The organism is Pseudomonas sichuanensis, from assembly GCF_003231305.1.
Taxonomy (GTDB): Bacteria; Pseudomonadota; Gammaproteobacteria; order Pseudomonadales; family Pseudomonadaceae; genus Aquipseudomonas; species Aquipseudomonas sichuanensis.
Genome location: NZ_QKVM01000004.1, coordinates 1 through 55,895, shown reverse-complemented (window position 1 = coordinate 55,895; position 55,895 = coordinate 1). Strand labels below are relative to the sequence as shown.

Sequence of the window (55,895 nt, the reverse complement as noted above, 5' to 3'; positions counted from 1 at the left end):
TCACCAACTTCGGTGCCTTCGTCGACATCGGCGTGCACCAGGACGGCCTGGTGCACATCTCGGCGCTGTCCGAGAAGTTCATCAAGGACCCGCGTGAAGCGGTCAAGGCCGGCGACGTGGTCAAGGTCAAAGTCATGGAAGTGGACATCCCGCGCAAGCGGGTCGGCCTGTCCATGCGCATGAGCGACACCCCGGGCGAGAAGGTCGAAGGCAACCGTGGCGGTAACCGTGGCGGCAATGGCGGCAACCGCCAGCAGCAGGCACCGCGCCCGCGTGAAACCACCGCCGCCGCACCGGCCAACAACGCCATGGCCTCGCTGTTCGCCAACGCCAAGCAGTTGAAGAAGAAGTGATGGACGTCCCGAAAGAGTACGTCGAAAGCGCCTTCAGCCAACTGCTGGGTTGCCGCCTGCAACGCCTCGACACCGGCGTTGCCGAGGTTGCCCTGGCGCTCGAGCCGCAGTTGCGCAACCGTGGCCAGAAGCTGCACGGCGGGGCGATCTTCAGCCTGGTCGATATCGCCATGGGCCTGGCCTGTTCGGCCAGCCATGGTTTCGACCAGCAGAGCGTGACCATCGAGTGCAAGATCAACTACATGCGCGCCGTCAGCGAGGGGGAGGTGCTGTGCACCGCCCGCGTGCTGCATGCCGGGCGGCGCACGCTGGTGGTCGACGCCGACGTGCTCCAGGGCGACAAGTTGGTGGCCAAGGCGCAGGGAACCTTCGCGGTTCTCTAGCTGACGTAGCATCATCTGCGGTATTTTCGGCGTAATGCTGTAAGCCATCGCGGGGCAAGCCCGCTCCCACAAAGGCGATTACCCCTTGTGGGAGCGGGCTTGCCCCGCGATCAGGCTGTGCCGGAACCGCGCAACCAGGCGACAACGCCAGTTCCTTTCCCAACTACCCTTGTAGACCGTCACTCCTACCCCCATATTGGGGCGACTGACGCGTGAAGGAATCCATCTTGAGCGACCTCCTCAACCGCCGCCTGAGCCTGCTCGGCGACAACCTCGACCTGCTCAAGCAGTGCCTGCACGGCATTGAGCGCGAATGCCTGCGCGTGACCCACGACGGTCGCCTGGCCCAGACCCCGCACCCCGAAGCCTTGGGTTCGGCGCTGACCAACGAGCAGATCACCACCGACTATTCCGAGTCGCTGCTGGAGTTCATCACCCCAGCCCTGGCCGACCCGGCCAAGGTGCTCGAAAGCCTCGAACAGACCCACCGCTTCGTCTACAGCAAGCTGGGCGACGAATTGCTGTGGAGCCCGTCGATGCCCTGCGCGCTGCCGGCCGAGGAGGACATCCCGATCGCCGAGTACGGCACCTCGAACATCGGCAAGCTCAAGCACGTGTACCGCAAGGGCCTGGCCCTGCGTTACGGCCGCACCATGCAGTGCATCGCCGGCATCCACTACAACTTCTCGCTGCCTGAGGCACTGTGGCCATTGCTGCGCGCCGAAGAAGGCAGCGTAGAGGACGACCGCGACTACCAGTCCTCGGCCTACATCGCGCTGATCCGCAATTTCCGCCGCTACAGCTGGCTGCTGATGTACCTGTTCGGTGCCTCGCCGACGCTGGACAAAGGCTTCCTGCGCGGCCGCCCGCACCAGCTCGAAGAGCTCGACGCCAACACCCTCTACCTGCCCTACGCCACCAGCCTGCGCATGAGCGACCTGGGTTACCAGAGCAACGCCCAGGCGGGCCTGACGCCCTGCTACAACAACCTCGCCAGCTACACCGACAGCCTGCGCAAGGCGGTGGGCACGCCCTACCCGCCCTACGTCGAGGTCGGCACGCACAAGGATGGCGAGTGGGTACAGCTCAACACCAACATCCTGCAGATCGAGAACGAGTACTACTCGAACATCCGCCCCAAGCGCGTGACCTATACCGGCGAGCGGCCGATCCAGGCTCTGATCTCCCGTGGCGTGCAGTACGTCGAAGTGCGTTGCCTGGACATCAACCCGTTCCTGCCGGTGGGCATCGACCTCACCGAAGCGCGCTTCCTCGACGCCTTCCTGCTGCTCTGTGCGCTGGACGACAGCCCGCAGCTGGACAACGGCGAATGCGGCCAGTGCACCAGCAACTTCCTGACCGTGGTCAAGGAAGGCCGTCGCCCGGGCCTTGCGCTGCAGCGTAACGGCCAGCCGATCGCGCTGAAGGACTGGGCCAGCGAGCTCATCACCCGTATCGGCCAGATGGCCGAGCTGCTCGACCGTGCCCAAGGCGGCAACGAGCACGCCAAGGCCCTGCAAGCCCAGCAAGCCAAGGTCGATGACCCTGAACTCACCCCGTCGGCCCAGGTCCTGGCGCGCATGACCGAACACGATGAAAGCTTCATCGAGTTTTCCCTGCGCCAGAGCCGCGTGCACGCCGAGACGTTCCGCGAGCAGCCGCTGGGCAGCGAACAGCAACAGGCCTTCGAAACCCTCGCCCGCGACTCCCTGGCCGAACAATCGCGCCTGGAGCAGCAGGAAGTCGGTGACTTCGACCTGTTCGTCGGCGCCTACCAGGCCAGCATCCTGGCCATCAGCAACTGATGAACCGCACCGCCACCCCGCGCAAGCCGCGCGCCAGCAGCCAGGCCAGGATCGAAGCGATCCTGGCGGCTGCGCGCGAGCTGCTGGCCGGGCAAGGGGTGGCGGGGTTGTCGATCTACAACGTCGCCGAGCGCGCGCAGATCCCGCCGTCGTCGGTGTACCACTTCTTCGCCAGCGTACCGGCCCTGCTCGAAGCGCTGACCGCCGATGTGCACCGGGCCTTTCGCGAAGCCTTGAGCGCACCGATCGACAGCGCGGCGTTCAGCACCTGGCATGGCCTGTCACGCTTGATCGAACAGCGCATGCTCGACATCTACAACGAGGACGCCGCCGCGCGGCAACTGATCCTGGCCCAGCATGGCCTGAGCGAAGTGGTCCAGGCTGACCGCCAGCACGACCTGGAACTGGGCGAGCTGATGCACCAGCTGTTCGACCGGCATTTCCAGTTGCCAGCGATGCCGCGGGATGTACATGTGTTCGCCTTGGCGATGGAGCTGAGCGATCGGGTGTATGCCCGCTCAATGCAGCTGCACGAGCAGATCACCCCGCGCATGGCGGAAGAAGGGATGCGGGTGTTCGAGGCGTATCTGGGGCTGTACCTGCCGCCGTTTCTGGCCAAGCGCCCCCTCTGACACAAAGCGATCGTGGGAGCGGGCTTGCCCCGCGATAGCGCCTTGTCAGACAGCAATTCCTGCTGGCTGACGCCATCGCGGGGCAAGCCCGCTCCCACGTTGTAACCCATGCCAGGCATCACAGCTTGGCGATGGACACCTCTGTCGATTTCACAAACGCGATCACTTCACTGCCCACTTGCAGCTCCAGCTCTTTCACCGAGCGGGTGGTGATGACCGAAGTCACGATACCCGAGGCGGTCTGCACGTCGATTTCCGACAGTACCGGGCCTTCGAGGATTTCCTTCACGGTGCCTTTGAACTGGTTGCGAACGTTGATGGCTTTGATGGTCATGGCTGAGTTCCTTTGTTTGGCTTCGGGGGTTCAATGCGCCCAACGCAGTTGCGTGGGCAAAGGGGCTACAGGTTCCGGCTCGGGCGGGGTGCCCGGGGCGGACAGAACACGGTCCAGCACTTCACTTTCCAGGCTTGCCAGGCGGTGCGAGCCACGCGCCCGAGGGCGCGGCAAGTCGACCAGCAGGTCGAGGCCGACGGCGCCGTCCTCGATCAGGATCACCCGGTCAGCCACGGCGACCGCCTCGCTGACGTCGTGGGTGACCAGCAGCACGGTGAAGCCGTGCTGACGCCACAGGCGCTCGATCAATTGCTGCATCTCGATACGGGTCAGCGCATCCAGCGCCCCCAGCGGCTCGTCCAGCAGCAGCAGGCGCGGCTGATGGATCAACGCCCGGGCCAGGGCCACGCGTTGCTTCTGCCCGCCCGACAAGGCCGCCGGCCACTCATTGGCGCGGTCAGCCAGGCCGACCGCCTCCAAGGCATCCAAAGCCCGTTGGCGCCAGTCGCCGGCCAGGCCAAGGCCGACGTTGTCGATCACCTTCTTCCACGGCAGCAGTCGGGCATCCTGGAACATCAGCCGGGTGTCTTCCCGGGCCTCGGCCAGCGGCGCGGCGCCGGCCAGCAGTTCGCCGACGCTGGGGTTGTCGAGCCCGGCCAGCAGGCGCAGCAAGGTGCTCTTGCCGCAGCCGCTGCGGCCGACGATGGCGACGAACTGGCCGGCCGGAATGTGCAGGTCGATGCCCTTCAACACTTCGCGCTGGCCAAAGGTCTTGCGCAGGCCGTTGGCCGCCAGCGGGATGCCACGCAGCAGGCGTGGCGGCTGTTCCTTGAGCACGGTCATGCGCCCTCCTTCTTGGCCACTTGATAGGCCGGGTGCCAGCGCAACCACACACGTTCCAGACCACGGGCGGCCAGGTCGGCGAGCTTGCCGAGCACGGCGTACAGCACGATCGCCAGCACCACCACGTCGGTCTGCAGGAACTCACGGGCGTTCATCGCCAGGTAACCGATGCCGGCGTTGGCCGAAATGGTCTCGGCGACGATCAACGTCAGCCACATGAAGCCCAGGGCGAAGCGCACACCGACCAGGATCGACGGCAGCGCCCCCGGCAGGATCACCTGACGGAACAGGCCGAAGCCCGACAGCCCGTAGCTGCGCGCCATTTCCACCAGCGCCGGGTCGACGTTGCGGATGCCGTGGTAGGTGTTCAGGTAGATCGGGAACAAGGTCCCCAGCGCCACCAGGAAAATCTTTGCCGACTCGTCGATACCGAACCACAGGATCACCAGCGGGATCAGCGCCAGGTGCGGCACGTTGCGGATCATCTGCACCGAGCTGTCGAGCAGGCGCTCGCCCCACTTCGACAGGCCGGTGATGAAGCCCAGCAGCAGGCCGAGGCTGCCGCCGATGGCGAAGCCCAGGCCGGCACGCCAGCCACTGATGGCCAGGTGCGTCCAGATTTCGCCGCTACGCACCAGCTCGACCCCGGCGCTGACCACCGCGCTCGGGGCGGGGAGGATGCGGGTCGACAGCCAGCCAGCGCTGACCGCCAGCTGCCAGACTGCCAACAGCAGCACCGGCAGCGCCCAGGGCGCCAGGCGCTTGGCCCAGGAGGTTGAGGTATCAGCACCCATGGTCCGGCCCTCAGCTCTGCGACACGGCTTTGGGCAGGATGTCGTTGGCGACCATTTCGCCGAACGGGCTCACGTAACCACCGGTTTTCGGTTGCTCCGGGCGCTGCACATCCAGGTGCGGGAACAGCAGCTCGGCGACGCGGTACGACTCTTCCAGGTGTGGATAACCCGAGAAGATGAAGGTATCGATACCGAGGTCTGCGTATTCCTTGACCCGCGCCGCCACGGTCGGGCCATCGCCCACCAGCGCGGTGCCGGCACCGCCGCGCACCAGGCCGACGCCGGCCCACAGGTTGGGGCTGACTTCCAGGTTGTCGCGGTTGCCGTTGTGCAGCGCAGCCATGCGTTGCTGGCCGACCGAATCGAAGCGCGCCAGCGAAGCCTGGGCGCGGGCGATGGTGTCGTCGTCCAGGTGCGAGATCAGCTTGTCGGCGGCAGCCCAGGCTTCTTCGTTGGTTTCCCGCACGATCACGTGCAGGCGGATACCGAAGCGCACTTCACGGCCCTGGGCGGCGGCTTTCTCGCGCACCTGGGCGATTTTCTCGGCAACGGCGCTCGGTGGCTCGCCCCAGGTCAGGTACAGCTCGACCTGTTCGGCGGCCAGGTCCTGAGCGGCCTCGGACGAACCGCCGAAATACAGCGGCGGACGTGGTTGCTGAATCGGCGGGTAGAGCAGCTTGGCGCCCTTTACCTGGATGTGTTTACCGTCGTAATCGACGTTTTCACCTTCCAGCACCTTGCGCCAGATGCGGGTGAACTCCACCGAGGCCTCGTAGCGCTCCTGGTGGTTCAGGTGCAGGCCGTCACCGGCCAGTTCATCAGGGTCGCCGCCGGTCACCAGGTTGAACAGCGCACGGCCGTTGGACAGGCGATCGAGGGTGGCGGCCTGGCGCGCGGCCACGGTCGGCGAAATGATCCCCGGGCGCAGAGCGACCAGGAACTTCAGGCGCTCGGTCACCGGGATCAGCGACGCGGCGACCAGCCAGGAGTCCTCACAGGACCGCCCGGTGGGGATCAGCACACCGCCGAAGCCGAGGCGGTCGGCCGCCTGGGCGATCTGCGCCAGGTAGCCATGGTCGACGGCGCGGGCGCCTTCGCTGGTGCCCAGGTACTTGCCGTCACCGTGGGTGGGCAGGAACCAGAAGATGTTCAGGCTCATTGGAGTTGTCTCCTCAAGGGTGGCTCGAGCCGGGGCCTGGCCCCGGCGCTGGCGAATCGATCAAGGCGCGCTGGCGACCTTGGCGGGGGGTGTCCAGATCACGTCCTTGATGCTCAAGGGCTTGGGGATCAGCTTCAGGGCCTGGAAGGTGTCGGCGATCTTCTGCTGCGCGGCGATCACTTCCGGGGTCAGCGGCGCGGCACCGTAGCCCTGGCGCTTCACCGAGGTCAGGGTGATGTCGGCGGGCAAGCCGAGCAGCGGCGCGACCTGGTCGGTCACTTCCTGGGGGTTGGCCTGGGACCACTGGCCCACGGTGCGCACTTCCTCGACCAGGGTGTTGATCACCGCCGGGTGCTGGGTGGCGTAGCTGCGGGTGGCCAGGTAGAACTGGTGGTTGTCGACCAGGCCCTTGCCGTCACGCAGGGTACGGGCCTGCAGCTGTTGCTCGGCGGCGGCCTGGTACGGGTCCCAGATCACCCAGGCATCGACGCTGCCACGCTCGAAGGCGGCGCGGGCGTCGGCCGGCGGCAGGTAGACCGGCTGGATGTCGGTGTATTTGAGGCCGGCGTCTTCGAGGGCACGCACCAGCAGGTAATGAACGTTCGAGCCTTTGTTCAGCGCGACTTTCTTGCCCTTGAGTTCTTTCACCGACTGGATCGACGAACCCTTGGGCACGAGGATCGCCTCGCTGTGCGGGGCTGGCGGCTCATAGGCGACGTAGAGCAGGTCGGCGCCGGCGGCCTGGGCGAACACCGGCGGGGTTTCGCCGGTGACACCGAAGTCGATCGAGCCGACGTTGAGCCCTTCGAGCAGCTGCGGGCCACCGGGGAACTCGGTCCATTGCACGTCGATGCCCTGTTCCTTCAGGCGCTTCTCCAGCGAGCCCTTGGCCTTGAGCAGCACCAGGGTGCCGTATTTCTGGTAACCGATACGCAGGCTCTCGGCCTGGGCTTGGGTAATGGCGCCGAAGGACACAGCCGCCGCAAACAGGGCGACCAGACCACGACGCAAGAAGACTGTGCGCATGGCGCTCTCCTGTGCGAGTTGGGTTCGGGTAGCACCTGCTTGCCTCGTTGACGGGCGAGTAAGGTGGGACAGCAGTGAAGCGATGGATCAGTGGCTCAGATGCTCCAGCGGGCACTGAGCAGGCGTTCGTTGAGCACACCCGGTGCGACCGGCCGTGGCCGCCGCGCCAGGGCGCCATGGAAGGTTTCCAGCGAGTCCAGCAGGCGCTGTTCCAGGGCCGGGGCCAGCTGCGCAGGGCGGTTGCCTTCGCTGTAGGCGATCTGGCTGTCGTCGGCGAAGATCCCTTGCAGGGTCTCCTGCGCCTTCAAGGCAGACAGCACCGGCTTGAGCGCGTAGTCCACGGCAAGCATGTGGGCGATGCTGCCGCCGGTTGCCACCGGCAGTACCACCTTGTGCTCCAGGGCACGCTCGGGCAGCAGGTCGAGCAGGGTCTTCAGCGCGCCGGCAAACGAGGCCTTGTACACCGGGGTGGCCACCACCAGGCCGTCGGCCTGGGCCACCAGTTCGATGAAGTGACGCACCTGCGGGCTGTCGAAGCGCGCGTGCAGCAGGTCTTCGGCGTTGAACTCACGCACCTGGAAGGTCACCACTTCGACACCGCGCTCCTGCAGCCAGTCGCGGGTGCGCTCTAGCAGCACGCCGGAGCGTGAACGAAGACTGGGGCTACCACCGACAGAAACAACCAGCATTGAAAGCGCTTCCTTCGATTCGATTGCAGGGCCGCGAGGGGATGGCCCCGCTGGATGGAAGTGACCTTAACAGTTGGTCACATATATCCATAAATCATATTTTTTCATTTGTTTATTCGCTTTATGACTATGTAAGCCTTCAGGCCACATCGCTGGCAAGCCAGCTCCCACCTCGACCGCATCTACCCAGCCATACGCGAACCCTGTGGGAGCTGGCTTGCCAGCGATGAGGCCAGCACCAGCAACGCAACACAGTGCAGTGAAGGCCCCATAAAAAAGGGCCATCCCCTGCCAAGGAAAATGGCCCATAAGCACTTGCCTGAAGAGGGTATTGCCGGTCAGCGCGCGGTGATCACCGCCAGCTTGGTGATGCCGGCCCGTTCGATGGCCGCCATGGCCCGGGCGACTTCGCCGTAGTTCACGCCATCGTCGGCCTGCAGCTGCACGCGCAGCTCGGCGTCCTTGCCTTTGGCGGCCTTGAGGTTGGTTTCCAGCAGATCGGGCTGGATCTCGTCCTTGTTGATGAACAGCTTGCCGCTGCCATCGATGCTCACCACCAGCGGGTCCTTCTGCTCCACCGGGGCCACGGCCTCGGTCTTGGGCAGGTTGATGGGGATGGCGTTGGTCAGCAGCGGCGCGGTGACGATGAACACCACCAGCAGCACCAGCATGACGTCCACCAGCGGGGTGACGTTGATTTCGCTCAGTACTTCATCGCTGTCCTGGGTCGAGAAGGCCATGTCAGGAGGCCTCCTTCACAGGCTGGTTGAAGCCGGCCTGCTGGCGCTGCACCGCCGGGTGCAGCAGCACGCGGAAGGCGCTCTTCTGCGCCAGGCTGTAGAAGTCATGGGCGAAGTCGTCGAGGTCGGCAGCGGTCAGCTTGAGGCGGCGCAGGAAGTAGTTGTAGACCAGCACCGCCGGCACCGCGACGGCGATACCCACGCCGGTGGCGACCAGCGCCGCGCCGATCGGGCCGGCCACGGTTTCCAGGCTTGCCGAACCTGCCGCGCTGATGCCCTTGAGCGCTTCCATGATGCCCCACACGGTGCCGAACAGGCCGATGAAGGGCGAGGTGCTGCCGATGCTGGCGACCACCGCCAGGCCGGTTTCCAGCGAGCGCCGCTCGCGAACGATCTGCTGGCGCAGGGCGCGCTCCAGGCGGTCCTGATGATTGATGGCCTGGCTCAGGTCATTGGCCTGGCCGGGTTCGCCGACGGCGATGGCAGCGTAACCGGCCTGGGCGACGCGGGCGGCGGGGCCGGGTTGCTGGTGGCTGATTTCGGCGGCGGAGTCGAGGCTGGATGCGGCCCAGAACTGCTGGTGGAAGCGCTTGTCCTGGCGCTTGAGCCGCACGAACTGCACGACCTTGACCAGGGCCAGCGCCCAAGTGGCCACGGAGAAACCGACCAACAGCCAGATGACGGCGCTTTCAACGGATTCGAGGGGGGATGCCAACAGGCTCATGGTGATGTCCTTCCTTTGTGCGGTGGCGAATTAACGAAGCTTGAAATCGATGGGTACGCTGACCCAGCCGGCCAGGGCTACGTCGCCCTGCTTGGCGGGGACGAAGCTCCAGCGCTTGACCGCGGCCAGCGCGGCAGCATCCAGGGCGTCACGGCCACTGCTCTTCTGCAGCTGGATCTGCCCGGGCTTGCCGCTGGGCAGCACCTCGACGCGCAGCAGCACGGTGCCTTCCCAGCCACGGCGCAGGGCCATCTGCGGGTACTCGGGGGCCGGGTTCTTCAGGTACGCGGCGTTGGCCGATGCCGGGGTCACCGGGGCCGGCGCGGGCGGTGCGGCTGGCGCAGGCGGCGCCGGGGCAGCCACCGGCGTTGGCGGCGGTGCTTCGACCGGTTTCGGCTGTGGCTTGGGTTGCGGCTTGGCCACCGGCTTGGGCACCGGTTTCGGCTTGGGCTTTGGCTTGGCGGCCAGCTCGTCGACCACCGGCGGTGGCGGTTCGACCACAGGCGGTGCCGGGGCAGGTGGCGGCGGCTCGACGACCGGCGGTGCGGGCGCGGCGAACTCGATGGTCATGGGCGGGATCTGAGGCGGCACGACCGGCAGCGCCGGGGTCGGCGCCTGGCTGATCCAGTAGGCGGCGGCGCCATGCAGGGCCAGCACCAGCAGGCCCAGCGCCAGTTTGTCGCGGCGCTTGAGGCCGCTCACCGGCGTGCGCTGCAGGCGCAACTGGCCAAGCGGCAGGCGCAGCGTGCGTCCGAGCTCGACCAGGTCGCCCGATGCCGGGTGCCATGGCTGCTCAAAGGCCCTGACGGCCGACTGGACATTACCCATTGCTGAAACTCCTGGGGTCTCGATTCAGGTGTGTGGCTGAATCATCGGGGCCAGAGGCTTATCTCTTAAAGTAATGTTTAAAATTATGTTTAGAACTTAATTGAATATTGTTTTTGGAATGATGCTTCAAACCCGCGTATTTCGTGGCCTGTGAATGGGTGAGTTAAAAGCGATGCCTTGAAGGCATGCAAAATATTCGCGCAAGGCATGAAATTGCCGCGAGGGCTGCGCCCTCGATCGCGACACAAGGCCGCTCCTACAAGGGACTCGCGCAAGGACCGAACGTTATGCGAATCCCTGGAGGAGATTCTGATGGTTGGGGGCAAAGCTTATCCGCCGCCTTCTGCCAAACCTTGGCTCCCCGGCGGAACGAGCCCCCGCTTACCGACTCCCGGGCAACGGATAAAAACGTCCATTGGGTGCAGCTGGGGATCCTGAAATCAACTGACATTTTTACCAGTTACATCAGGCACGTACTGAAGAGTAAGGTCTCAAAACATCCAAGGAGTATGCTCATGAAAACACGAAGCATCTTCACCTTGTCTCTACTTTCATCCCTCTTCCTTTCGCTGCCCACGGTTGCACAGACAAGTGACTCCAATGAGGTCGAAGTGGACTCAAGTAGCGCCAGGCCAGCACTCGAAATCCTCAACACCTCCGACAAACCGTTGTTCTTGGTAAAACGAGGAAAAACAGTTGAGACTGTCGAGGCAAAGGCGACCTTTAAAGCCAATGAAGAGTTTCTGAAAACGCCAGCGATCCTTTCATGGGGTGACAGTCCTGCGCTAGATACGGTCATGCCTCATGTGTCGGTGAGAGGTTTTGGCAGTTTGTGCGAGGCTAACGCTTGCCTGATCGTGAAATAGCGCTGCAGTTGCCACCCCGGCCTTTGTCTGACTGAAATGCCGAGCGATAGCTCGGCATTTCAGTTGTCGAAGACCTTAGATATCCGCCACCTTCTGCCACACCTTCGGCCGGAAGAACAGCGTCTCGCCGCGTGCCAGCCCGGTCAGGCTGTCGTGGTCCTTGACCACCTCGGCCTCGATCAGCTCGCTCTGCCCTTCCACCTTCAAGGTCACCCGGGTAGTCGCGCCCAGCGGGCGAATGTCACGCACCTCGGCGGCATGGTGGCCTTCGGTTTCATGGCGCGACAGCGACACTTCGTGCGGGCGGAACAGCACATGGTGCCCTTCGCTGAGCGCCAGGCGGTTGGAATCGCCGAGGAAGTGGTAGACGAAATCGTTGGCCGGCTTCTCGTACACCTCGCCCGGCGAGCCGATCTGCTCGATCACGCCCTTGTTCATCACCACGATGCGGTCGGCCACTTCCATGGCCTCTTCCTGGTCGTGGGTGACGAACACCGAGGTCAGGTTGATGTCCTCGTGCAGGCGCGCCAGCCAGCGGCGCAGCTCCTTGCGCACCTTGGCGTCGAGGGCGCCGAACGGCTCGTCGAGCAACAGCACCTTGGGCTCCACCGCCAGGGCGCGGGCCAGGGCGATACGCTGGCGCTGGCCACCGGACAGCTGCTCGGGGTAGCGGTCGGACAGCCAGTCGAGCTGGACCATGTTCAGCAGCTCATGGACCTTCTCGGCGATCTTGCTCTCGCTCGGGCGCTCGCCCTTGGGTTTCATGCGCAGGCCGAACGCGACGTTGTCGAACACACTCATGTGGCGGAACAGCGCGTAGTGCTGGAACACGAAGCCGACGTTACGGTCACGCACGTCGTGGCCCGAGACATCCTCGCCGTGGAACACGATGCTGCCGTCATCCGGCGTTTCCAGGCCGGCGATGATGCGCAGCAGGGTGGTCTTGCCACAGCCGGACGGACCGAGCAGGGCCACCAGCTCGCCGCTGTGGATATCCAGGTTGATGGCGTTCAGGGCCTGGAAGCTGTTGAAGCGCTTGCTGACATTACGAACTTCGATCGACATGAATCATTCCTCCGCGGCGCTATGGCGCAGGCGGTTAATACGGTTCTCGCTCCACTGCTTGAGCAGCAGGATGAAGAGCGCCAGGATCAGCAGCAGGCTGGCCACGCTGAAGGCCGCGACATGGTTGTACTCGTTGTAGAGGATCTCCACGTGCAGCGGCAAGGTGTTGGTGACGCCACGGATATGCCCGGACACCACCGACACCGCGCCGAACTCGCCCATTGCCCGCGCGGTGCACAGCACCACGCCGTAGATCAGGCCCCATTTGATGTTCGGCAGGGTGACGTGCCAGAACATCTGCCAGCCGTTGGCGCCGAGCAGGCGCGCGGCCTCCTCTTCCTGGGTGCCCTGCTCCTGCATCAGCGGGATCAGTTCACGGGCCACGAACGGCACGGTGACGAAGATGGTCGCCAGGACAATGCCCGGCAGGGCGAACACGATCTGGATATCGTGGTCCTGCAGCCACGGGCCGAACAGGCCCTGGGCGCCGAACATCAGCACGTAGACCAGGCCGGCGATCACCGGCGACACCGAGAATGGCAGGTCGATCAGGGTCACCAGCAGGCTCTTGCCGCGGAAGGTGTATTTGCTCACGCACCAGGCGGCACTGACCCCGAACAGCAGGTTCAGCGGCACCGAAATGGCCACCGCCAGCAGGGTGAGCTTGAGCGCCGACAGCGCATCGGCCTCGAAGATCGCCTCGAAGAACGTGCCGAAGCCGTTCTTGAGCGCCTGGGACACCACGATCACCAGCGGCAGGGCCAGGAACAGGGCGAAGACGATCCAGGCCAGGGTGATCAGCACGCGGCGCGAAGTGGCGCTGCCACGCCGGGCGGCGTTGGCGGCAGCGCTCGCGCCAAGGGTCGATGAAGACATTAGCGGGCCTCCTTCAAGGGGTTTCGATGCGCCGCTGCAGCAAGTTGATCAGCAGCAGCAGGATGAAGGAAACCACCAGCATCAACACGCCGATGGCAGTGGCGCCGGTGTAGTCGTACTGGTCGAGCTTGACCATGATCAGCAACGGCAGGATCTCGGTCTTCATCGGCATGTTGCCGGCGATGAAGATCACCGAGCCGTACTCGCCCACGCCGCGGGCGAAGGCCAGGGCGAAGCCGGTCAGCCAGGCCGGCAGCAGCGCCGGCGCCAGGATGTGGCGGAACACCTGCAAGGGTTTCGCGCCCAGGCAGGCGGCGGCCTCTTCCACTTCACGCGGGATGTCGGCCAGCACCGGCTGCACCGTGCGCACCACGAACGGCAGGGTGACGAAGGTCAGTGCCAGGGTGATGCCCAGTGGGGTGTAGGCGATCTTGAAGCCCAGGTCGGTGGCGAACTGGCCGACCCAGCCTGCCGGCGCGTACAGCGCGGTCAAGGCGATACCGGCCACGGCCGTGGGCAGGGCGAACGGCAGGTCGATCATCGCGTCGATGATCTTGCGCCCGGGGAAGGTGTAGCGCACCAGCACCCAGGCCAGCAGGGTGCCGATCACGCCATTGATGATGGCGGCGAACAGGGCGGTGCCGAAACTCAGCTTCAGCGCGGCGATGACCCGCGGCGCGCTGACGATGTTCCAGAACTGCTCCCAGGTCAGCTGCGAGGCATGGATGAACATGGCCGCCAGCGGTATCAGCACGATCAGGCTGAGGTACACCAAGGTGTAGCCCAGCGTCAGCCCGAAGCCGGGTATGACGGGGGATATACGACGTGACATAAAGGTCCCTGGTTGAACGCACGAAGCCCGGGGTCGGTCCCGGGCACATGCAGGCTACTGAAGGGTGAAACGGTGGCTGCGCCTGTGAATGGCGTGGGAGCGGCGGTGCGCCGATGCGACTTGCCCCGCGATGGCGGCATTGGCCTCGCCATCGTCATCGCGGGGCAAGCCCGCTCCCACGCCATCACCATACATGGCTTGAACAGCCGATCACTGTGCCTGATAAATCTGGTCGAACACACCGCCGTCATTGAAGAACTTCGGCTGTGCAGTCTTCCAGCCACCGAAGTCCTTGTCGATGGTCACCAGGTCCAGTTTCGGGAACTGCTTGGCAAACTCGGCGGCGACTTTCGCATCACGCGGACGGTAGAAGTTCTCGGCGGCGATCTTCTGGCCCGCCGGGCTGTACAGGTGCTTGAGGTATTCCTCGGCGATCTGCTCGTTGCCCTTCTTCTCGGCGTTCTTGTCGACCACCGCCACCGGCGGCTCGGCGAGGATCGACAGCGACGGCACGACGATCTCGAACTTGTCGGCGCCACCGTCTTCTTTCAGCGCCAGGAAGGCCTCGTTCTCCCAGGCCAGCAGCACATCGCCCTGGCCGTTGTTGACGAAGGTGATGGTCGAGCCACGGGCGCCGGTATCCAGCACCGGTACGTGCTTGAACAGCTCCTGCACGTAGGCTTTGGCCTTGTCTTCGCTACCGCCGGCTTTCAGGCCGTAGGCCCAGGCGGCGAGGAAGTTCCAGCGGGCGCCGCCGGAGGTTTTCGGGTTGGGGGTGATCACCGAGACGTCCTTCTTGATCAGGTCGCCCCAGTCCTTGATGCCTTTCGGGTTGCCCTTGCGCACCAGGAACACGATGGTCGAGGTGTACGGGGTGCTGGCGTCCGGCAGGCGCTTCTGCCAGTCCTCCGGCAGGGTCTTGCCGAGCTTGGCGACTTCATCGATGTCGCCGGCCAGGGCCAGGGTTACCACGTCGGCACGCAGGCCATCGATCACCGCGCGGGCCTGCTTGCCCGAACCGCCGTGGGATTGCTGGATCTTCACCTTGTCGCCCGGGTGAGCGGCTTGCCAGTGCTTGATGAACTCGGCGTTGTACTGCTGGTACAGCTCGCGGGTCGGGTCATAGGACACGTTCAACAGTTCGAAGTCCTTGGCGATCGCGGAACCGGCAAAAACGGCGCTGGCCAGGGCGGCAAGCGCATAACGGCGGATGGACATGGTGAAGCTCCCGATTGGCATTTTTTCTAATTAGGGTTGTTGCGTGATCAGCCGGCCTTGTTGCCGGGCTGCTGCAGGCGGAACTTCTCCTTGCGTTCGATCTGCACCACCTGGGCGTTGTGCACGGTGATCTCCACGGCGCCGAAGCGCAGGTCGCGCAGCGCGCTCTGGATTTCCCGCAGGATGGTGGCTTCGTCCTGACCGTCGATGCTGCGCAGTGATGCACTCATGCTCGTTCTCCTTGGAGTAAGGGTGCCGGGCAGAGGTTTGAAGGGGATTAGCGCCTGGCGTGAGAGCCATAGTAGTGAGGCGGGGTTATTCTTAAAAATACTGTTTAAGAATGTTTATATAACTGAATTTCAAGTCACTGACGCGGGACCTGTGGGAGCGGGCTTGCCCCGCGATGAGGCCGGTGAATCTCCCATCGCCCTCGCGGGGCAAGCCCGCTCCCACGCAATCAATGACTGTCGGAATGCTTGTACTCCGGCTCGCGGATCTTGTACCAGGCCACGTACAGCGCCGGCAGGAACAGCAGCGTCAGCAGCGTTGCACTGATGATGCCGCCGATCATGGCGTAGGCCATCGGCCCCCAGAACACCTCGCGGGCAATCGGGATCATGCCCAGGCTGGCGGCCGCCGCCGTCAGCAGGATCGGCCGCCGGCGATGGTTGGTGGCCTCCAGCACCGCCTCCCAGGGCGACAGGCCCTGTTCCTCGAATTCGTCGATCTGGGTCACCAGGATCACCGAGTTGCGGATGATGATGCCGGCCAGGGCAAGAATCCCGAGTATCGCCACGAAGCCCATGGGCGTGCCCGTGGGCACCAGCGCCACGACCACACCGATCAGCCCCAGGGGCGCCACGCTGACCACCAGGAACAGCTTCTGCACGCTGTGCAACTGGATCATCAGGAAGGTCGCCATGAGGAACAGCATCAGCGGGACGACCTTGCGGATCGGGCCCTGGGCCTTGGCGCTCTCCTCGACCGTACCCCCGGTGGCCACCTCGTAGCCGACCGGCAGCTTGCTGGCGAACGCGTCGATGCCCGGCTTGAGCTGGGCCACCAGGTCGGTGGGCTGGATATCGCCGACCACCGAGGCCTTGATGGTGATGGTCGGCTTGCGGTCACGCCGCCACACCAGCGGCTGCTCCAGCTCATAGCGCACGGTGGCGAATGCCAGCAGCGGGATCGACGCGCCGCTGGGCGTGACGATCTGCAGGTTCTGCAAGGTATCGGGCGAACCACGCTCGCTGTCCTCGGCGCGTGCGACCACGTTGACCAGGTAAATGTTGTCGTTGACCTGGGTGACCTGCACACCGCTGACGATACTGTTCATCACGTTGGCCACGTCCTCGGACGACAGCCCCAGCTGGCGGGCCTTGTCCTGGGCGATCTCGATGCGCAGCACCTTCCCGGGCTCGTTCCAGTCGTAGATCATCTCGCCGATGTGCTCGTTGCTGTCGAGGAAGGTTGCCAGCTCGATGGCATGCCGGCGCACCTGGTCGATGTCCTTGCCGCTGACCCGGTACTGGATCGGCCGCCCCACCGGCGGGCCCATCTCCAGCGACTGCACGTTGGTGCCCACGCCGACGAATTCCTCATGCAGCAGCTTCTGCAGGCGATCCATCATGCCCTGGCGCTCTTCGAAGCCCTTGCTGACGATCACCAGCTGGGCGTAGTAGGGGTTCTGCAACTGCTGGTCGAGGGGCAGGTAGAAACGAATCGCGCCCTGGCCGATGTAGGTGCTCCAGCGCACCAGGTCCGGGTCGTCCTTGATCCTGGCCTCCAGGCGGTCGACCACCTTGCGCGTCTCCTCGATCGAGGCATTCTGCGGCAGGTTGAGGTCGACGAGGATTTCCGGGCGGTCCGAGGACGGGAAGAACTGGTTCTGCACGAAACGCATGCAGAAAAGCGCCAAGGCGAACAGGACGATGGTGCCGATGATGGTCAGCCAGCGATTGCGCATGCACCACAGCAACCCGCCCTCGAACGCCCGGTCGAGGCGCCCGGGCTTGGCCTCGTGGGCCTTTACCTTGCTGTTGAGGATGTGTACGCCGAGCACCGGGGCGAAGAAGACCGCCACCACCCAGGACACGATCAGGGCCACGGCGATCACCGCGAACAGGGTATAGGTGTACTCGCCCGCGGAGCTGGCGTTGAGGCCGATCGGCACGAAACCGGCCACCGTCACCAGGGTGCCGGTCAGCATCGGGAAGGCCGTCGAGGTGTAGGCGAACGTGGCCGCCTGCTCCTTGGTCTCGCCCATCTCCAGCCGCGTGACCATTACCTCGACGGTGATCATCGCATCGTCCACCAGCAGGCCCAGGGCGATGATCAGCGCGCCGAGCGAGATCCGCTGCATGGTGATGTCGCTGTACTCCATGAACACGAAGACCATGGCCAGCACCAGCGGAATCGAGCAGGCCACCACCAGCCCCGCGCGTATGCCGAGGCTGACGAAGCTCACGGCGAGCACGATCACCACGGCCTCGAACAGCGCGCTGGTGAAGCCGCCGACCGCCTGCTTGACCACCACGGCCTGGTCGGACACGTTGTGCACGCCCACGCCGACCGGCAAGTCGCGCACCACCTTGTCCATCTTCTCTTTCAGCGCCGCGCCGAACACCTCGATGTTGCTGCCGGCCTTCATGCCGATCGCCAGGCCGATGGCGGTCTGGCCGTTGTAGCGGAACATCGGCGCAGGCGGGTCGACGTAGCCGCGCTCGATGTCGGCGATGTCCGCCAGACGGAAGAACCGGTCGTTGATGCGCAAGTTCACCGTTTCCAGGTCCTTCTCCGAGGCGAACTGCCCGGTTGTGCGCACCGAGATGCGTTCCGGCCCCGCCTCGATCACCCCGGCCGGGGTCACCGCGTTCTGTTGTTGCAGGGCCTGCATGGCCTGGCGCTGGTCGATGCCCAGGGCCGCCAGCTTGCGGGTCGAGAAGTTCAGGTACAGCACCTCGTCCTGGGTGCCGATCAGCTCGATCTTGCCGATGTTGGGCACCTCGCGGACTTCGGCGCGGGCCACCTCCACATAGTCGCGCAACTGGCGCAGGGTCAGGCCGTCGGCGGTGAAGGCGTAGATCGAGCCGAACACGTCGCCGAACTCGTCGTTGAAGGCCGGGCCCTGGATGCCCTGGGGGAACTGCCCGCGAATATCCTGGATCTTCTTGCGCACCTGGTACCAGATTTCGGGAATGTCCTTGGCCTTGGTGGTGTCGCGCAGGTAGACATAGACCGTGGACTCGCCAGGGCGGGTGTAGCTCTTCACGTAGTCGAGCGAGTCGAGTTCTTCGAGCTTCTTCTCGATGCGGTCGGTGATCTGGTAGAGCGTTTCGTCCTGGGTCGCACCCGGCCAGCGGCTCTGAATCACCATGGTCTTGATGGTGAAGGAGGGGTCTTCCTCACGGCCCAGGTTGAAGTACGAGAAAATGCCCATCAGCACGCCGACGAACATCAGGTACCAGACGAAGGACTGGTGCTTGAGGGCCCACTCCGAGAGGTTGAAGCTTCCTTTCATTGCGGGTCCTCGTCGAAGGTCACTTTCTGGCCAGGCTTGAGGCTGTTCACACCGGCAGTCACCACTCGCTCCCCGGGCTGCACGCCAGACGCAAGGACGATACGGTCGGCGGTGCGTTCGAGCAGCGCGACGTCACGGGTGGCCACGGTTTTCTGTTGCGGGTCGACGACCCACACCTGGGTCTTGCCATCGCGTTCGAGCAGCGCGGTCAGTGGCAGCTCGCTGCGCGGGCTCACCGCCGAACTCAGCGTGACGCTGATCGCGGTGCCCAGGTGAAACGCATCCGGGGTGCTGGCCAGGGTCAGCCGGGCACGCCGGGTGCGGGTGGTGGCGTCGGCCTGGGGCTCGAGCTCGCGCAAGGTGGCGGTGGTGTTGATGCTCGGGTCGAGCTGCGAGGCCACGGTGAAGGTCAGGGTCTTGGTCAACTGCTCGGCCAGGGGGATCGGCAGGTCGATCACCGCTTCCTTGACGTCCGGGCGTGCCAGGGTGACCACGGCCTGGCCCGCGCTGACGGTCTGCCCGGCTTCGGCCTGCCAGGCGGTGACCACGGCGGCATGGTCGGTGCGCAGGGTGCTGTAGTCCAACTGGTCGCGAGCCTGGCTCACCGCCGAGCGTGCCTGCTCCAGCGCCGCGCTGGTGGTCTTCAGGTCGGTCTGGGCGATGTCCAGCTGGGCCTGGGCGCCCACGCCACGGTCGTACAGCTGCTGCTGGCGGCGTGCGTTGGCCTGGGCGTTGATCCACTGCGCCTGGACCTTGGCCAGGTCACCTTCGGCGGCGCGCAGCTGGTTCTGTTGATCGGTAGGGTCGAGGGTGGCCAGGGTATCGCCGGGCTTCACCCGGGCACCGACATCCAGCCAGCGCCGGGCGATACGGCCAGACACGCGAAAGCCGAGGGTGCTTTCGTAGCGCGCCTGGATGGTGCCGGCGAAACGCCCCAGTTGCGATTGCACTTGCGGCTCGACCAGCGTCGACAGCACGGGGCGGATCATCTCCGGCGCCATCTCTTCACCGCCGCAGGCACCGAGCAACAGGCTGGCGCAGAGAATCGACAATGGGCGTTTCATGGCGCGGTCCCTCCGTCCTTGGCGGTGACTTTCACGACCTGCATGCCGGGGTGCAGCAACTGCCCGCCACCCACCACGACGGTCTCGCCGCCCTTGATACCGTCGGCGATCACCACCTTGCCGGTGAGATAGCGCGCCACCTGGACCTTGCGCAGCTCGACCTTGTCGCCCTCGCCCACCACCCACACCGCGGGCTCATGCAGCGCCTTGGTCAGCGCGGCCCAGGGCAACTCGATGCTCGGCCGGCCCTGGGCGTTGCCGGTGGCGGTCACCGGCGAGCCCAGTTGCATGCCGGCCGGCACGTTGCGCAGGGCCACCTTGACCTGCACCGTGCCGCTTTCGGCGGACACTGTCGGGGTGATCTCGCGAACCCGGCCTTCGGCCTTCACCGCCGGATTGTCCAGCAGGCTGACCACCACGCCTTCGTCGCTGGGCGGCTTGACCAGCAGGGATTCGTACACGTTGAACACCGCGTCGCGGTCGCCGTCGACCGCCAGGCTGAAGATCGGCATGGTCGCCTGCACCACCTGCCCCACTTCGGCCTGGCGCGCGGTGATCACGCCATCGGCCTCGGACACCAGGGCGGTATAGCCCAGCTGCTCGTTGGCATTGGCCAACTGCGCCTGGGCCGCCTTGAGCGCGCTCTGGCTGCTGCGCAGGGCGGCTTCGGCGGAATCGTATTCGCTCTGGCTGGTATAGCCCTTGGGCAGCAGCTTCTGTTGGCGGACGAACGCGGCGCTGCTCTGGGTCACCCGCGCCTGTTCGGCGAACACCTCGGCCTTGGCCGAGTCGACGGTGTTCTGCAGGTCTTTCGGGTCCAGTCGCGCGAGCACCTGGTTGGCCTTGACGTGGTCGCCGACATCGACGCTGCGGGAAATGATCTTGCCGCCCACGCGAAACGACAGGTCGGTCTGAACCCGCGCCTGCACATCGCCGGTGAGGGTGACCCGGGCGGCGAAATCGGTAGATTGGACTTGTTGCACCGCAACCCTGGGCAATACCGGGGCGGCTTCTTCCTTGTCACAGCCCGAAAGCATCAACAACAGCCCCAGGCCACCGACCATGATCGGATGCGATACCGTCATGCAGGCTCCTCGCTTGTACGAATGGTTTGTACGACGCGTGGGAGAAGCGTAGATCAGGGATCGACAAACGGCATTGATATAGAGACGAGAAAGCGAGGCGGGTTGAAGCAGGGTACTGGAGGGTTGGAATGCAACCGCGGGGCAAGCCCGCTCCCCATCGAGGTGATCTCGATGTGGGAGCGGGCTTGCCCCGCGATGGGCTGGCTCAGGCCTGCGCGGTAGCCTGGGACGGGCGACGCACCTGCGGCTGCGAAACGTTGGCCGCGGCGCCTTCCTCGATGGCCTGCTGGATCGCCTTGCGGCGACGTTCTTCGGCCTGGCGGCTGAAGTACCAGACCAGGAAGGTCACCAGCGACACCGACAGCAGGATCAGGCTGGCCACGGCGTTGATCTCGGGCTTCACGCCCAGGCGCACGGCCGAGAACACTTCCATCGGCAGCGTGGTCGAGCCGGGGCCGGACACGAAGCTGGCCAGCACCAGGTCGTCCAGCGACAGGGCGAACGACATCATGCCGCCCGCCGCCAACGATGGCGCGATCATCGGGATGGTGATCAGGAAGAACACCTTCCACGGCTTGGCACCCAGGTCCATGGCCGCTTCTTCGATCGACAGGTCCAGCTCACGCAGGCGCGCCGACACCACCACCGCCACATAGGCGGCGCAGAACGTGGTGTGGGCGATCCAGATGGTGACGATGCCACGCTCCTGGGGCCAGCCGATCATCTGCGCCATGGCCACGAACAGCAGCAACAGCGACAGACCGGTAATCACCTCGGGCATCACCAGCGGCGCGGTGACCAGGCCACCGAACAGCGTGCGGCCCTTGAAGCGGGTGACCCGGGTCAGCACGAAGGCCGCCAGGGTGCCCAGTGCCACGGCGGCAACCGCCGTGTAGCAGGCGATCTCCAGCGAGCGCATCACCGAGCCCATCAGCTGGCTGTTGTCGAGCAGGCCGACGTACCACTTCACCGACCAGCCGCCCCACACCGTCACCAGTTTGGAGGCGTTGAACGAGTAGATCACCAGGATCAGCATCGGCAGGTAGATGAACAGCAAGCCGACGATCAGCATCAGGTTGGAGAAACTGAAGCGTTTCATGCCCGACCCTCCATCTCTTTGGCCTGGCTGCGGTTGAACAGCAGGATGGGCACGATCAGGATCGCCAGCATCACCACTGCCAGCGCGGACGCTACCGGCCAGTCACGGTTGTTGAAGAACTCCTGCCACAGCACCTTGCCGATCATCAGGGTTTCCGGGCCGCCGAGCAGTTCAGGAATCACGAACTCGCCCACCACCGGGATGAACACCAGCATGCAACCGGCGATGATGCCGTTCTTGGACAGCGGCACGGTGATCTTCCAGAAGCTGTTGAAGGTGCTCGAACCCAGGTCCGATGCTGCCTCGAGCAGGCTTTCGTCGTGCTTAACCAGGTTGGCGTACAGCGGCAGGATCATGAACGGCAGGTACGAATAGACCACGCCGATATACACCGCCAGGTTGGTGTTGAGGATCTGCAACGGCTGGTCGATCAGCCCCAGCCACATGAGGAAGCTGTTGAGCAGCCCGTTGTTGCTGAGGATGCCCATCCAGGCGTAGACGCGGATCAGGATCGCGGTCCAGGTCGGCATCATGATCAGCAGCAGCAGGACGGTCTGCGACTCCTTCTTGGCCTTGGAGATGGCATAGGCCATCGGGTAGCCGATCAGCAGGCACAGCAGGGTGCTGAACAGGGCGACCTTCAACGAACCGAGGTAGGCCGAGATGTACAGCTCGTCCTCGGTGAGCAGGCCATAGTTGGCCAGGTTCAGCACCAGCTGCACCTTGCCTTCGAGATAGGTGTAGATCTCGGTGTAGGGCGGGATCGCCACGTCGGCTTCGGCGAAGCTGATCTTCAACACGATGAAGAACGGCAGCATGAAGAACAGGAACAGCCAGATGAACGGCACGCCGATCACCAGGTGCCGCCCCTCCGGGGTCAGGCGCTGGAAGGCTCGCTTGAGCTTGCGCAGTTTCATGACCGCAGTACCACGCCGCTGTCGTCTTCCCACCACACGTACACTTCGTCACCCCAGGTAGGGCGGGTGCCCTGACGCTCGGCGTTGGCGACGAACGACTGGACGACCTTGCCACTGGGCAGCTCGACGTAGAACACGGAGTGGCCACCGAGGTAGGCGATGTCGTGAACCTTGCCACGCGACCAGTTGTGCTCGCAGGTTGGCTGCGTGGTGGTGACCAGCAGTTTCTCCGGGCGCAGGGCGTAGGTGATGTGCTTGTCTTCCACCGAAGTGGTGATGCCGTGGCCGACGTAGATCTTGCGCTCCAGCTCCGGGCTGGCAATGACGGCGTGGCCTTCGGCGTCTTCGACCACTTCACCTTCAAACAGGTTGACGTTGCCGATGAACTCGCAAACCAGGCGGCTGGTCGGGGTTTCATAGATGTCGATCGGGCTGCCGATCTGGGCAATCCAGCCCAGGTGCATGATGGCGATGCGCTGGGCCATGGTCATGGCCTCTTCCTGGTCGTGGGTCACCATCACGCAGGTCACGCCCACGCGCTCGATGATCTCCACCAGTTCCAGTTGCATCTGCGAGCGCAGCTTCTTGTCCAGCGCGCCCATCGGTTCGTCGAGCAGCAGCAGTTTGGGGCGCTTGGCCAGCGAACGGGCCAGGGCCACACGCTGGCGCTGGCCACCGGAAAGCTGGTGCGGCTTGCGCTTGGCGTACTGGGTCATGTGCACCAGCTTGAGCATCTCGGCCACGCGGGCGTCGATCTCGGCCTTGGGCATCTTGTCCTGCTGCAGGCCGAAGGCGATGTTCTGCGCCACGGTCATGTGCGGGAACAGCGCGTAGGACTGGAACATCATGTTGATCGGCCGCTCGTAGGGCGGCATGTCGGTGATGTCGACACCGTCGAGGAAGATCCGCCCCTCGGTCGGGCGCTCGAAGCCGGCGAGCATGCGCAGCAGGGTCGATTTACCGGAACCGGAGCCACCCAGCAGGGCGAAGATCTCGCCTTTGCGGATTTCCAGGGACACATCGTCCACGGCTATGGTTTCGTCGAACTTCTTCGTGACCCGGTCGATCTTGACCAGCACCTGCTTGGGTTGCTGGCCACCCTCGAGGGCTTTCTTATAGGCACCGGAGGCAACTGCCATGAGTGAAACTCCCAACAAGATTTATATGCCCACACGGCCTGTTGCTACAGGGGCCGTGACGGGCCTGGATTGTTGTTACTTGCCCGACTTGACCTTGGTCCAGCTACGGGTCATCAGGCGCTGCACCTTGGGTGGCAACTCTGCGTTGACGAACATCTTGTCCAGCACTTCCTGCGGTGGGTAAACCGCGGCGTCAGTCCTCACGGCCTGGTCCATCAGGTCGCCAGCCTTGGGGTTCGGGTTGGCGTAACCGACGTAATCACTGACCTGGGCGATAACCTCAGGCTTCAGCAAATAGTTGATGAAGGCGTGGGCCTCTTTGAAGTTCTTGGCGTCCTTGGGGATCGCCAGCACATCGAACCAGAGGTTGCCGCCTTCTTTCGGGATTGCGTAGGCCAGGTTCACGCCCTTCTTCGCTTCAGCAGCACGGGCCTTGGCCTGGAACACGTCACCGGAGAAGCCTGCCGCGACGCAGATGTCGCCGTTGGCCAGGTCGGTGATGTATTTCGAAGAGTGGAAGTAGGTCACGTAGGGGCGCACGGCCAACAGCTTGGCCTCGGCCTTCTTGTAGTCTTCAGGGTCGGTGCTGTTGGGGCTCAGGCCCATGTAGTTGAGCACCGCCGGGAGCATCTCGTCGGCCGAGTCGAGGAAGGCCACGCCGCACTTGCTGAGCTTCTTCATGTTCTCGGGTTCGAACAGCACGGCCCAGGAGTCGATCTTGTCGGTGCCCAGCACCGCCTTGACCTTCTCGACGTTGTAGCCGATGCCGTTGGTACCCCACAGGTAGGGCACGGCGTACTGATTGCCCGGGTCGTTCTTCTCGAGGCGCTTCATCAGCGCCGGGTCGAGGTTGGCATAGTTGGGCAGCAGACCCTTGTCGAGCTTCTGGAACGCGCCCGCCTTGATCTGCTTGCCGAGGAAATGGTTGGACGGCACGACCACGTCATAGCCGGTCTTGCCGGCCAGCAGCTTGCCTTCCAGGGTTTCGTTGGAGTCGAACACGTCCTGCACCGGCTTGATACCGGTTTCTTTCTCGAAATCCGCGAGGGTGGTCGGCCCGATGTAGTCGGACCAGTTGTAGATATGCACCGTGGGCGCCGCTTGGACGCTGCAAGCCAGCGTCAGGCCCGCTCCGGCCATCAAGGCCTTGCGCAATACAGAAATAGACAAGTGGGGGCTCCTTACAATCAGTGCCTTTGCGGGCGGAAAACCTGGCCGCTCACGCAAAACCGGCGCGCAACTTACCTTCACGGCTTCGATGCCGCAAACTTATTTGCCTAAAGCTGCCTCTGGGCCGCAAAGGCCCGGCCCAGAGGGTCCCGCATCGGGCTTACTTGCCCGACTTGATCTTGGTCCAGCTACGGGTGATGTCGCGCTGGGCAGCCTTCTCCGGCGCCTTGATGGCGTACAACTGTGCCTTCACTTCATCGGACGGGTAGATGGCCGGGTCGCTGGTGATGTCCTTGTCCACGAACTGGGTGGCCGCCTTGTTGCCGTTCGGGAAGCGCACGGCATTGGTAATGCCGGCCATGACTTCCGGTTGCAGCAGGTAGTCCATGAACTTGTAGGCCGCTTCGACGTTCTCGGCGTCCTTCGGAATGGCGACCATGTCGTAGAAGGTGCCGGCACCTTCCTTGGGAATGGTGTAGCTCAGCTTGACCTTGTCGCCGGCCTCGTGGGCACGGGCCTTGGACTGCTCCAGGTCACCCGAGTAACCCACGGCCACGCAGATGTTGCCGTTGGCCAGGTCCGAGATGTACTTGGAGGAGTGGAAGTAGGTGATCGAAGGGCGGATCTTGAGGAACAGGTCCTCGGCGGCCTTCAGGTCTTCCTTCTTGGTGCTGTCGCTTGGCTTGCCCAGGTAGTGCAGCGCGGCCGGGATCATCTCGGTCGGTGCATCGAGGAAGCTCACGCCGCAGCTTTTGAGTTTTTCGATGTTCTCAGGCTTGAACACGGCGTCCCACGAATCGATCTTGTCCACGCCCAGCGCGGCCTTGACCTTCTCCGGGTTGTAGCCGATGCCGATGGAGCCCCACATGTACGGGAAAGCGAACTTGTTGCCCGGGTCGCTGGCGTCACCGACGGCCTTGAGCAGGGCCGGGTCGAGGTTTTTCCAGTTGGGCAGCTTGGAACGGTCCAGCTCCTGGTAGACGCCAGCCTTGATCTGCTTGGCCAGGAAGTTGTTGGACGGCACGACGATGTCGTAGCCCGACTTGCCCGCCAGCAGCTTGGCCTCGAGGGTTTCGTTGCTGTCGAAGACGTCGTAGACGACCTTGATGCCGGTCTGCTTCTCGAAGTTGGCCACGGTGTCCGGGGCGATGTAGTCCGACCAGTTGTAGACGTGCAGCACTTTGTCATCAGCCTGAACAGCGGTCGCCACGGCACCCATCAGGGCGGCGGCCAGCAGCGTCTTGCCCAATTTCTTCATGCGTAATGCTCCAGAATTTATTATCAAGCCATCTGTTCAGCAGCCAGGGCCCACGGTGCACGCGCTGGGCGACTGAAACAGCCGTTAGTCTGGCAAGTTACAAGGCGCTGTTTCAACACAACCAGAGCCTTGTAATGACTTAATGTCACCTCGCCAGCCTAGCAGACCGTCATTTGATCGCTTCGTACGTCAAATCCAGGCACTTGCGCGCCTTTTCCACCAGCTCGTCCACCTCGGCATGGGTAATCACCAGCGGCGGGGCGATGATCATGGTGTCGCCCACGGCGCGCATGATCAGGCCGTTCTCGAAGCAGAAGTTGCGACAGACCATGCCCACACCCTTGCCCTCGAAACGGCTGCGGGTGGCCTTGTCCTTGACCAGTTCGATCGCGCCGAGCAGGCCCAGGCCGCGCACTTCGCCCACCAGTGGGTGGTCCTGCAGCTCACGCAGTCGTTTTTGCAAGTAGGGTGCCACTTCCGTGCGCGCCTTCTCGACAATGTGCTCGTCGCGCAGGATGCGCAGGTTTTCCAGGCCCACCGCGGCCGCCACCGGGTGGCCGGAGTAGGTGAAGCCGTGGTTGAAGTCGCCGCCTTCGCTGATCACCTTGGCCACTTTGTCACGCACGATCACACCGCCCATGGGGATGTAACCGGAGGTCAGGCCCTTGGCGATGGTCATCAGGTCGGGCTTGAGGTCGTAGTAGTCGGAGCCGAACCACTCGCCTGTACGCCCGAAGCCACAGATCACTTCGTCGGCGACGAACAGGATGTCGTACTTCGCCAGGATCTCCTTGACCTTCGGCCAGTAGGTCTCTGGCGGAATGATCACGCCGCCGGCGCCCTGGATCGGCTCGGCGATGAAGGCGGCGACGTTGTCTTCGCCGACTTCGAGGATTTTCTTCTCCAACTGCTCGGCCGCCCATACCCCGAATTCGTCCGGGGTCATGTCGCCGCCCTCACCGAACCAGTACGGCTGAGGAATGTGCACGATGCCCGGGATCGGCAGGCCGCCCTGCTCGTGCATGCCGCTCATGCCGCCCAGGCACGCGCCGGCGAAGGTGGAGCCGTGGTAGCCGTTGATGCGGCCGATGATGGTCTGCTTGTGCGGCTTGCCCTTGAGCGCCCAGTAGTGGCGGACCATGCGCAGCACGGTGTCGTTGCCTTCGGAGCCGGAGCCGGTGAAGAACACATGGGTCATGCCCTCAGGGGCCACGTCGGTGATCGCCTTGGCCAGCTCCAGCGCGGGCGGGTGGGCGGTCTGGAAGAACAGGTTGTAGTACGGCAGCTCGCGCATCTGCTTTTCTGCCGCCTGCACCAGTTCTTCACGGCCATAGCCCACCGCCACGCACCACAGGCCGGCCATGCCGTCGAGGATCTTGTGGCCCTCGCTGTCCCACAAATGCACGCCCTGCGCCTTGGTGATGATGCGCGGCCCCTTCTCCTTCAGCTGCTTGTAGTCGCTGAAAGGTGCAAGGTGGTGCTCGCCGCTCAGGGTCTGCCATTCACGGGTTTGCGGGTTGTTGACGCTCATGTGCTTCTCCATGGTCCGGTGGCCGCGCCTTGGGCGGCCTCAGGGTTGATCACACAGCAAACAGCAGGAACTCTCGCTCCCAGGAGCTGATGACGCGCTTGAAGTTTTCATGCTCGGCGCGCTTGGTGGCGACGTAGCCGGTAATGAATTTCTTGCCCAGGTACTGCTCCAGTGCCCGGCTGATTTCCATGCGTTCGAGGGCATCCTCGATGGTCAGCGGCAGGCGCAGGTTGCGGCGTTCGTAGCCGCGCCCCTGTACCGGCGCGCTGGCCTGGATGCCTTCGACCATGCCGATGTAGCCGCACAGCAGGCTGGCGGCGATGGCCAGGTACGGGTTGGCGTCGGCGCCCGGCAGGCGGTTCTCGACCCGGCGGTTCTGCGGGCCGGCATCCGGCACGCGCAAGCCGACGGTGCGGTTCTCTTCACCCCACTCGACGTTCACCGGCGCGGAGGTGTCCGGCAGGAAGCGGCGGAACGAGTTGACGTTGGGGGCGAACAGCGGCAGCGCCTCGGGGATGAATTTCTGCAGGCCGCCGATGTGGTTGAGGAACAGCTCGCTCATGCTGCCATCGGCATTGGAGAAGATGTTCTTGCCGGTGGCGGCATCGACCACGCTCTGGTGCAGGTGCATGGCACTGCCCGGCTCGCCGGTCATCGGCTTGGCCATGAAGGTGGCGGCCACGTTGTGCTTGAGCGCCGCTTCGCGCATGGTGCGCTTGAACACCAGGATCTGGTCGGCCAGGTGCAGGGCGTCGCCGTGACGGAAGTTGATTTCCATCTGCGCGGTGCCGTCTTCGTGGATCAGGGTGTCGAGGTCCAGCTGCTGCAGTTCGCACCAGTCATAGACGTCCTCGAACAGCGGGTCGAATTCGTTGGCGGCCTCGATCGAGAACGACTGGCGGCCGGTTTCCGGGCGGCCGGAGCGGCCTACCGGCGGCTGCAGCGGGAAGTCCGGGTCTTCACTGCGCTTGGTCAGGTAGAACTCCATCTCTGGCGCGACGATCGGCTGCCAGCCCTTGTCGGCGTAGAGCTTGAGGACTTTCTTGAGCACGTTGCGCGGCGACAGTTCGACCGGGTTGCCCTTCTTGTCGTAGGTGTCGTGGATCACCTGGGCGGTCGGCTCGATGGCCCAGGGCACGAGAAACACCGCGTTCTCGTCGGGGCGGCAGATCATGTCGATGTCGGCCGGGTCGAGCAGTTCGTAATAGATGTCGTCGTCGACGTAATCGCCGGTCACGGTCTGCAGCAGCACGCTCTCGGGCAGGCGCATGCCTTTTTCGGCGATGAACTTGTTGGTGGGCGAGATCTTGCCGCGGGTGATGCCGGTCAGGTCGCTGATCAGGCATTCCACTTCGGTGATCTTGTGCTCTTTCAACCAATCGGTGAGCTGGTCGAGGTTGTTACTCATAAATACCTCAGGAGGTAATGTGGCCCGGTTGCAGGGAACCGGCTGCCATTGACGCCTGGCGTCGGTCAAAGTCGGCGCACACAGCGCCGAGGGGCCTGGACAGGCCCGCGCCTTGATTCTGGATGGAGTGCCTGGCTAAAGCAAAAACCTGCGCGCAGGACGCCAGTGGATACACTCCATAAGAGTGGCTCCGTGGTGAAAGCAAAGGGCAGATAGAAAGGAAGGCGTGCAGTAACGCGTTACGAGGCATGGTTTTTTTGTGCGAACCGTCAATTATTGCGGCCACTGCAGCCACCCACTGTTGCAGGCGTGCAATGATCGGACGGTAACCGGGAGATGTACCTGAGCGCACCGTGCATGCAGTGCTGGCAGGTCTCGACAGGCGGACCATGTGACCCTCGTATTATTGTGTTCTGGGTTGTGACCGAGCTTAGCCTTGTTCATTTTTTTACACAACTCCTCCGTAAAAAATAAAACACGGCCCGCTCTGGATAACCCTTCGGCACGAAAATAGCGGATAATGGCACGCCCCGATATGCAGCAAATCTGCCGTAGACGTGCCATTTCAGGGCATCATGGGGCTGGCTTGACTTAACCCGGTCTTTCCGATTGACTGGGGTTGCAAGCCCCCCTTGATTGATATTTTTAACAACAAAGGTGTTGCATCATGTCGGTACCCCCGCGTGCCGTTCAGCTTAACGAAGCGAACGCGTTCCTTAAGGAACATCCTGAGGTTCTCTACGTTGACCTTCTGATTGCAGATATGAATGGTGTGGTTCGTGGCAAGCGCATCGAGCGCACGAGCCTGCACAAGGTTTACGAGAAAGGCATCAACCTGCCGGCCTCCCTCTTCGCCCTCGACATCAACGGTTCGACCGTCGAAAGCACCGGCCTCGGCCTGGACATCGGTGATGCCGACCGCATCTGCTACCCGATCCCCGACACCCTGTGCAACGAGCCCTGGCAGAAGCGCCCTACCGCGCAACTGCTGATGACCATGCACGAACTCGAAGGCGAGCCGTTCTTCGCCGACCCGCGTGAAGTGTTGCGCCAGGTGGTGAGCAAGTTCACCGACATGGGCCTGACCATCTGCGCCGCGTTCGAGCTGGAGTTCTACCTGATCGACCAGGAGAACGTGAACGGCCGCCCGCAGCCGCCACGCTCGCCGATTTCGGGCAAGCGCCCGCAGTCGACCCAGGTGTACCTGATCGACGACCTCGACGAATACGCCGACTGCCTGCAGGACATCCTCGAAGGCGCGAAAGAGCAGGGCATCCCGGCCGACGCGATCGTCAAGGAAAGCGCCCCGGCACAGTTCGAAGTCAACCTGCATCACGTTGCCGACCCGCTCAAGGCCTGTGACTACGCGGTGCTGCTCAAGCGGCTGATCAAGAACATCGCCTACGACCATGAAATGGACACCACCTTCATGGCCAAGCCCTACCCGGGCCAGGCAGGCAACGGCCTGCATGTACACATCTCCGTGCTGGACAAAGATGGCAACAACATCTTCACCAGCGAGGATCCCGAGCAGAACGCCGCGCTACGTCACGCTGTCGGCGGTGTGCTCGAGACCCTGCCCGCCTCGATGGCGTTCCTCTGCCCCAACGTCAACTCGTACCGCCGCTTCGGCGCGCAGTTCTATGTGCCCAACGCGCCGAGCTGGGGCTTGGACAACCGCACCGTGGCCCTGCGCGTCCCTACAGGTTCGCCGGACTCGGTGCGCATCGAACACCGCGTCGCCGGTGCCGATGCCAACCCGTACCTGATGATGGCGGCCGTGCTGGCCGGCGTGCACCACGGCCTGACCAACAAGGTCGAACCGGGTGAGCCGATCGAAGGCAACTCGTACGAGCAACTTGAGCAGAGCCTGCCGAACAACCTGCGCGATGCCCTGCGCGAGCTGGACGACAGCGAGATCCTCAACAAGTACATCGATCCGAAGTACATCGACATCTTCGTCGCGTGCAAGGAGAGCGAGCTGGAGGAGTTCGAGCATTCGATCTCCGACCTCGAGTACAACTGGTATCTGCATACCGTGTAAACGAAAACGCCGCCCTCAGGGGCGGCGTTTTTTATTGGCGGCAGCGACGCTTTCTTCGCGGGTAAATCGCAGCGGCGAACTACCGCCCCCACAGGCCTTGCACATAACCTGTGGGAGCGGGTTCACCCGCGAAAAGGCCCCAACAAGCATGCGCCTACAACGGCTTCTCGAAAATCTTCGAATTACGCTGGAAGTTGTACAGCGACGCCCGCGCCGCCGGCAGCTGTTCCACGCCACAGGGCGCAAAGCCACGCTCGCGGAACCAGTGCGCGGTCCGGGTCGTCAGCACGAACAAGGTCTTCAACCCCAACTGCCGAGCCCGCGCCTCGATGCGTTCGAGCAGCTCGTCGCCACGCCCGCCATGCCGGTACTCAGGGTTCACCGCCAGGCACGCCAGCTCCCCCGCCTCGGAATCGGCAATCGGGTACAGCGCCGCGCAGGCGATGATCATGCCCTCGCGCTCGACCACGCTGAACTGCTCGATCTCCCGCTCCAGCACCTCGCGCGAACGGCGCACCAGGATGCCCTGCTCTTCCAGCGGGCTGATCAGATCCAGCAGGCCACCGACATCGTCGATGGTCGCCTCGCGCACCACCTCGAACTGCTCCTGGGACACCAGCGTGCCGCCGCCACCGCGGGTGAACAGCTCGGTCAGCAGCGCGCCATCTTCGGCGTAACTGACGATATGGCTGCGCGCCACCCCGCCCTTGCAGGCCTCGGCGGCCGCGTCCAGCAATTCAGCCTGGTAATCGCTGCCCAGGCGCTGCAGGTGCGGCGCAATGTGTTGCGGGCGCAGTTCGCGTACCAGTTGCCCCTGGTCATCCAGCAGGCCGGGTTCGGCGCCGAACAGCAGCAGCTTGTCGGCACCCAGCTCGATCGCGGCGCGGGTGGCCACGTCTTCACAGGCCAGGTTGAAGATCTCGCCGGTCGGCGAGTAGCCCAGCGGCGACAGCAGCACGATGGAGCGCTCGTCGAGCAGGCGGTTGATGCCCTTGCGGTCGACCCGGCGCACTTCGCCGGTGTGGTGGTAGTCGACCCCCTCCAGCACGCCGATCGGCCGCGCGGTGACCAGGTTGCCGGAAGCCACGCGCAGGCGCGAGCCCTGCATCGGCGAAGCCGCCATGTCCATCGACAGGCGCGCCTCGATGGCCAGGCGCAGGGCGCCGACCGCATCGATCACGCAGTCGAGGGTGGCCGCGTCGGTGATCCGCAGGCCATGGTGGTAGTGCGGGGTCAGGCCGCGAGCGGCCAGGCGGCTTTCGATCTGCGGGCGCGAGCCGTGCACCAGTACCAGCCGCACGCCGAGGCTGTGCAACAGCACCAGGTCGTGGACGATATTGCCGAAGTTCGGGTGTTCCACACCATCGCCCGGGAGCATGACCACGAAGGTGCAATCGCGGTGGGCGTTGATGTAGGGAGAAGCATGGCGCAGCCAGTTGACGTAATCGGGCATGACGAGGCCTGTGGATAAGTGAACGGAGAACGAAAAGGCGCACAACGTTCGAAAGTCATCGTCGGAACAGGCTTGCGGTCACGCGCGGTCTCCTCTAGGCAGGAACGAATCAGCTCAATGGACGTTTAGCTCAGGCAATAGTGCCGGATCAGGTCACGCAATAGACGCACGGTAGGCTCGATACGTGACATTTCAAGGTACTCGCCAGGCTGGTGGGCGCAGGCGATGTCGCCCGGGCCGAGCACGATGGTCTGGCAGCCGAGCTGCTGAAGATAAGGCGCTTCGGTGCCAAAGGCCACCGCTTCGGCGCGATGGCCGGTCAGGCGTTCGGCCAGTTGCACCAGTTCGCAGTCGGCGGCCTGCTCGAAGGGCGGCACCTCGGGGAACAGTGGTGCGTAGTCGATGCGCACCTCATGGCGCTCGGCCAGCGGCGCCAGTTTGCCGCGAATGGCCGCACGCAGCTGCTCGACATCCATGCCCGGCAGCGGGCGCAGGTCGAACTCCAGTGCGCACTGGCCACAGATCCGGTTGGGGTTGTCGCCGCCGTGGATGCAGCCGAAATTCAAGGTTGGCGTAGGCACCGTGAACTGGGGATTGCGGTACTTTTCCTGCCAGCCGCGGCGCAGGCTCATCAGCTCGCCCATCACCGCATGCATGGCCTCCAGGGCGCTGTGGCCAAGCGATGGGTCCGACGAATGGCCGCTGCGCCCAAGGATGTCGATGCGGTCCATGAGGATGCCCTTGTGCATGCGGATCGGCTTGAGCCCGGTGGGCTCGCCGATCACCGCCGCGCGACCGAGCGGCTGGCCGGCTTCGGCCAGGGCGCGGGCGCCGGACATCGAGCTCTCCTCGTCGCAGGTGGCGAGGATCAGCAGCGGTTGCTTGAAGTCGTGCTCCAGCAGCGGAATCACCGCGTCGATGACCAGGGCGAAGAAGCCCTTCATGTCGCAGCTGCCCAGCCCGACCCAGCGGCCATCGACCTCGGTCAGCTTCAGCGGGTCGCTTTGCCACAGCTGCGGGTCGTAGGGCACGGTGTCGCTGTGCCCCGCCAGCACCAGCCCGCCCGGGCCGGTGCCACGGCTGGCGAGCAGGTTGAACTTGCCGGGGCTGACCTGCTGGATCTCGCAGTTGAAGCCCAGGTCGCCCAGCCAACCGGCCAGCAGGTCGATGACCGGGCGGTTGGACTGGTCCAGCGCAGGCTGGGTGCAACTGACCGACGGGGCGGCGATCAGGGCGGCGAACTGGTCTTTCAGCGACGGCAACGGCATGCGCGGACTCCTCAAAAGCATGGGGCATCATAGCAATGGAGGCCGTTCACTTGGCAATTCGTGGAGTCATCGTGGGAGCGGGCTTGACCCGCGATACCGGCGCAGCCGGTGCCATCTATCGCGGGTCAAGCCCGCTCCCACGATGATTCATGACGTAAGTGCTGTAGACTGCCCGGCAACGATGTCCCCTCCTTCCGAGCCCGCGATGCACACAGAAACCGAACTCAAACTCCGCGCCAGCCCCGAGACCCTTGCCGCCCTGCGCGAGCACCCGTTGCTGAAAAAGCGCAACAAGTCCGGCTGGCAGACCCGCGAACTGCTCAATCAGTATTTCGACACCCCCGAGCGTGAGCTGTCCGCCGCCCGTGTCGCCCTGCGCCTGCGTCGTGACGGCGAGGTGATCATCCAGACCCTCAAGTGCCGCGGCCAGAGCGTGGCCGGCCTGTCCGAGCGCAACGAGCACGAGTGGCAGCTGGACAAGGTCAAGCTCGACCTGAAGAAGCTCGACGCCAGCTGCTGGCCCGAGCAACTGGCCGAGCTCGACAAGAAAACCATCAAGCCGTTGTTCACCACCGACTTCACCCGCGAGTACGCGGAAATTTCCTGGGGCCGTGGCAAGGCCAAGGTGGTGATCGAAGCGGCGCTGGACCAAGGCTTCGTGATCGCCGGCAAACGCAAGGAAGCCATCTGCGAGCTGGAGCTCGAGCTGCGCGAAGGCGCGCCCGAAGCGCTGCTGGAGCTGGCCGCCGAACTGGCCGCCACGCTGCCACTGATGCCCTGTGACGTCAGCAAGGCCGAACGCGGCTACCGCCTGCTCGACGAAGGCAGCTACGAGCTGGACCTGCCGAGCGCCGAGCTGGATGCCGAAATGCCGGTAGACGACGCCTTCGCGGCCCTCGCCTGGCAATTGCTCGGCAGCAGCCAGCGCCTGGCCGAACAGTACCGCCACACCGGCCATTGGCGCCTGCTGCAGGACTGGGTGCACTGCCTGGCCGAACTGCGCGCACTCACCGGCAGCCTGGGCCAGGCCGCGCCGCGCGCTGCCACCCGCGAGCTGCGCGCCAGCCTAGATGCCCTGCTGGAAGACTGGCGCCCGCTGGTGCTGGCCGGCAACGAGGACGAAGACATCCGCCGCGCCGCGCCCGAGCAGTTCATTGAAGAGCTGGAAGACCCGCGCTGGGGCCAGTTCTCCCTGCAGACCGCGCGCTGGCTGACCGCCCGTGCCTGGACCGTCGAGCGCAAAGGCCGTGGCGAACGCCAGGGCAAGGCGCAACTGGCCAGCTGGCTGCAGCACCTGCTCGGCGAAGAAGCCCGCGCCCTCAAGCTGCCGCTGTACGTGCAGCGCCCGGAAGACCTGGCCGAACAGCTGCCGCGCATCGAGTCGGTACAGGCCTGGATGCACCATGCCCGCCAGGTGCTCGACCTGCCCCAGCAGGACCGCTTGTACGGTGAGTTGAACAAGCTGCATGAGCTGGCCGAGCAAGCGCTGGTCGATGAGCACAAGGACGAGCTGCTGGAAGCACGCATCGAGCAGGCCCGCGCCATCGAACAGAACCGCGCCTGGAAGTACCTGCTCAAGTCGCCTTCAGCGCGTTAAGGGCAGGCTGGTCGTGGACTTGATCTCGGACAAGGCCACGATCGAATTGACCTCCTGGATCCCCGGCACATTCGACAGCTTTTCGAAGAAGAATCGTTCGTAGGCTTCGATGTCCGGGGTGACAATACGCAGCAGGAAATCCACCGAACCCATCAGCACGTAGCACTCCAGCACCTCGGGGAAGCCGCGGATCGCCTCGGTGAACTCGGCGAAGTTCGAGCGGCCGTGGGCATTGAGCTTCACCTCGGCGAAGATCTGCGTATTGAGCCCCACCTTCTTGCGATCCAGCAGGGTCACCTGGCCGCGGATCACCCCCTCCTCTTTCAGACGCTGGATACGGCGCCAGCAGGGCGATTGCGAAAGGCCAACCCGCTCGGCGACCTGCGCGCTGGACAATGAAGCGTCCGCCTGCAGCACCTCGAGAATGCGCCGGTCATAGGCATCCAGTTCGCTTTGCATGATTGATTCTCCAATGCGCGATAAAACGAATTAATTAATTCGTCAAAATCGTAAATGGCCGAATCATAGCGAAAATATGCCCCGCCGAACGTGCAAGAATTTCTGCACTTTCGCGGAGACCCAGCATGAACGCACTCGAACGCCCCCTCACTTCGCCCCGCACCGACGCCTGGGCCGCCACGGCCGCGCACAGCACCGTGCACTACCACCTGCAGGCCGAAGCCGAGCCGGACACCTTGTGCCGGGTGCTGAACCTGTTCGCGCTGCAATTTCTCACCCCGCACAGCGTGCAAGTGAGCCAGTGCGACGACCTGCTCGACGTGCAGATCGGTATCGGCGGCCTGAGCTGGCACCGCGCCGAAGTGATCGCGCAAAAGTTGCGCAACCTGGTCTGCGTCGCCGAAGTCAGCCTGCACAACCTGCCGCGCCTGGCGCACGCGGCAGTAAGCTGAAGGCCGCCGGCGGCAAGATCCGGAAATCCTTTGCCGCACCGAGGGTGGGGCACCCGGGCTAGCCTTTCCAGGCCTTCGTTCACCTGGCCAGGACGCCGCCATGCTCGCCAAGGATAGCCACGACCTCGACCTCAACCGCCTGCTCGACGCCCTGCTGGCCGAGCAGCGCATCACCGCCAGCGATGCCCTGCAGGCACTCGAACGGGCAAGGGCCCACCCCGCCGACCATCCTCTGGAACTGATTGCAGGCCTGGCCCTGCCAGACCCACTGCACCCAGGCCAAACCCTCGGGCTGGATAGCCTCTGCCGCTGGCTGGCGCATCAGGCTGGCCAGCCATTCCTGCACATCGACCCTCTGCAGATCGACCTGGCCCGCCTCGGCAACCTGGTCTCTGCGGCATTCGCCCAGCGCCACGGCATCCTTGCGGTGGCCATCGACGACAGCAGCATTACCGTGGCCAGCGCCCAGCCCTACCAGCGCGAGTGGGAAGCCGACCTTGCCCTGAGCCTTGGCAAGCGGGTGCGCCGGGTGCTGGCCAGCCCCAGGCAACTGCGTCAGCTGGCGACGACCTTCTACGACCTGGCCCACTCGGTGCACGGTGCCGGGCAGCAGCAATCGCCGCGCCTGGGCGAGCTGGAGCAACTGCTGGAGTTGGGCGCTGGCCATGCTCAAGCCAGTGCCGACGACGCCCACATCGTGCACATCGTCGACTGGATGCTGCAGTACGCCATCGAACAAGGCGCCAGCGACATCCACCTGGAGCCGCGCCAGGCGCAGGGCCACCTGCGCCTGCGCATCGACGGCCTGCTGCACGCGGTCTACGCCTTCCCGGCGGCGGTTGCGCTGGCCATGGTCAGCCGCCTGAAACACCTGGGGCGGATGAACGTGGCGGAGAAACGCCGGCCCCAGGATGGCCGGCTTAAAAGCCGCCTACCCGGTGGGGCGGACATCGAGTTGCGGCTCTCCACCCTGCCCACGCCGTTCGGCGAGAAGCTGGTGCTGCGCCTGTTCGACCCTCGGCAACGGCATGACACCCTCGAACGCCTGGGGCTGGGCGGCTCGCTGCTGCAGCAGTGGCAAGCGCTGTTGCACCAGCGCCAGGGCATCCTGCTGGTCACCGGGCCCACCGGCTCGGGCAAGACCAGTACGCTGTATGCCAGCCTCAGGCACCTGGCCACACCACAGGTGAACCTGTGCAGCATCGAAGACCCCATCGAACGCCTGGAACCGGCCATCAATCAGTTGCAGGTCCAGCCGGGCCTGGACCTGAACTTTGCCGACGGCGTGCGCGCCCTGCTGCGCCAGGACCCGGACATCATCATGATCGGTGAGATCCGTGACCCCGAGACCGCGCAGGTGGCCGTGCAAGCGGCACTGACCGGGCACCTGGTGCTGTCCACCCTGCACACCAACGATGCCTGCGGTGCCATTACCCGCCTGCAGGAACTGGGTGTGGCCGACTACCTGATCAAGGCCACGCTGATCGGCGTGCTGGCCCAGCGCCTGGTGCGCACCCTGTGCCCGGCCTGCCGCGACAGCGCCCAGCAGGAGCAGCCCTGCCGCCAGTGCCGGGGCAGCGGCTTCCAGGGCCGCACAGGGTTGTTCGAGTTGCTCAGGGTAAGCGCCAGCCTGCGTGAACGGATCACCCCAGGCGCCGACCTGGCCGCCCTGCGCCGGCAGGCACAGGCCGATGGCCTGCGTGACCTGCAACGCTGCGGCCAGGAGCGCGTCGAGCAGGGCCTGACCACCCTGGAGGAGGTGCTGCGAGTCTGTGGATAAGTGAGAAATCCCCTGTGTGAGCGGGAACTTGGCCCGGGCAGGCATGATCCAACGGGCATCTCAAACAGCCCTCAAAGACCGAGGTGATTCATCATGCGTTTCAAAACAGCCATCGCAGCCACCGTCCTGTTCGCGCTGCCCATTGGCTCTGCCATGGCCGACACGTTCTGGCGCAACATCATCTCCTCGGGTGCCACCACTGCCTCGACCTACCTGACCTTCAAGGACCACAAGCTGATCGTCGCCGCCCAGGATGACGCCGGCAGCTTCGTCGCCAGTGACGGTGCGATTCGCGGGCCGTTCCTGGAAGCAGCCATCAACCAGGTTCGCGCCGACAACCCAGGCGTGCAGGCCAGCGACATGGAACTGGCCAATGCAATCCTGGCCAAGAATGCCGTAGCCGAGTGATCCAGGAGGCTGCTGTGTAGCCCAATCGCCGGCAAGCCGGCTCCCACCCCGACCGCATCAGCCCAGGCCATGCGCAAACCTTGTGGGAGCTGCGGTTCGCCGCTGCGACTTGCCAGCGATGAGGCCAGTACAAGCAACACAAAATCGTTGATTTCACAGGGCGGGGGAAATTTCAGCGATACGCCTCCACCGGCACACACGAACAGAACAGGTTCCGGTCCCCATACACATTGTCGACCCGGTTCACCGCCGGCCAGTATTTATGCTGGCGCGCGTGAGCGCTGGGGGCGATGCCCTGCTCGATGCTGTAGGGCCGGTTCCACGGCGCCAGCACGTCGGCCAGGGTGTGCGGGGCATGCTTGAGCGGGTTGTCCTCGGCCGGCCAGTTGCCGTCCTGCACTTGCGCAATCTCGGCGCGGATCGCCAGCATCGCCTCGACAAAACGGTCCAGCTCGGCCTTCGACTCGCTCTCGGTAGGCTCGACCATCAGTGTGCCCGGCACCGGGAACGACATGGTCGGGGCATGGAAGCCATAGTCCATCAGGCGCTTGGCCACGTCTTCCTCGCTGATGCCAGTCAGCGCCTTGAGCGGGCGCAGGTCGAGGATGCACTCGTGGGCCACCCGCTGGTTGCGCCCGCTGTAGAGCACCGGGAAGGCATCGCGCAACTGGCTGACGAGGTAGTTGGCCGACAGGATCGCCACTTCACTGGCATCGGCCAGCTGTGGCCCCATCATGGCGATGTACATCCAGCTGATCGGCAGGATGCTGGCGCTGCCCCACGGCGCGGCACTCACCGCCGTGTTGTTCGGGTCCAGCCCAGGCACCGGCACGACCGGGTGGCTGGCGACGAACGGCTTGAGGTGCGCACGGATGCCGATCGGCCCCATGCCCGGGCCACCGCCGCCATGGGGGATGCAGAAGGTCTTGTGCAGGTTCATGTGCGAAACGTCGGCACCGATGTCGGCCGGGCGCGCCAGCCCAACCTGGGCGTTGAGGTTGGCGCCATCCATGTACACCTGGCCGCCGTGCTGGTGGATCACCTCGCAGATCTCGCGGATGCCCTCCTCGTACACCCCATGGGTCGAGGGGTAGGTGATCATCAGGCAGGACAGCCGTTCGCCGGCGGCCTGGGCCTTGGCCTTGAGGTCGTCGAGGTCGACGTTGCCCTGCTCGTCGCACTCGACGATCACCACTTCCATGCCGGCCATCTGCGCCGACGCCGGGTTGGTGCCGTGGGCCGAGGACGGAATCAGGCACAGGGTACGCCTGGGTTGGTGGCGGCTCTGGTGGTAGCGGGTGATCGCCATCAGCCCCGCGTACTCGCCCTGGGCGCCGGAGTTGGGCTGCATGCAGATGGCGTCGAAACCGGTGATGGCGCACAACCAGCTTTCCAGCTCGTCGATCATCGCCTTGTAGCCCTGCACCTGGGCGGCCGGGGCGAACGGGTGCGGCAGGGCGAACTAGGGCCAGGTGATCGGGATCATCTCGCTGGTGGCGTTGAGCTTCATGGTGCAGGAGCCCAGCGGAATCATCGACTGGTTGAGCGCCAGGTCCTTGTTCTCCAGCTGCTTGAGGTAGCGCAGCATCTCGGTTTCGCTGTGGTGCAGGTTGAACACCGGGTGCTGCAGGATCGGCGTGCGCCGCACCAGGGCGCCGGGGATGCCCTCGGGCAGGGCTTGCTGGTCCAGGGTGGCGATGTCCAGGCCGTGGTCGACGCCGAGGAAGATGTCGAACAGCTTGAGCACCGTGGCTTCGTCGCAGGTTTCGTCCAGGCTCACGCCCAGATGCCCACGGCCAAGAATGCGCAGGTTGATGCGGGCAGCCTCGGCGCTTTCGATGATCGCCGCCTGGGTGCCGCCGACGTCCAGCGTGAGGGTGTCGAAGAAGTGCTGGTTGAGGCGCTTGATGCCTTTGCTCTCCAGCCCGGCGGCCAGAATGAAGGTCAGCCGGTGCACCCGCTGGGCAATGCGTTGCAGGCCTTCGGGGCCGTGGTAGACGGCGTAGCAGCTGGCAATGTTGGCCAGCAGCACCTGTGCGGTGCAGATGTTGGAGTTGGCCTTCTCGCGGCGGATGTGCTGTTCGCGGGTCTGCAGGGCCATGCGCAGCGCAGTGTTGCCACGGGCATCGCGGGACACCCCGATGATGCGCCCGGGCATGGCCCGCTTGTAGTCGTCACGGCAGGCGAAATAGGCCGCGTGGGGGCCACCGAAGCCCATAGGCACGCCAAACCGCTGGGTGGACCCGAGCACCACGTCGGCGCCCAGCTCGCCCGGTGGGGTGAGCACCACCAGGCTGAGGATATCCGCCGCGACGCAGGCCAGGGCCTGTTGGCCGTGCAACTGGTCGATCAGCGGGCGCAGGTCACGCACTTCGCCGTGGGTGTCGGGGTATTGCAGCAACGCGCCGAACACCTGGTGGCTGGCGAGGTTATCCACAGAGTCGATGATCAGCTCGAAGCCGAAACCTTCAGCGCGGGTCTTGAGTACCGACAGGGTTTGCGGATGGCAATGCTGGTCGGCGAAGAACGCGTTGCTCTTGCTGCGCGCCACGCGCTTGGCCAGGGCCATGGCCTCGGCGGCGGCAGTGGCCTCGTCCAGCAGCGAGGCGTTGGCCAGGGCCAGGCCGGTGAGGTCGATCACCATCTGCTGGTAGTTCAGCAGCGCTTCCAGGCGCCCCTGGGCGATCTCGGGCTGGTAGGGCGTGTAGGCGGTGTACCAACCCGGGTTCTCCAGCACGTTGCGCAGGATGACGGTGGGGGTGACGGTGGCGTGGTAGCCCATGCCGATCAGGCTGGTCCACAGCTGGTTCTGCGCGGCGTAGCCGGCGAGCTTGGCCAGGGCGGCCTGTTCATCGAGGGCCGGCGGCAGGTCGAGCGGGCGGTTGAAGCGGATACCGGGCGGCACGGTCTGCTCGATCAGCTCGCCGCGGCTGGCGACGCCAAGGGCGTCGAGCATGGCCTGCTGCTCCTGGGCATCGGGCCCCAGGTGGCGACTCAGGAATGGGTTGGGTGCTTGCAGTTGATGCAGGGACGGCGACTGGGACATGGCGACGATCTCTTCCTGGACCAGTTCTCATGGAGACTTACAAGTCTAGGAAGGGATCGGGGATGGTGCGGGAAAACTTGCACAAAGCCGGGGCTGCTTCGCAGCCCTTTCGCGGCACAAGGCCGCTCCTACAGGAGAATGCGATCCTCTGTAGGAGCGGCCTTGTGTCGCGATAGGGGCGCATGGCGCCCCCAGAGGCTTACTCGCCGATGGCAGCCTTGTAGCCGGCAGCATCCAGCAGCTTGTCCAGCTCGGCCGGGTTGCTTGGCTTGAGCTTGAAGATCCAGGATTCGTAGGGCTCTTCGTTGAGCAACTCCGGGCTGTCGGCCAGCTCTTCGTTGACCGCGATCACTTCGCCACCGATCGGGGCGTAGATATCGGAGGCAGCCTTCACCGACTCGACCACGCCGGCAACGTCGCCTGCGGCGAACACCTTGCCGACTTCGGCCAACTCGACGAACACCACGTCACCCAGGGCTTGCTGGGCGTGGTCACTGATACCAACGGTCACTGTGCCGTCGGCTTCCAGGCGGGCCCATTCATGGCTTTCGGCAAAACGCAGGTCGGCGGGGATTTGGCTCATAGTCTTGTATTCCTCGATTGGGTCAGCGGTTGGCCCGCCGTTTAATTAGTCAGATCAGGATCTTGCCGTGGCGCACGAAGGTCGGTTTGACCACCCGCACCGGGTACCACTTGCCGCGGATCTCCACCTCGGCGCGTTCGCCAGTAGCAATGGGCACGCGGGCCAGGGCAATGGACTTGCTCAGCGTAGGAGAGAAACTACCACTGGTGATCTCCCCTTCGCCAATCCCGGACACGCGGACCACCTGATGGGCGCGCAGCACGCCGCGCTCTTCCAGCACCAGGCCGACCAGTTTTTCCTGCACACCTTGCTCGATTTCCGCCAGCAGGCCGGCCCGGCCGATGAAGTCACGGCCGGCCGGCTCCCAGGCAATGCTCCAGCCCAGGTTGGAGGTCAGCGGAGTGTGGGCTTCGTCGATGTCCTGGCCATAGAGGTTCATGCCGGCCTCCAGGCGCAGGGTGTCGCGGGCACCCAGGCCGCTCGGGGCTATGCCGGCACCCACCAGGTCGTTGAAGAACGCCGGGGCCTGCGCGCCGGGCAGGATGATCTCCAGGCCGTCTTCGCCGGTGTAACCGGTGCGGGCGATGAACCAGTCACCTTCGGCAACGCCTTCGAACGGGCGCAACTCGCGGATCAGGGCCGCGCGCGCGGGGCTGAGCAGGGCTGCGACCTTCTCGCGAGCTTGCGGGCCCTGGATGGCGAGGATCGCCAGCTCCGGGCGCAGCTTGAAACTGATGGCGAAACCGGCGCTGTGCGCCTGCAGCCAGGCCTGCACCTTGTCGCGGGTGGCCGCGTTGGCCACCAGGCGATAGCCGTCCTCGGTGCGGTAGGCGATCAGGTCGTCGATAACCCCGCCGTCGGCGTTCAGCAGCGGGCTGTAGAGGGCCTTGCCGGGGGCATCGAGGCGGGTCACGTCATTGGCCAGCAGATGTTGCAGCCAAGGGGTGGCGGCACAGCCATCGATGTCGATGACGGTCATGTGGGAGACATCGAAGACCCCGCAGTCACTGCGCACCTGATGGTGCTCCTCGACTTGCGAGCCGTAGTGCAGGGGCATGTCCCAACCGCCAAAATCGACCGTCTTGGCGCCGAGCGCCAGGTGCAGGTCATACAGAGGCGTACGCTGTCCCATGGGTTTCTCCTTCCGGGCGTGGCGAGGCGGCGGCAGTCGGCGATGTTCAGTCATCACCTGTTCTTGTAGGAGCCGCCGCTGCGAATGCCGCGCATTGTAGCCGCAAGCAGTCGGCCTGACACCCTCAGCGCGGTTGCCCCGGACGATGGGCCGAGCGGCGGATCAAACCGATGACCGGCAGCAGGCCGACCAGCACCAGGCTCAGCGCCGGCAACGAGGCGCGCGCCCATTCGCCTTCGCTGGTCATCTCGAACACCCGCACGGCCAGGGTGTCCCAGCCGAACGGGCGCATCAGCAGGGTGGCCGGCATTTCCTTGAGCACGTCGACGAACACCAGCAACGCAGCGCTCAGGGCACCCGGCACCAGCAACGGCAGATACACCTTGAAAAACAATCTCGGCCCGGCGACCCCAAGGCTGCGTGAAGCCTCCGGCAGCGACGGGCGGATGCGCTCCAGGCTGCTTTCCAGCGGGCCGTAGGCGACGGCGATGAAGCGCACCAGGTAGGCCAGCAGCAACGCCGACAGGCTGCCCAGCAGCAGCGGTTTGCCCGCCCCGCCCAACCATTGCGAAAACGGAATCACCAGTTGATTGTCGAGGTAACTGAACGCCAGCATGATCGACACCGCCAACACCGAGCCCGGCAAGGCATAGCCCAGGTTCGCCAGGCCGACCCCGGCACGGATGCCGGTGGTCGGCGCCTGGCGCCGGGCAAAGGCCAGTAGCAAGGCGGCGCAGACGGTGATCAGCGCCGCCATGCCACCCAGGTAGAGGGTATGCAGCACCAGCCCGAGATAACGCTCGTCCAGGTCATGCCGGCCTCGCTGCCAGCACCACACCAGCAGTTGCAGCAGCGGGATGACGAAGGCGCAGGCGAACACCAGCAGGCACCAGCTGCTGGCGGCGAACGCCTTGATGCCCCGCAGATGATAGAGCGCCTGCCCCCGAGGCCGTTCGTTGCCACTGCGGCTGGCGCCGCGTGAACGACGCTCGCCGTACAGCACCAGCATCACTGCCAGCAGTAGCAGGCTGGCCAGCTGCGCCGCGCTGGACAGGCTGAAGAAGCCGTACCAGGTCTTGTAGATGGCGGTGGTGAAAGTGTCGAAGTTGAACACCGACACCGCGCCGAAATCGGCCAGTGTCTCCATCAGCGCCAGGGCGATACCCGCACCGATGGCCGGCCGCGCCATGGGCAATGCCACCCGCCAGAACGCCTGCAACGGCGACAGCCCCAGCACCCGCGCCGCCTCCATCAGGCCCTTGCCCTGGGCCATGAACGCGGTGCGCGCCAGCAGGTAGACGTAGGGGTAGAACACCAGCACCAGCACGGTGATCACCCCGCCGGTGGAGCGTACCCGGGGCAGGCGCATCGGCCCGAAGACTTCGCGCAGGGCGCTCTGCACGGGGCCGGCGAAATCCAGCAGGCCAACGAATACGAACGCCAGGACATAGGCCGGGATGGCGAATGGCAGCATCAGCGCCCAATCCAGCCAGCGCCGCCCAGGGAACTCGCAGAGGCTGGTGAGCCAGGCCAGGCTTACGCCCACCACAGTCACGCCGACACCGACGCCCAGCACCAGGGTCAGGGTGTTGCCCAGCAGGCGGCTCATCTGGGTGTCGAGCAGGTGCGACCAGATCTGCAGGTCGACCGTCTGCCAGGACAGCAGCAGGACGCTCAGCGGCAGCAGGACCAGCGCGGCGATGAGAAAGACCGGGGGGTACCAGCGGCGTTGGGGGGCGTGGGGCAAGGCGGGGATCTCTTCTGCAGTGACATAGCATCGCGGGGCAAGCCCGCTCCCACGGGCCACGTGGGAGCGGGCTTGCCCCGCGATGAATGCTCAAGAATAAGGCGTTGGACTCAGTTCCAGCCAGCCCGATCCATCAAGCGAATAGCCTCGGCCTGGCGCTTGCCGGCCACTTCCACCGGAATGCTGTCAGCCTTGAAGCTGCCCCAGGCCGCCACTTCTTCCGAAGGCTTTACCTTGGGGTTGGCCGGGAACTCCTGGTTGATGTCGGCGAACAGTTTCTGCGCATCCTCGCCGGTCATCCACTCCACCAGCTTTTTCGCCGCTTCCGGGTGCGGTGCATGCTTGGTCAGGCCGATGCCCGACAGGTTGACGTGCACGCCACGGTCGCCCTGGTTTGGCCAGAACAGCTTCACTGGCAGGTCAGGCTTCTCTTTGTGCAGGCGGCCGTAGTAGTAGGTGTTGACGATGCCCACGTCGCACTGGCCGGCGGCGATGGCATTGAGCAGTGCGGTGTCGTCGGAGAACACGTCGGTGGACAGGTTGTTGACCCAGCCTTTGACCAGTTTTTCGGTTTCAGCCTCACCGTGGTTCTGGATCAGCGTGGCGGTCAGCGACTGGTTGTAGACCTTCTTCGCCGTGCGCAGGCACAGGCGGCCTTCCCACTGCTTGTCGGCCAGGGCTTCGTAGGTGCTCAGCTCCGAAGGTTTCACGCGCTCGGTGGAGTAGACGATGGTCCGCGCACGCAGGCTCAGGCCGGTCCAGTCGTGGGACGAGGCGCGGTATTGCGCAGGGATGTTCTTGTCGATGATGTCTGACTTGATCGGCTGCAGGATGCCCATCTGCTCGGCCTGCCAGAGGTTGCCGGCATCGACGGTGAGCAGCAGGTCGGCCACGCCGTTCTGGCCCTCGGCCTTGATGCGCTGCATCAGCGGCGCTTCCTTGTCGGTGATGAACTTGACCTTGACGCCGGTCTTGGCGGTATAGGCGTCGAACACCGGCTTGATCAGCTCGTCGATGCGCGAGGAGTACACCACCACTTCGTCCGCCGCCTGGGCGGTGCCGCCGAACAGCGTGAGGGCCAGGGCGGCCAGTAGGGGTTTGCGGGGCAACATGGGGGGCACTCCTCGCTGATATGAGAGGTGCGAATGGTAGTGAATCCCATTTTCTGGCTCACCTGCCGAGCAGTTACCAGATGTTGCAAACAATCGCGGGGCAAGCCCGCTCCCACAGGACTGGCGTGGGAGCGGGCTTGCCCCGCGATTGGACCTCAAGCCCTGGCCAGCTCCGGCAGGTCCCCAGACAACCCCAGCGCCTGACGCACGAACAGCGCCTTGGCCTCAGGCATCTGCTCCACCAGCTTCAAGCCGCTGTTACGCAACCAGCGCAACGGCAACGGGTTGGCCTGGAACAATCGCTCGAAGCCTTCCATCGCCGCCATCAGCGCCAAGTTGTGCGGCATGCGCCGGCGCTCGTAGCGGCTCAATACCTTCACATCGGCCAGACGCTCGCCACGCTCAGTGGCGCGCACCAGCTCCTCGGCCAGCACCGCGGCATCGAGGAAGCCCAGGTTGACCCCCTGCCCCGCCAGCGGGTGAATGGTGTGGGCGGCATCGCCGATCAGCGCCAGGCCCTCATCCACATAACGCTTGGCATGGCGCTGGCGCAGCGGTACGCACACCCGCGAGTCCGCTTCCAGCACCTCGCCCAGACGCCCTTCGAAGGCACGCTCCAGCGCAGCGCGGAACGCCGCGTCGTCCATTGCCATGGCCTGCTCGGCCTGCTCCGGGGTGGTCGACCAGACGATCGAACACCAGTCCTGTTTGCCATCGCGGTCGAGCGGCAGAAAAGCCAGCGGGCCTTCGTCGGTGAAACGCTGCCAGGCCGTGGTGCGGTGTGCTTGGCTGCAACGCACGCTGGTGACGATGGCGTGGTGCAGGTAATCCCACTCACGGGTTTCGCAACCGGCCAGGCGGCGCACCGCCGAATTGGCGCCGTCGGCGGCGATCACCAGCGGCGCGCGCAGTGTGCGGCCATCGGCGAGGGTCAGCAGCCACTCGTCGCCGGAGCGGCGCAGCTGCTCCAGGCGAGCGTTGGCCAGCAGGCCGACGTCGCTGTCGTGCAGACGCTCCAGCAGGCCATCCTGGATGACCCGGTTCTCGACAATGTGGCCGAGCACCTGGGCGTGCACACTGGCCGCCGAGAAGTGGATCTGCCCGGTGCCGCTGCCATCCCAGACATGCATGTCCGAATACGGCGAGACCCGCCGCCGGGCGATGCCGTCCCAGGCGCCAAGGCGCTCGAGGATGCGCTGGCTGGCCGCCGACAGCGCACTGACGCGCGGCTCGAACGGCGCCTGGGCATCGAAAGGCTTGACCGACAGCGGGCCGCCATCGAGCAGGAGGATTTCCAGGCCACTGTGGCGCAGGGCCAGGGCCAGGGCGCTGCCGACCATACCGGCACCGACAATCAACAGATCTGCGCGCATTTCCATGCCTTACGCCTGCCTCGCTTGCGGCTTGAGCCGCACATATAGGGTTTTGTCGACCCGCGCCACCAGCTCGCCGGCGCCATCGCGGATCTCCACCTGCAACCTGGGCAGGTATTTCTTGCCGCTGGCGGTCTGCTGGCGAATCTCGTCCAGCAGCGCGTCGTCGACGTGGAATTCGGCGTACACCGGGCCCTTGCCCGGCGAGATGAAATCGATGCTGGCGGCCTTGTCCCAGACGATGTATTCGCGCCCCAGCTGCTCGATCAGCAGCAGCATGTAGAACGGGTCGACCATCGAGTACAGGCTGCCGCCGAACTGGGTACCGACGTAGTTGCGGTTCCACCGCGTCAGTTTCATGCGCACCTTGACGCTGCGCATGTCTGGGCTGATGGCCTGGACGCGGATGCCGGCCCCCAGGTAGGGCGGGTAGCAGTTGAGCAACCAGCGCAGCAGGCGGGCCTTGCGCGCTAGCTTGCGGGGATCGCTCATGGGCGGCCCCGCGGGTCAGGGCGGGTGCCAAGGCCCATGGCCTGCCGGGCGAACCAGCTTTTTGCCGGCGGCAACAGGTCGAGGCCCAGCAGGCCAAGGTTGCGCCCGGTGGTGATCAGTGGCTGGTTGCTGCCGAACACGCGGGTGACCTGGTCAGAGAAGCCGATGGTCAGCGCCTGGTCGAGCCGCTGGCGCTGCTGGTAAGCCTGCAACGTGGCCAGGTCGCCCGGTTGTTGCGGGCCGGCCAGCAGCGCGTCGGCCAGCGACTGCACGTCACGCAGCGACAGGTTGAAGCCCTGGCCGGCAATCGGGTGCAGGCTGTGGGCGGCGTTGCCGAGCGCCACCAGGTGCGGACGTACCTGCTCCTGGGCCTCGACCAGCGCCAGCGGGTACAGGTGCCGCGCGCCCACCTGGCGCAAGGCGCCGAGACGGTAGCCGAAGGCGTCCTGCAGCTCACGCAGGAAGCTGCGCTCGTCAACCTCGGCCAGGCGTCGGGCGTCCATGCCCTGGCGGGTCCAGACCAGCGCACAGCGGTTTTCCGGCAACGGCAGCAACGCCATCGGGCCTTGTTCGGTAAAGCGCTCGAACGCCTGGCCGCGGTGGGCCTCGCCCGGGGTGATGTTGGCGATCAGCGCGCTCTGGTCATAAGGCGTGCTGCGCACGTGGATGCCCAACTGTTCACGCAAGCCAGAGCGGCCGCCGTCGGCCAGCACTGCCAGGTCGCACTCCAGCGAAGTGTCGTCGTCCAGTTGCAGGCGGTAGCCGCCGGCGATGGCCTGCATCGCCTTCACCTCAGCCGGGCAGCGCCAGCTCACCACCTCATTGTCGATGGCTTGCCACAGGCACTGGCCGAGCCAGGCGTTTTCGACCACGTAACCCAGCGCCGGCACGCCCTCTTCGAGCGCATCCAGGCGGGTGGCGCCAAAGCGGCCACGGTCGGACACCTGGATCTGGCTGATCGGCTCGGCGCGGCGGCTGATGGCCTGCCACAAGCCCAACTGTTCGTAGATTTGCCGGGTGCCGTAGGACAGCGCCGAGGAGCGCGCGTCGTAGCTGGGCTGGAAGCTGTCGCCCGGGGCGAACGGCTCGATCAGCAGGATTTTCCAGCCGCGGGCCTTGGCCCCGGCCTGGAGCGTGAGGGCAAGGCTGGCGCCAACCAGCCCGCCACCGATGATCGCCAGGTTGACCCGGCTCATGCCACAGCCTTGCGGGCATCGAGCATCAGCGCTTCGATCTCGGCGATGGTTCTCGGTACGCCCGAGGTGAGGATTTCACAACCTTGCCTGGTGACTACCACGTCGTCCTCGATCCTTACGCCGATGCCGCGCCATTTCTTCGCGACGTTCTGGTTGTCGGCGGCAATGTAGATGCCCGGCTCGACGGTCAGGGCCATGCCCGGTTCGAGCACGCGCCACTGGCCGCCGACCTTGTATTCGCCCACGTCGTGCACATCCATGCCCAGCCAGTGCCCGGCGCGGTGCATGTAGAAGGCGCGGTAGGCCTCGCTGTCGATCAGCGCCTGCACTTCGCCCTTGAGCAGGCCCAGTTCCACCAGGCCTTCGGTGATCACCCGCACGGTGGCCTCGTGGGCATGGTTCCAATGCTTGCCGGGGGCGATCACCGCGAAGGCCGCGGCCTGGGCCGCGAGCACCAGTTCGTAGATCGCCTTCTGCTCCGGCGAAAAACGCCCGCTGACCGGGAAGGTGCGGGTGATGTCGCTGGCGTAGCAGTCGATCTCGCAACCGGCGTCGATCAGCACCAGGTCACCGTCCTTGAGCGGCGCGTCGTTCTGCTGGTAATGCAGGATGCAGCTGTTGCGCCCGGCCGCGACGATCGAGCCGTAGGCCGGCATCTTCGCCCCACCCTTGCGGAACTCGTAGCCCAGCTCGGCTTCCAGGCTGTATTCGTGCAGCCCGGCGCGGCAGGCCTGCATGGCCCGCACATGGGCCCGCGCCGAGATCGCCGCGGCCTCGCGCATGACTTTCACTTCCGCCGCCGATTTATACAGGCGCATGTCGTGCAGCAGATGATCCAGGGCAACGAATTCGTTCGGTGGTTGCGCGCCCAGGCGGGCCTTGGAACGGATCACGTTGATCCAGTCCATCAAACGGCGGTCGAACTCGGGGTTGCTGCCCATGGCGCTGTAGACCCGCTCGCGGCCTTCGATCAGGCCGGGCAGGATCTCGTCGATATCGGTGATGGGGAAGGCGTCGTCGGCACCGAAGTCGCGCATCGCACCGTCCTGGCCGGCGCGCAGGCCATCCCACAGCTCGCGCTCCGGGTTGCGTTCACGGCAGAACAGCACGTACTCGCCATGCTCGCGGCCAGGGATCAGGGCAATCACCGCCTCGGGCTCGGGGAAGCCGCTGAGGTACTGGAAATCGCTGTCCTGGCGATAGACGTGCTCGACGTCGCGGTTGCGGATGGCAACGGCGGCGGCGGGCAGGATGGCGATGCTGTTGGGGACCATCTGCGCCATCAGCGCCTTGCGCCGACGGGCGTACTCCGCCTTGGGTATGTGGCTCATGGGCAAACGACCCCGAATCGATCAGTGCAGCGATGGCTTGGGCGCGGGCGCGGCCGGTGCGGCCAGCTCGGTGTACAGCAGCAGCGGCGCGACACGCAGGTACTCCATGACTTCCATGTAGTCGCTCTCGCCGTCCTCGGACTCTTCCAACGCTTCCTGGACTTGCGAAATGGCTACCAGGTCCTGGAGCACTTCCTTGGCATCGGTGGACAGGTCCTTGCCGCCGGCGTTCAAACCGAAACCGGTGATGAAGCCCTGGCACCACTGGCCCAGCGCGGTGGCGCGGTCGCTCAGCGCGGCATCGTCGGAAGGCAGCAGCAGCACGATGGCGACGTCTTCGCCGGTCAGCTCGGCCTTGACCATCTCCTGCAGGCCGACCAGGGCATTGCGAACCGTGTCGCCGGGTTCGGTTTCCAGCAGTTGGGCGGCGTCGGCCAGCCAGGCCTCGGCATCGAAGCCGGCACCGGCGCAGCTGCGGCCGATCAGCAGGCCATGCAGCTCGGCCGGGGTGACAGGGTGGCCATTGCTGGACAGCAGCATGGCGAAGGCGATGTAGGGCGATTGGGTATTGGGCATGGGCAGCTAGGCGCCAGACGGCGCAATGACTAGAATGAAGGCCTTGTATCCTAGCACCGGCAGGCGCGCCAAGACCATCAGCACTGGCCGCATGGCGACTGTGCGGGCATGATCGCAAGGTGAGTCGACGATGGAGCGAATCGAGTGCAACCCATGCAAGAGAACGACCTGCAAGCGCTGATGAGCCGGTTCGAGTCGCTGATCGAGCGGGTCGAGCAACTAAAACGGCAAAATGCACTCTTAGTAGCGCAGGAAAAAACCTGGCGCGAGGAGCGCGCCCACCTCATCGAAAAGAACGAGATCGCCAAGCGCAAGATCGAATCGATGATCCTGCGTCTCAAGGCCCTGGAGCAAGACTCATGAGTTCAAGCAATAGCGTCACCGTCCAGATCCTCGACAAGGAATACTCGATCATCTGCCCGCCCGAGGAGCGCAACAACCTGGTCGGTGCCGCCCGTTACCTCGACGGCAAGATGCGCGAGATCCGCAGCAGCGGCAAAGTGATCGGCGCCGACCGCATCGCGGTCATGGCCGCCCTGAACATTACCCACGAGCTGCTGCACCGCCAGGACCGACCGGAAGCGGCCAGCAGTGGCGGCACCACCCGCGAGCAGGTGCGCGACCTGCTGGAACGGGTCGATCAGGCGCTGGCCGACGATCCGGTTAGCAAAAACGATTGAGATTGGTATACTGGCGCCACTCCCTGGGGGATGCGCCAGTCGGTTATGTCCCTGAGCCGATACGCACAACCACGGGGGTTGCACGCTGGGGCCGGTGTGCATGTCCGCCCGACGGAAAGCCTTAACGCCCCCTGCAATCTCCACCTTGAACTTTCGGGTTCAAGGGCTACACCGATAGCGGTCTTGTCGGGGAGCCTGCATTCAGAACTGCCCGCCTCCAACGGCGGGCTTTTCGTTTCTTCAGGGACCGCCCGTGCCATGACCGACACCGCGCCGCTCACCCGCCCCCAGCTTCGCCGCCTGCTGCGCAATGCGCGCCGCGCCCTCACACCCGCCCAGCAAAGCCAGGCCGCGCTTGGCCTGTACCGCCAGCTGGCGCAGGATCCGTTGTTCCGCCGCGCCCGCCACATTGCCCTGTACCTGCCCAACGACGGCGAGATCGACCCGCGCCTGCTGTTGCGCGAGGCACACAAGCGCGGCAAGCGCGTCTACCTGCCGGTGCTGCACGCCTGGCCACGCACGCGCATGGTGTTCCAGCGCTTCGAGCAGGGTGAAAAACTAAGGCCTAATCGCTTCCGGATCTCGGAGCCGATAATCGAGCGCAAGCGCCAACGACCCGTCTGGGCGCTGGACCTGGTCCTGCTGCCGCTGGTCGGTTTCGATGAAATGGGGGGGCGCCTGGGCATGGGCGGTGGCTTCTACGACCGCAGCCTGGCCTACCTGGGGCGGCGCAAGGCCTGGAAAAAACCGCTGTTGCTGGGGCTGGCGCACGAATGCCAGAAGGTCGAACGCCTCACTCAGGCAAGCTGGGATGTACCGCTGCGGGGGACGGTCTCGGACCGTGACAGATACCTGGCGCCGAGGTGATCAGGCTCGAAAATGTGGATCAGCGCTGCTGTTGCGCCGGGTCGACCGGCATTTGCTGGCTGGCGGCGTCCAGCTTGCGCTCCCACAGGCCCTGCGCATAACCGGTAGTCACCACGCCCAGGCCGAAAATGAAGGCGAGGATCCAGAGCAGGTCCGGTTTACGTTGTTTCATCGAATGCCCCCCTAGGCAAACTGTCCGTGCTCGGCGCCTTTATGGGTGGCGGCCGGAGCGTCTGTCTTTAAAATCGGCGCATTTTCCGCCAACGTGAGCCCACACGCAAACGTTGACGCCAACCGGCTGTCGGTTTGATGCAACGAGTTATTTCAAACCCTTTCAGGAGCAGTATCCATGGCCTACTGGCTGATGAAATCCGAGCCCGACGAACTCTCCATCGAAGGCCTGGCAAGGCTCGGCACCGCCCGCTGGGACGGGGTGCGCAACTACCAGGCGCGCAACTTTCTGCGGGCCATGAGCGTCGGCGACGAATTTTTCTTTTATCACTCCAGCTGCCCGCAACCCGGCGTGGCCGGCATTGCCCGGATCAGCGCCGCCGCCTACCCGGACCCAACCGCGCTGGACCCTGCAAGCCACTATCACGACCCCAAGGCCAGCGCCGACAAGAACCCCTGGAGCGCCGTGGACGTAGAGCATGTGCAGACCTTGCGCCAGGTACTCGGCCTGGGGCTGCTCAAGCAGCAGGCCGCCCTTGAGGAACTGCCGCTGGTGCAGAAGGGCAGCCGCCTGTCGGTGATGCCGGTAACCGCAGCCCAGTGGGAGGCGATCATCGCCCTGAGCCGTTGATCACTGCACGATCAGGTTGTTGAACAGCAGGTCCTCGACGATCGGCTTGCCCTCTTCGGCTTCCATCACCTGCTGCACTTGCTTGAGCGCGTCCTGGCGCAGTTTTTCCTTGGCTTCGACGTTGCTCATGTTGTCCACACCCTGCTGGGTGAACAGCGCCACCAGCTGGTTGCGGATCAGCGGCTCGTGGTGCTTGACCGCAGCGGCGGCGGCATCGCCGGTCACGCGCAGGGCAACGTCGGCCTTGAACACACGCAGCTTGGGGCTGCCGTCAAGGGCATAGTTGCCGACGAAGGGCGGGCTGAGGCTGATATAGCTCACCTTGGGCGCCCCTTCCTTGGCCTCCTCGGCCATCGCCACGGCTGGCAGCATCAGGGCCAGCACCATCAAGATCCACGCTTTCACCAATTACGCTCCTCAATACAGTTGGCGCCAGCTTACCCAGCGCGCCGGGCAAACCCAAGCCCGGGCTTATGCCGGCACATCAGGGCGGGCCATGCTCGTTGACCCGCCAAACGGCCCTCCTACACTTATCGGCCACCACACGCAAAGGAATAGCCCTGATGAAAGCCTTGTTGTGCAAAGCCCTGGGCCCGGCGCGGGACCTGGTTCTGGAAGAGGTCGCCAGCCCCGCGCCGAAGAAGAACGAGATCCTGCTCGAGGTGCATGCCGCCGGGGTCAACTTTCCCGACACCCTGATCATCGAAGGCAAGTACCAGTTCCAGCCGCCCCTGCCGTTCTCGCCCGGCGGTGAAGCGGCCGGCGTGGTCGCAGCGGTCGGCGAGAAGGCCGGCGCGTTCAAGGTCGGTGACCGGGTCATGGCCCTGACCGGCTGGGGCGCCTTCGCCGAGCAGGTGGCGGTGCCGTTCTACAACGTGTTGCCGATCCCCGCAGGCATGGACTTCACCACCGCCGCCGCCTTCGGCATGACCTACGGCACCTCGATGCACGCACTGACCCAGCGTGGCCAGCTCAAGGCCGGCGAGACCCTGTTGGTGCTGGGCGCCTCGGGGGGCGTGGGCCTGGCTGCGGTGGAAATCGGCAAGGCCCTGGGTGCGCGGGTGATCGCTGCAGCCAGCAGCGCCGACAAGCTGGCGGTGGCCAAGGCCGCCGGGGCCGACGAGCTGATCGACTACAGCCAGGCCAGCCTGAAGGACGAGATCAAACGCCTGACCGGCGGCCAGGGGGTGGACGTGGTCTACGACCCGGTGGGCGGCGCGCTGTTCGAGCAGGCCGTGCGGGGGCTGGCGTGGAACGGCCGGCTGCTGGTGGTGGGCTTTGCCAGCGGCACGATCCCGCAGCTGCCGGTGAACCTGGCGCTGCTCAAGGGCGCGGCAGTGATCGGGGTGTTCTGGGGAGCGTTCGCCCAACGCCAGCCGGAGGACAACGCGGCCAACTTCCGCCAGCTGTTTGCCTGGCATGCCGAGGGCAAGCTGAAGCCGTTGGTGTCGCAGACTTATGCTTTGGCTGAAGGGGGTGCGGCGATCGAGCGGCTGGCGCAGCGCCAGGCGGTGGGCAAGTTGGTGGTGGTGGCCAGGTAGCATTGTCATGGCTGTTCTGGCCTCATCGCCGCCGCGGCTTGCCAGCGATGAGGCCCGCTCAGGCAGCCAGAAACTCAGACCTCACGCAGGTTATGGCAGCGCCTGAACCGCGCCTCCAGGTTGCGATCCGGCATCTGGTGGCTGCGCAGGGCATTGAGCGTCTGCTCCACATACTCGCGCGTGGTGCCATAGCGCCCTGTGGCGCTGGCGAGGATCTGGCTGAACAGGGTGTCTGGCAGGTTACCCGCGTAGCACGGCAGGTGCCTTTCCAGCACAAAACCCAGGGCCTGCACCTTGCTGCCGTCACCCAGGCGGCAACTGAGCCAGTGCGGGCGATAGGCCGGGTAAGGCATCTCGCGTTGCCATAAGGCCATCAGCGAATCGTCCAGGTTGCTCTCGTCCAGGCGGTAGGCGAACCCGCTGCACGAACCGCCACGATCAAGGCCGAACACCAGCCCAGGGCATTCCGGGGTGCCGCGATGTTCGTGAGACCAGAGGTAAAGGCCACGGTGATAACCATGCACCCGCGCCCGCTGGCGCTCGACCGAATTGCACTCAGGGCGCCAGATCAACGAGCCATAGGCAAACAGCCACACCG

54 protein-coding genes, 1 other RNA gene and 1 pseudogene (1 of these 56 running past the window's edge) are annotated in these 55,895 nt (G+C 64.8%); 16 read left to right on the top strand and 40 right to left on the bottom strand.

The genetic code is table 11. The features are described from left to right. From DM373_RS03220 to DM373_RS03205, 4 genes are all read left to right on the top strand, one after another. Positions 1-353, top strand: partial view of a Tex family protein gene (locus DM373_RS03220; protein ID WP_110992189.1) — the 3' end only. It extends 1,975 nt beyond the left edge of the window; the window shows 353 of its 2,328 coding nt (coding positions 1,976-2,328); its start codon lies beyond the left edge, outside the window; the stop codon is at positions 351-353. Further along, entirely contained in the window at positions 353-736 is a 384-nt protein-coding gene (locus DM373_RS03215) for a PaaI family thioesterase (protein ID WP_110992188.1), read from the top strand. The genes DM373_RS03220 and DM373_RS03215 overlap by 1 nt, the downstream gene beginning before the upstream one ends. Before the next feature lie 227 nt (positions 737-963). Then, entirely contained in the window at positions 964-2,541 is a 1,578-nt protein-coding gene (gene gshA, locus DM373_RS03210; protein ID WP_167409791.1) for a glutamate--cysteine ligase, read from the top strand. Then, complete coding sequence (locus tag DM373_RS03205; RefSeq protein ID WP_110992186.1) at positions 2,541-3,173, top strand: TetR/AcrR family transcriptional regulator; 633 nt, start codon at positions 2,541-2,543, stop codon at positions 3,171-3,173. Before gshA ends, DM373_RS03205 begins: the two co-directional genes overlap by 1 nt. A gap of 118 nt (positions 3,174-3,291) precedes the next feature. Here the strand turns inward: DM373_RS03205 and DM373_RS03200 are convergent, their stop codons facing one another. The 9 genes from DM373_RS03200 to DM373_RS03155 all read right to left on the bottom strand — a co-directional run bounded on the left by DM373_RS03200 (position 3,292) and on the right by DM373_RS03155 (position 10,310). Continuing rightward, positions 3,292-3,507 (bottom strand): TOBE domain-containing protein, encoded by a 216-nt coding sequence (locus DM373_RS03200; protein ID WP_008095172.1) that lies wholly within the window; start codon positions 3,505-3,507, stop codon positions 3,292-3,294. 30 nt (positions 3,508-3,537) lie between these two features. After that, a complete protein-coding gene (ssuB, locus tag DM373_RS03195) occupies positions 3,538-4,350 on the bottom strand; it encodes an aliphatic sulfonates ABC transporter ATP-binding protein (RefSeq protein ID WP_110992185.1) in 813 nt (270 codons plus the stop codon). Beyond that, on the bottom strand, positions 4,347-5,144 hold the full coding sequence (gene ssuC / locus DM373_RS03190; RefSeq protein ID WP_110992184.1) for an aliphatic sulfonate ABC transporter permease SsuC: 798 nt from the start codon (positions 5,142-5,144) through the stop codon (positions 4,347-4,349). The genes ssuB and ssuC overlap by 4 nt, the downstream gene beginning before the upstream one ends. A gap of 10 nt (positions 5,145-5,154) precedes the next feature. After that, complete coding sequence (gene ssuD, locus DM373_RS03185; protein WP_110992183.1) at positions 5,155-6,303, bottom strand: FMNH2-dependent alkanesulfonate monooxygenase; 1,149 nt, start codon at positions 6,301-6,303, stop codon at positions 5,155-5,157. Positions 6,304-6,363: 60 nt separating this feature from the next. Next, on the bottom strand, positions 6,364-7,329 hold the full coding sequence (locus tag DM373_RS03180; RefSeq protein ID WP_110992182.1) for a sulfonate ABC transporter substrate-binding protein: 966 nt from the start codon (positions 7,327-7,329) through the stop codon (positions 6,364-6,366). A gap of 95 nt (positions 7,330-7,424) precedes the next feature. After that, positions 7,425-8,018 (bottom strand): NADPH-dependent FMN reductase, encoded by a 594-nt coding sequence (gene ssuE / locus DM373_RS03175; protein ID WP_110992181.1) that lies wholly within the window; start codon positions 8,016-8,018, stop codon positions 7,425-7,427. Between the two features lie 338 nt (positions 8,019-8,356). Then, the gene (locus tag DM373_RS03165) at positions 8,357-8,758 is read right to left on the bottom strand and encodes an ExbD/TolR family protein (RefSeq protein WP_110992180.1); all 402 of its coding nucleotides are present in this window, start codon (positions 8,756-8,758) and stop codon (positions 8,357-8,359) included. 1 nt (position 8,759) lies between these two features. Continuing rightward, positions 8,760-9,482, bottom strand: coding sequence for a MotA/TolQ/ExbB proton channel family protein (locus tag DM373_RS03160; protein ID WP_110992179.1), 723 nt, complete (start codon positions 9,480-9,482; stop codon positions 8,760-8,762). A 30-nt stretch (positions 9,483-9,512) separates the two neighbouring features. Then, complete coding sequence (locus DM373_RS03155) at positions 9,513-10,310, bottom strand: energy transducer TonB (RefSeq protein ID WP_110992178.1); 798 nt, start codon at positions 10,308-10,310, stop codon at positions 9,513-9,515. Positions 10,311-10,825: 515 nt separating this feature from the next. Between DM373_RS03155 and DM373_RS03150 the strand changes: the two genes are divergently transcribed. Continuing rightward, positions 10,826-11,176, top strand: a complete 351-nt coding sequence (locus DM373_RS03150; RefSeq protein ID WP_110992177.1) for a hypothetical protein — start codon at positions 10,826-10,828, stop codon at positions 11,174-11,176. A gap of 75 nt (positions 11,177-11,251) precedes the next feature. Here the strand turns inward: DM373_RS03150 and DM373_RS03145 are convergent, their stop codons facing one another. The 15 genes from DM373_RS03145 to DM373_RS03075 all read right to left on the bottom strand — a co-directional run bounded on the left by DM373_RS03145 (position 11,252) and on the right by DM373_RS03075 (position 29,358). Then, positions 11,252-12,241, bottom strand: coding sequence for a sulfate/molybdate ABC transporter ATP-binding protein (locus DM373_RS03145; protein ID WP_110992176.1), 990 nt, complete (start codon positions 12,239-12,241; stop codon positions 11,252-11,254). Between the two features lie 3 nt (positions 12,242-12,244). Continuing rightward, positions 12,245-13,117, bottom strand: coding sequence for a sulfate ABC transporter permease subunit CysW (cysW, locus tag DM373_RS03140; protein ID WP_110992175.1), 873 nt, complete (start codon positions 13,115-13,117; stop codon positions 12,245-12,247). Between the two features lie 13 nt (positions 13,118-13,130). After that, the gene (cysT, locus tag DM373_RS03135; protein ID WP_110992174.1) at positions 13,131-13,949 is read right to left on the bottom strand and encodes a sulfate ABC transporter permease subunit CysT; all 819 of its coding nucleotides are present in this window, start codon (positions 13,947-13,949) and stop codon (positions 13,131-13,133) included. A 210-nt stretch (positions 13,950-14,159) separates the two neighbouring features. Then, complete coding sequence (locus DM373_RS03130) at positions 14,160-15,167, bottom strand: sulfate ABC transporter substrate-binding protein (protein ID WP_110992173.1); 1,008 nt, start codon at positions 15,165-15,167, stop codon at positions 14,160-14,162. A gap of 47 nt (positions 15,168-15,214) precedes the next feature. Further along, positions 15,215-15,397: a sulfur starvation response protein OscA gene (gene oscA, locus DM373_RS03125; protein WP_016712582.1), complete on the bottom strand. Its 183-nt coding sequence runs from the start codon at positions 15,395-15,397 to the stop codon at positions 15,215-15,217. A gap of 227 nt (positions 15,398-15,624) precedes the next feature. Next, entirely contained in the window at positions 15,625-18,687 is a 3,063-nt protein-coding gene (locus DM373_RS03120; protein ID WP_110992172.1) for an efflux RND transporter permease subunit, read from the bottom strand. Next, positions 18,684-19,751 carry an efflux RND transporter periplasmic adaptor subunit gene (locus tag DM373_RS03115; protein WP_110992171.1) on the bottom strand — a complete coding sequence of 356 codons (1,068 nt, stop codon included), beginning with the start codon at positions 19,749-19,751 and terminating at the stop codon, positions 18,684-18,686. Before DM373_RS03115 ends, DM373_RS03120 begins: the two co-directional genes overlap by 4 nt. Beyond that, entirely contained in the window at positions 19,748-20,836 is a 1,089-nt protein-coding gene (locus DM373_RS03110; protein ID WP_110992170.1) for an efflux RND transporter periplasmic adaptor subunit, read from the bottom strand. Before DM373_RS03110 ends, DM373_RS03115 begins: the two co-directional genes overlap by 4 nt. A 205-nt stretch (positions 20,837-21,041) precedes the next feature. Next, positions 21,042-21,935: an ABC transporter permease subunit gene (locus tag DM373_RS03105; RefSeq protein ID WP_110992169.1), complete on the bottom strand. Its 894-nt coding sequence runs from the start codon at positions 21,933-21,935 to the stop codon at positions 21,042-21,044. Next, positions 21,932-22,852, bottom strand: a complete 921-nt coding sequence (locus tag DM373_RS03100) for an ABC transporter permease subunit (RefSeq protein ID WP_167409790.1) — start codon at positions 22,850-22,852, stop codon at positions 21,932-21,934. Before DM373_RS03100 ends, DM373_RS03105 begins: the two co-directional genes overlap by 4 nt. Next, positions 22,849-23,991 (bottom strand): polyamine ABC transporter ATP-binding protein, encoded by a 1,143-nt coding sequence (potA, locus tag DM373_RS03095; protein ID WP_110992168.1) that lies wholly within the window; start codon positions 23,989-23,991, stop codon positions 22,849-22,851. Before potA ends, DM373_RS03100 begins: the two co-directional genes overlap by 4 nt. Positions 23,992-24,066: 75 nt before the next feature. Beyond that, positions 24,067-25,161: a polyamine ABC transporter substrate-binding protein gene (locus DM373_RS03090; protein WP_110992167.1), complete on the bottom strand. Its 1,095-nt coding sequence runs from the start codon at positions 25,159-25,161 to the stop codon at positions 24,067-24,069. A 160-nt stretch (positions 25,162-25,321) separates the two neighbouring features. After that, on the bottom strand, positions 25,322-26,419 hold the full coding sequence (locus DM373_RS03085) for a polyamine ABC transporter substrate-binding protein (protein WP_110992166.1): 1,098 nt from the start codon (positions 26,417-26,419) through the stop codon (positions 25,322-25,324). Between the two features lie 169 nt (positions 26,420-26,588). Then, positions 26,589-27,950 carry an aspartate aminotransferase family protein gene (locus DM373_RS03080; protein WP_110992165.1) on the bottom strand — a complete coding sequence of 454 codons (1,362 nt, stop codon included), beginning with the start codon at positions 27,948-27,950 and terminating at the stop codon, positions 26,589-26,591. A 49-nt stretch (positions 27,951-27,999) separates the two neighbouring features. Then, entirely contained in the window at positions 28,000-29,358 is a 1,359-nt protein-coding gene (locus DM373_RS03075) for a glutamine synthetase family protein (protein ID WP_110992164.1), read from the bottom strand. Between the two features lie 667 nt (positions 29,359-30,025). Between DM373_RS03075 and DM373_RS03070 the strand changes: the two genes are divergently transcribed. Beyond that, on the top strand, positions 30,026-31,402 hold the full coding sequence (locus DM373_RS03070) for a glutamine synthetase family protein (protein WP_110992163.1): 1,377 nt from the start codon (positions 30,026-30,028) through the stop codon (positions 31,400-31,402). Between the two features lie 154 nt (positions 31,403-31,556). On the opposite strand, the gene argA is transcribed toward DM373_RS03070, so the two are convergent. Beyond that, positions 31,557-32,855, bottom strand: coding sequence for an amino-acid N-acetyltransferase (gene argA / locus DM373_RS03065; RefSeq protein ID WP_110992162.1), 1,299 nt, complete (start codon positions 32,853-32,855; stop codon positions 31,557-31,559). 125 nt (positions 32,856-32,980) lie between these two features. Further along, on the bottom strand, positions 32,981-34,123 hold the full coding sequence (gene argE / locus DM373_RS03060; protein WP_110992161.1) for an acetylornithine deacetylase: 1,143 nt from the start codon (positions 34,121-34,123) through the stop codon (positions 32,981-32,983). 205 nt (positions 34,124-34,328) lie between these two features. On the opposite strand from argE, the gene DM373_RS03055 reads away from it, so the two are divergent. Then, the gene (locus DM373_RS03055; RefSeq protein WP_110992160.1) at positions 34,329-35,720 is read left to right on the top strand and encodes a CYTH domain-containing protein; all 1,392 of its coding nucleotides are present in this window, start codon (positions 34,329-34,331) and stop codon (positions 35,718-35,720) included. On the opposite strand, the gene DM373_RS03050 is transcribed toward DM373_RS03055, so the two are convergent. Beyond that, positions 35,709-36,179, bottom strand: a complete 471-nt coding sequence (locus DM373_RS03050; protein WP_110992159.1) for an Lrp/AsnC family transcriptional regulator — start codon at positions 36,177-36,179, stop codon at positions 35,709-35,711. The two genes, DM373_RS03055 and DM373_RS03050, sit on opposite strands and share 12 nt — an antisense overlap. Before the next feature lie 125 nt (positions 36,180-36,304). On the opposite strand from DM373_RS03050, the gene DM373_RS03045 reads away from it, so the two are divergent. The 3 genes from DM373_RS03045 (at position 36,305) to DM373_RS03035 (ending at position 38,819) form a co-directional block, all read left to right on the top strand. Beyond that, on the top strand, positions 36,305-36,631 hold the full coding sequence (locus DM373_RS03045) for a hypothetical protein (protein ID WP_110992158.1): 327 nt from the start codon (positions 36,305-36,307) through the stop codon (positions 36,629-36,631). Between the two features lie 100 nt (positions 36,632-36,731). Continuing rightward, the gene (locus DM373_RS03040) at positions 36,732-38,411 is read left to right on the top strand and encodes a GspE/PulE family protein (RefSeq protein ID WP_110992157.1); all 1,680 of its coding nucleotides are present in this window, start codon (positions 36,732-36,734) and stop codon (positions 38,409-38,411) included. A 93-nt stretch (positions 38,412-38,504) separates the two neighbouring features. Further along, positions 38,505-38,819 carry a DUF2388 domain-containing protein gene (locus DM373_RS03035; protein ID WP_110992156.1) on the top strand — a complete coding sequence of 105 codons (315 nt, stop codon included), beginning with the start codon at positions 38,505-38,507 and terminating at the stop codon, positions 38,817-38,819. Between the two features lie 172 nt (positions 38,820-38,991). Here DM373_RS03035 and gcvP read toward each other — a convergent pair. The 10 genes and pseudogenes from gcvP to DM373_RS02985 form a co-directional block, all read right to left on the bottom strand. After that, a pseudogene (gene gcvP / locus DM373_RS03030) lies at positions 38,992-41,865 on the bottom strand (aminomethyl-transferring glycine dehydrogenase). Positions 41,866-42,064: 199 nt separating this feature from the next. Continuing rightward, on the bottom strand, positions 42,065-42,448 hold the full coding sequence (gene gcvH / locus DM373_RS03025; protein WP_110992155.1) for a glycine cleavage system protein GcvH: 384 nt from the start codon (positions 42,446-42,448) through the stop codon (positions 42,065-42,067). 49 nt (positions 42,449-42,497) lie between these two features. After that, a complete protein-coding gene (gcvT, locus tag DM373_RS03020; protein ID WP_110992154.1) occupies positions 42,498-43,580 on the bottom strand; it encodes a glycine cleavage system aminomethyltransferase GcvT in 1,083 nt (360 codons plus the stop codon). Between the two features lie 124 nt (positions 43,581-43,704). Continuing rightward, positions 43,705-45,327 (bottom strand): ABC transporter permease, encoded by a 1,623-nt coding sequence (locus DM373_RS03015; RefSeq protein ID WP_110992153.1) that lies wholly within the window; start codon positions 45,325-45,327, stop codon positions 43,705-43,707. A gap of 110 nt (positions 45,328-45,437) precedes the next feature. Next, the gene (locus DM373_RS03010) at positions 45,438-46,439 is read right to left on the bottom strand and encodes an extracellular solute-binding protein (RefSeq protein ID WP_110992152.1); all 1,002 of its coding nucleotides are present in this window, start codon (positions 46,437-46,439) and stop codon (positions 45,438-45,440) included. Positions 46,440-46,594: 155 nt separating this feature from the next. Beyond that, positions 46,595-47,812, bottom strand: a complete 1,218-nt coding sequence (locus tag DM373_RS03005; protein WP_167409793.1) for a 2-octaprenyl-3-methyl-6-methoxy-1,4-benzoquinol hydroxylase — start codon at positions 47,810-47,812, stop codon at positions 46,595-46,597. 9 nt (positions 47,813-47,821) lie between these two features. Further along, positions 47,822-48,304, bottom strand: a complete 483-nt coding sequence (locus tag DM373_RS03000) for a DUF4442 domain-containing protein (RefSeq protein WP_110992150.1) — start codon at positions 48,302-48,304, stop codon at positions 47,822-47,824. Next, the gene (gene ubiH / locus DM373_RS02995) at positions 48,301-49,500 is read right to left on the bottom strand and encodes a 2-octaprenyl-6-methoxyphenyl hydroxylase (RefSeq protein ID WP_110992149.1); all 1,200 of its coding nucleotides are present in this window, start codon (positions 49,498-49,500) and stop codon (positions 48,301-48,303) included. The genes DM373_RS03000 and ubiH overlap by 4 nt, the downstream gene beginning before the upstream one ends. Continuing rightward, complete coding sequence (gene pepP / locus DM373_RS02990; protein ID WP_110992148.1) at positions 49,497-50,831, bottom strand: Xaa-Pro aminopeptidase; 1,335 nt, start codon at positions 50,829-50,831, stop codon at positions 49,497-49,499. The genes ubiH and pepP overlap by 4 nt, the downstream gene beginning before the upstream one ends. A 21-nt stretch (positions 50,832-50,852) precedes the next feature. Then, positions 50,853-51,407 carry a YecA/YgfB family protein gene (locus DM373_RS02985; RefSeq protein WP_110992147.1) on the bottom strand — a complete coding sequence of 185 codons (555 nt, stop codon included), beginning with the start codon at positions 51,405-51,407 and terminating at the stop codon, positions 50,853-50,855. Positions 51,408-51,560: 153 nt separating this feature from the next. Here DM373_RS02985 and DM373_RS02980 point away from each other — a divergent pair, with 153 nt between their 5' ends. The 4 genes from DM373_RS02980 (at position 51,561) to DM373_RS02965 (ending at position 52,954) form a co-directional block, all read left to right on the top strand. Continuing rightward, positions 51,561-51,770, top strand: coding sequence for a TIGR02449 family protein (locus DM373_RS02980; protein WP_110992146.1), 210 nt, complete (start codon positions 51,561-51,563; stop codon positions 51,768-51,770). Then, on the top strand, positions 51,767-52,087 hold the full coding sequence (locus tag DM373_RS02975; protein WP_110992145.1) for a cell division protein ZapA: 321 nt from the start codon (positions 51,767-51,769) through the stop codon (positions 52,085-52,087). The genes DM373_RS02980 and DM373_RS02975 overlap by 4 nt, the downstream gene beginning before the upstream one ends. A 17-nt stretch (positions 52,088-52,104) precedes the next feature. Beyond that, a non-coding RNA gene (gene ssrS, locus DM373_RS02970) (6S RNA) lies at positions 52,105-52,284 on the top strand. 61 nt (positions 52,285-52,345) lie between these two features. Then, a complete protein-coding gene (locus DM373_RS02965; protein ID WP_110992144.1) occupies positions 52,346-52,954 on the top strand; it encodes a 5-formyltetrahydrofolate cyclo-ligase in 609 nt (202 codons plus the stop codon). A gap of 19 nt (positions 52,955-52,973) precedes the next feature. Here the strand turns inward: DM373_RS02965 and DM373_RS28900 are convergent, their stop codons facing one another. Then, positions 52,974-53,126: a hypothetical protein gene (locus DM373_RS28900; protein ID WP_167409789.1), complete on the bottom strand. Its 153-nt coding sequence runs from the start codon at positions 53,124-53,126 to the stop codon at positions 52,974-52,976. A gap of 177 nt (positions 53,127-53,303) precedes the next feature. On the opposite strand from DM373_RS28900, the gene DM373_RS02960 reads away from it, so the two are divergent. Continuing rightward, positions 53,304-53,756 carry an EVE domain-containing protein gene (locus tag DM373_RS02960; protein ID WP_110992143.1) on the top strand — a complete coding sequence of 151 codons (453 nt, stop codon included), beginning with the start codon at positions 53,304-53,306 and terminating at the stop codon, positions 53,754-53,756. Here DM373_RS02960 and DM373_RS02955 read toward each other — a convergent pair whose 3' ends face one another. Beyond that, complete coding sequence (locus DM373_RS02955) at positions 53,757-54,161, bottom strand: flagellar basal body-associated protein FliL (RefSeq protein WP_110992312.1); 405 nt, start codon at positions 54,159-54,161, stop codon at positions 53,757-53,759. A 158-nt stretch (positions 54,162-54,319) separates the two neighbouring features. Here DM373_RS02955 and DM373_RS02950 point away from each other — a divergent pair, with 158 nt between their 5' ends. After that, entirely contained in the window at positions 54,320-55,297 is a 978-nt protein-coding gene (locus DM373_RS02950) for an NADPH:quinone oxidoreductase family protein (RefSeq protein ID WP_110992142.1), read from the top strand. 74 nt (positions 55,298-55,371) lie between these two features. Here DM373_RS02950 and DM373_RS02945 read toward each other — a convergent pair whose 3' ends face one another. Next, entirely contained in the window at positions 55,372-55,893 is a 522-nt protein-coding gene (locus tag DM373_RS02945; protein ID WP_244215030.1) for a gamma-glutamylcyclotransferase, read from the bottom strand. Positions 55,894-55,895 lie beyond the last annotated feature (2 nt).

Excerpts from the sequence above, each read along its gene's own strand:
- DM373_RS03215 (WP_110992188.1), top strand. The coding sequence starts at position 353 with ATGGACGTCCCGAAAGAGTACGTCGAAAGCGCCTTCAGCCAACTGCTG.
- DM373_RS03205 (WP_110992186.1), top strand. The coding sequence starts at position 2,541 with ATGAACCGCACCGCCACCCCGCGCAAGCCGCGCGCCAGCAGCCAGGCC.
- DM373_RS03200 (WP_008095172.1), bottom strand. The coding sequence starts at position 3,507 with ATGACCATCAAAGCCATCAACGTTCGCAACCAGTTCAAAGGCACCGTG.
- ssuB (WP_110992185.1), bottom strand. The coding sequence starts at position 4,350 with ATGACCGTGCTCAAGGAACAGCCGCCACGCCTGCTGCGTGGCATCCCG.
- ssuC (WP_110992184.1), bottom strand. The coding sequence starts at position 5,144 with ATGGGTGCTGATACCTCAACCTCCTGGGCCAAGCGCCTGGCGCCCTGG.
- ssuD (WP_110992183.1), bottom strand. The coding sequence starts at position 6,303 with ATGAGCCTGAACATCTTCTGGTTCCTGCCCACCCACGGTGACGGCAAG.
- DM373_RS03180 (WP_110992182.1), bottom strand. The coding sequence starts at position 7,329 with ATGCGCACAGTCTTCTTGCGTCGTGGTCTGGTCGCCCTGTTTGCGGCG.
- ssuE (WP_110992181.1), bottom strand. The coding sequence starts at position 8,018 with ATGCTGGTTGTTTCTGTCGGTGGTAGCCCCAGTCTTCGTTCACGCTCC.
- DM373_RS03165 (WP_110992180.1), bottom strand. The coding sequence starts at position 8,758 with ATGGCCTTCTCGACCCAGGACAGCGATGAAGTACTGAGCGAAATCAAC.
- DM373_RS03160 (WP_110992179.1), bottom strand. The coding sequence starts at position 9,482 with ATGAGCCTGTTGGCATCCCCCCTCGAATCCGTTGAAAGCGCCGTCATC.
- DM373_RS03155 (WP_110992178.1), bottom strand. The coding sequence starts at position 10,310 with ATGGGTAATGTCCAGTCGGCCGTCAGGGCCTTTGAGCAGCCATGGCAC.
- DM373_RS03150 (WP_110992177.1), top strand. The coding sequence starts at position 10,826 with ATGAAAACACGAAGCATCTTCACCTTGTCTCTACTTTCATCCCTCTTC.
- DM373_RS03145 (WP_110992176.1), bottom strand. The coding sequence starts at position 12,241 with ATGTCGATCGAAGTTCGTAATGTCAGCAAGCGCTTCAACAGCTTCCAG.
- cysW (WP_110992175.1), bottom strand. The coding sequence starts at position 13,117 with ATGTCTTCATCGACCCTTGGCGCGAGCGCTGCCGCCAACGCCGCCCGG.
- cysT (WP_110992174.1), bottom strand. The coding sequence starts at position 13,949 with ATGTCACGTCGTATATCCCCCGTCATACCCGGCTTCGGGCTGACGCTG.
- DM373_RS03130 (WP_110992173.1), bottom strand. The coding sequence starts at position 15,167 with ATGTCCATCCGCCGTTATGCGCTTGCCGCCCTGGCCAGCGCCGTTTTT.
- oscA (WP_016712582.1), bottom strand. The coding sequence starts at position 15,397 with ATGAGTGCATCACTGCGCAGCATCGACGGTCAGGACGAAGCCACCATC.
- DM373_RS03120 (WP_110992172.1), bottom strand. The coding sequence starts at position 18,687 with ATGAAAGGAAGCTTCAACCTCTCGGAGTGGGCCCTCAAGCACCAGTCC.
- DM373_RS03115 (WP_110992171.1), bottom strand. The coding sequence starts at position 19,751 with ATGAAACGCCCATTGTCGATTCTCTGCGCCAGCCTGTTGCTCGGTGCC.
- DM373_RS03110 (WP_110992170.1), bottom strand. The coding sequence starts at position 20,836 with ATGACGGTATCGCATCCGATCATGGTCGGTGGCCTGGGGCTGTTGTTG.
- DM373_RS03105 (WP_110992169.1), bottom strand. The coding sequence starts at position 21,935 with ATGAAACGCTTCAGTTTCTCCAACCTGATGCTGATCGTCGGCTTGCTG.
- DM373_RS03100 (WP_167409790.1), bottom strand. The coding sequence starts at position 22,852 with ATGAAACTGCGCAAGCTCAAGCGAGCCTTCCAGCGCCTGACCCCGGAG.
- potA (WP_110992168.1), bottom strand. The coding sequence starts at position 23,991 with ATGGCAGTTGCCTCCGGTGCCTATAAGAAAGCCCTCGAGGGTGGCCAG.
- DM373_RS03085 (WP_110992166.1), bottom strand. The coding sequence starts at position 26,419 with ATGAAGAAATTGGGCAAGACGCTGCTGGCCGCCGCCCTGATGGGTGCC.
- DM373_RS03080 (WP_110992165.1), bottom strand. The coding sequence starts at position 27,950 with ATGAGCGTCAACAACCCGCAAACCCGTGAATGGCAGACCCTGAGCGGC.
- DM373_RS03075 (WP_110992164.1), bottom strand. The coding sequence starts at position 29,358 with ATGAGTAACAACCTCGACCAGCTCACCGATTGGTTGAAAGAGCACAAG.
- DM373_RS03070 (WP_110992163.1), top strand. The coding sequence starts at position 30,026 with ATGTCGGTACCCCCGCGTGCCGTTCAGCTTAACGAAGCGAACGCGTTC.
- argA (WP_110992162.1), bottom strand. The coding sequence starts at position 32,855 with ATGCCCGATTACGTCAACTGGCTGCGCCATGCTTCTCCCTACATCAAC.
- argE (WP_110992161.1), bottom strand. The coding sequence starts at position 34,123 with ATGCCGTTGCCGTCGCTGAAAGACCAGTTCGCCGCCCTGATCGCCGCC.
- DM373_RS03055 (WP_110992160.1), top strand. The coding sequence starts at position 34,329 with ATGCACACAGAAACCGAACTCAAACTCCGCGCCAGCCCCGAGACCCTT.
- DM373_RS03050 (WP_110992159.1), bottom strand. The coding sequence starts at position 36,179 with ATGCAAAGCGAACTGGATGCCTATGACCGGCGCATTCTCGAGGTGCTG.
- DM373_RS03045 (WP_110992158.1), top strand. The coding sequence starts at position 36,305 with ATGAACGCACTCGAACGCCCCCTCACTTCGCCCCGCACCGACGCCTGG.
- DM373_RS03040 (WP_110992157.1), top strand. The coding sequence starts at position 36,732 with ATGCTCGCCAAGGATAGCCACGACCTCGACCTCAACCGCCTGCTCGAC.
- DM373_RS03035 (WP_110992156.1), top strand. The coding sequence starts at position 38,505 with ATGCGTTTCAAAACAGCCATCGCAGCCACCGTCCTGTTCGCGCTGCCC.
- gcvH (WP_110992155.1), bottom strand. The coding sequence starts at position 42,448 with ATGAGCCAAATCCCCGCCGACCTGCGTTTTGCCGAAAGCCATGAATGG.
- gcvT (WP_110992154.1), bottom strand. The coding sequence starts at position 43,580 with ATGGGACAGCGTACGCCTCTGTATGACCTGCACCTGGCGCTCGGCGCC.
- DM373_RS03010 (WP_110992152.1), bottom strand. The coding sequence starts at position 46,439 with ATGTTGCCCCGCAAACCCCTACTGGCCGCCCTGGCCCTCACGCTGTTC.
- DM373_RS03005 (WP_167409793.1), bottom strand. The coding sequence starts at position 47,812 with ATGCGCGCAGATCTGTTGATTGTCGGTGCCGGTATGGTCGGCAGCGCC.
- DM373_RS03000 (WP_110992150.1), bottom strand. The coding sequence starts at position 48,304 with ATGAGCGATCCCCGCAAGCTAGCGCGCAAGGCCCGCCTGCTGCGCTGG.
- ubiH (WP_110992149.1), bottom strand. The coding sequence starts at position 49,500 with ATGAGCCGGGTCAACCTGGCGATCATCGGTGGCGGGCTGGTTGGCGCC.
- pepP (WP_110992148.1), bottom strand. The coding sequence starts at position 50,831 with ATGAGCCACATACCCAAGGCGGAGTACGCCCGTCGGCGCAAGGCGCTG.
- DM373_RS02985 (WP_110992147.1), bottom strand. The coding sequence starts at position 51,407 with ATGCCCAATACCCAATCGCCCTACATCGCCTTCGCCATGCTGCTGTCC.
- DM373_RS02980 (WP_110992146.1), top strand. The coding sequence starts at position 51,561 with ATGCAAGAGAACGACCTGCAAGCGCTGATGAGCCGGTTCGAGTCGCTG.
- DM373_RS02975 (WP_110992145.1), top strand. The coding sequence starts at position 51,767 with ATGAGTTCAAGCAATAGCGTCACCGTCCAGATCCTCGACAAGGAATAC.
- DM373_RS02965 (WP_110992144.1), top strand. The coding sequence starts at position 52,346 with ATGACCGACACCGCGCCGCTCACCCGCCCCCAGCTTCGCCGCCTGCTG.
- DM373_RS28900 (WP_167409789.1), bottom strand. The coding sequence starts at position 53,126 with ATGAAACAACGTAAACCGGACCTGCTCTGGATCCTCGCCTTCATTTTC.
- DM373_RS02960 (WP_110992143.1), top strand. The coding sequence starts at position 53,304 with ATGGCCTACTGGCTGATGAAATCCGAGCCCGACGAACTCTCCATCGAA.
- DM373_RS02950 (WP_110992142.1), top strand. The coding sequence starts at position 54,320 with ATGAAAGCCTTGTTGTGCAAAGCCCTGGGCCCGGCGCGGGACCTGGTT.